The organism is Halogeometricum pallidum JCM 14848 (genome assembly GCF_000337095.1).
GTDB lineage: Archaea > Halobacteriota > Halobacteria > Halobacteriales > Haloferacaceae > Halogeometricum > Halogeometricum pallidum.
On the sequence record NZ_AOIV01000008.1, the window covers coordinates 53,683 to 107,869 of the forward strand.

The 54,187-nt window shown below is 68.2% G+C and carries 60 protein-coding genes and 1 pseudogene (2 of these 61 running past the window's edge); 26 read left to right on the plus strand and 35 right to left on the minus strand.

Features of this window, described 5'->3' with window-relative positions:
* A protein-coding gene (locus C474_RS04565; protein WP_008384435.1) for an alkaline phosphatase D family protein crosses the window boundary here: on the minus strand, window positions 1–753 show its beginning. Its footprint begins 987 nt before the window's first position; the window shows 753 of its 1,740 coding nt (coding positions 1–753); the start codon lies at window positions 751–753; its stop codon lies beyond the left edge, outside the window.
* Window positions 754–853: 100 nt separating this feature from the next.
* On the minus strand, window positions 854–1,096 hold the full coding sequence (locus C474_RS04570; RefSeq protein WP_008384436.1) for a hypothetical protein: 243 nt from the start codon (window positions 1,094–1,096) through the stop codon (window positions 854–856).
* Window positions 1,097–1,250: 154 nt separating this feature from the next.
* Here C474_RS04570 and C474_RS04575 point away from each other — a divergent pair, with 154 nt between their 5' ends.
* The 3 genes and pseudogenes from C474_RS04575 (at window position 1,251) to arcD (ending at window position 4,225) form a co-directional block, all read left to right on the plus strand.
* A complete protein-coding gene (locus C474_RS04575; protein WP_008384438.1) occupies window positions 1,251–2,027 on the plus strand; it encodes an NAD(P)H-hydrate dehydratase in 777 nt (258 codons plus the stop codon).
* Window positions 2,028–2,263: 236 nt separating this feature from the next.
* A pseudogene (locus tag C474_RS04580) lies at window positions 2,264–2,509 on the plus strand (cation:proton antiporter); the annotation flags it as partial.
* A 261-nt stretch (window positions 2,510–2,770) separates the two neighbouring features.
* On the plus strand, window positions 2,771–4,225 hold the full coding sequence (arcD, locus tag C474_RS04585) for an arginine/ornithine antiporter ArcD (protein ID WP_008384441.1): 1,455 nt from the start codon (window positions 2,771–2,773) through the stop codon (window positions 4,223–4,225).
* 175 nt (window positions 4,226–4,400) lie between these two features.
* Here arcD and C474_RS04590 read toward each other — a convergent pair whose 3' ends face one another.
* Both C474_RS04590 and C474_RS04595 read right to left on the minus strand, forming a co-directional pair.
* On the minus strand, window positions 4,401–4,604 hold the full coding sequence (locus C474_RS04590; protein ID WP_008384443.1) for a hypothetical protein: 204 nt from the start codon (window positions 4,602–4,604) through the stop codon (window positions 4,401–4,403).
* Between the two features lie 158 nt (window positions 4,605–4,762).
* Entirely contained in the window at window positions 4,763–5,533 is a 771-nt protein-coding gene (locus C474_RS04595; RefSeq protein ID WP_008384445.1) for a fumarylacetoacetate hydrolase family protein, read from the minus strand.
* 164 nt (window positions 5,534–5,697) lie between these two features.
* On the opposite strand from C474_RS04595, the gene C474_RS04600 reads away from it, so the two are divergent.
* Window positions 5,698–6,342, plus strand: coding sequence for an SDR family oxidoreductase (locus C474_RS04600; RefSeq protein WP_049916740.1), 645 nt, complete (start codon window positions 5,698–5,700; stop codon window positions 6,340–6,342).
* 36 nt (window positions 6,343–6,378) lie between these two features.
* On the opposite strand, the gene C474_RS04605 is transcribed toward C474_RS04600, so the two are convergent.
* The 5 genes from C474_RS04605 to C474_RS04625 form a co-directional block, all read right to left on the minus strand.
* On the minus strand, window positions 6,379–7,635 hold the full coding sequence (locus C474_RS04605) for a M20 family metallopeptidase (protein WP_008384448.1): 1,257 nt from the start codon (window positions 7,633–7,635) through the stop codon (window positions 6,379–6,381).
* Window positions 7,628–9,028 (minus strand): APC family permease, encoded by a 1,401-nt coding sequence (locus C474_RS04610; protein ID WP_008384450.1) that lies wholly within the window; start codon window positions 9,026–9,028, stop codon window positions 7,628–7,630. Before C474_RS04610 ends, C474_RS04605 begins: the two co-directional genes overlap by 8 nt.
* A 78-nt stretch (window positions 9,029–9,106) precedes the next feature.
* The gene (locus C474_RS04615) at window positions 9,107–9,790 is read right to left on the minus strand and encodes a helix-turn-helix domain-containing protein (RefSeq protein WP_008384452.1); all 684 of its coding nucleotides are present in this window, start codon (window positions 9,788–9,790) and stop codon (window positions 9,107–9,109) included.
* 119 nt (window positions 9,791–9,909) lie between these two features.
* A complete protein-coding gene (locus C474_RS04620) occupies window positions 9,910–10,518 on the minus strand; it encodes a translation initiation factor IF-2 subunit beta (protein WP_008384454.1) in 609 nt (202 codons plus the stop codon).
* Between the two features lie 130 nt (window positions 10,519–10,648).
* Window positions 10,649–11,620, minus strand: coding sequence for an aldo/keto reductase (locus C474_RS04625; RefSeq protein WP_008384456.1), 972 nt, complete (start codon window positions 11,618–11,620; stop codon window positions 10,649–10,651).
* 349 nt (window positions 11,621–11,969) lie between these two features.
* Between C474_RS04625 and C474_RS04630 the strand changes: the two genes are divergently transcribed.
* Window positions 11,970–13,073, plus strand: a complete 1,104-nt coding sequence (locus tag C474_RS04630) for a DUF2334 domain-containing protein (RefSeq protein WP_008384457.1) — start codon at window positions 11,970–11,972, stop codon at window positions 13,071–13,073.
* A gap of 13 nt (window positions 13,074–13,086) precedes the next feature.
* On the opposite strand, the gene C474_RS04635 is transcribed toward C474_RS04630, so the two are convergent.
* From C474_RS04635 to C474_RS04670, 9 genes are all read right to left on the minus strand, one after another.
* The gene (locus tag C474_RS04635) at window positions 13,087–14,208 is read right to left on the minus strand and encodes a deoxyhypusine synthase (protein WP_008384458.1); all 1,122 of its coding nucleotides are present in this window, start codon (window positions 14,206–14,208) and stop codon (window positions 13,087–13,089) included.
* 102 nt (window positions 14,209–14,310) lie between these two features.
* Window positions 14,311–15,075, minus strand: a complete 765-nt coding sequence (locus C474_RS04640) for a Nif3-like dinuclear metal center hexameric protein (protein ID WP_008384459.1) — start codon at window positions 15,073–15,075, stop codon at window positions 14,311–14,313.
* A gap of 48 nt (window positions 15,076–15,123) precedes the next feature.
* On the minus strand, window positions 15,124–15,300 hold the full coding sequence (locus C474_RS22300; protein ID WP_160166818.1) for a hypothetical protein: 177 nt from the start codon (window positions 15,298–15,300) through the stop codon (window positions 15,124–15,126).
* A gap of 124 nt (window positions 15,301–15,424) precedes the next feature.
* Window positions 15,425–16,252 carry an agmatinase gene (gene speB, locus C474_RS04645; RefSeq protein WP_008384460.1) on the minus strand — a complete coding sequence of 276 codons (828 nt, stop codon included), beginning with the start codon at window positions 16,250–16,252 and terminating at the stop codon, window positions 15,425–15,427.
* Between the two features lie 5 nt (window positions 16,253–16,257).
* A complete protein-coding gene (locus tag C474_RS04650) occupies window positions 16,258–16,632 on the minus strand; it encodes a translation initiation factor IF-5A (protein WP_008384461.1) in 375 nt (124 codons plus the stop codon).
* A gap of 118 nt (window positions 16,633–16,750) precedes the next feature.
* Window positions 16,751–17,167, minus strand: a complete 417-nt coding sequence (locus C474_RS04655) for a DUF5518 domain-containing protein (protein WP_008384462.1) — start codon at window positions 17,165–17,167, stop codon at window positions 16,751–16,753.
* Between the two features lie 67 nt (window positions 17,168–17,234).
* Window positions 17,235–18,914 (minus strand): ABC1 kinase family protein, encoded by a 1,680-nt coding sequence (locus C474_RS04660; RefSeq protein WP_008384463.1) that lies wholly within the window; start codon window positions 18,912–18,914, stop codon window positions 17,235–17,237.
* Between the two features lie 12 nt (window positions 18,915–18,926).
* On the minus strand, window positions 18,927–19,298 hold the full coding sequence (locus C474_RS04665) for an Hsp20/alpha crystallin family protein (protein WP_008384464.1): 372 nt from the start codon (window positions 19,296–19,298) through the stop codon (window positions 18,927–18,929).
* 106 nt (window positions 19,299–19,404) lie between these two features.
* Window positions 19,405–20,538: a serine hydrolase domain-containing protein gene (locus C474_RS04670; protein WP_008384465.1), complete on the minus strand. Its 1,134-nt coding sequence runs from the start codon at window positions 20,536–20,538 to the stop codon at window positions 19,405–19,407.
* Between the two features lie 120 nt (window positions 20,539–20,658).
* On the opposite strand from C474_RS04670, the gene C474_RS04675 reads away from it, so the two are divergent.
* The 3 genes from C474_RS04675 to C474_RS04685 all read left to right on the plus strand — a co-directional run bounded on the left by C474_RS04675 (window position 20,659) and on the right by C474_RS04685 (window position 24,643).
* Window positions 20,659–21,924 (plus strand): molybdopterin molybdotransferase MoeA, encoded by a 1,266-nt coding sequence (locus C474_RS04675; RefSeq protein ID WP_008384466.1) that lies wholly within the window; start codon window positions 20,659–20,661, stop codon window positions 21,922–21,924.
* A complete protein-coding gene (locus C474_RS04680; protein WP_083861951.1) occupies window positions 21,912–23,816 on the plus strand; it encodes a molybdopterin biosynthesis protein in 1,905 nt (634 codons plus the stop codon). The genes C474_RS04675 and C474_RS04680 overlap by 13 nt, the downstream gene beginning before the upstream one ends.
* A 65-nt stretch (window positions 23,817–23,881) precedes the next feature.
* Window positions 23,882–24,643 (plus strand): HalOD1 output domain-containing protein, encoded by a 762-nt coding sequence (locus C474_RS04685; RefSeq protein WP_008384468.1) that lies wholly within the window; start codon window positions 23,882–23,884, stop codon window positions 24,641–24,643.
* Window positions 24,644–24,648: 5 nt separating this feature from the next.
* Here the strand turns inward: C474_RS04685 and C474_RS04690 are convergent, their stop codons facing one another.
* From C474_RS04690 to C474_RS04720, 7 genes are all read right to left on the minus strand, one after another.
* Window positions 24,649–25,329 carry an HAD family hydrolase gene (locus C474_RS04690; RefSeq protein WP_008384470.1) on the minus strand — a complete coding sequence of 227 codons (681 nt, stop codon included), beginning with the start codon at window positions 25,327–25,329 and terminating at the stop codon, window positions 24,649–24,651.
* A 68-nt stretch (window positions 25,330–25,397) separates the two neighbouring features.
* Window positions 25,398–25,769 (minus strand): LWR-salt protein, encoded by a 372-nt coding sequence (lwrS, locus tag C474_RS04695; protein WP_008384471.1) that lies wholly within the window; start codon window positions 25,767–25,769, stop codon window positions 25,398–25,400.
* Between the two features lie 4 nt (window positions 25,770–25,773).
* Complete coding sequence (locus C474_RS04700; RefSeq protein ID WP_008384472.1) at window positions 25,774–26,049, minus strand: 4a-hydroxytetrahydrobiopterin dehydratase; 276 nt, start codon at window positions 26,047–26,049, stop codon at window positions 25,774–25,776.
* 51 nt (window positions 26,050–26,100) lie between these two features.
* Window positions 26,101–27,474: a glutamyl-tRNA reductase gene (hemA, locus tag C474_RS04705; protein ID WP_008384473.1), complete on the minus strand. Its 1,374-nt coding sequence runs from the start codon at window positions 27,472–27,474 to the stop codon at window positions 26,101–26,103.
* Complete coding sequence (locus tag C474_RS04710; protein WP_008384474.1) at window positions 27,471–28,127, minus strand: precorrin-2 dehydrogenase/sirohydrochlorin ferrochelatase family protein; 657 nt, start codon at window positions 28,125–28,127, stop codon at window positions 27,471–27,473. The genes hemA and C474_RS04710 overlap by 4 nt, the downstream gene beginning before the upstream one ends.
* 70 nt (window positions 28,128–28,197) lie before the next feature.
* A complete protein-coding gene (ahbB, locus tag C474_RS04715) occupies window positions 28,198–29,289 on the minus strand; it encodes a siroheme decarboxylase subunit beta (RefSeq protein WP_008384475.1) in 1,092 nt (363 codons plus the stop codon).
* A 153-nt stretch (window positions 29,290–29,442) separates the two neighbouring features.
* On the minus strand, window positions 29,443–29,841 hold the full coding sequence (locus C474_RS04720; RefSeq protein ID WP_008384476.1) for a DUF5778 family protein: 399 nt from the start codon (window positions 29,839–29,841) through the stop codon (window positions 29,443–29,445).
* A 210-nt stretch (window positions 29,842–30,051) separates the two neighbouring features.
* Here C474_RS04720 and uppS point away from each other — a divergent pair, with 210 nt between their 5' ends.
* Window positions 30,052–31,014, plus strand: a complete 963-nt coding sequence (gene uppS / locus C474_RS04725; RefSeq protein ID WP_008384477.1) for a polyprenyl diphosphate synthase — start codon at window positions 30,052–30,054, stop codon at window positions 31,012–31,014.
* Window positions 31,015–31,101: 87 nt separating this feature from the next.
* Window positions 31,102–31,332, plus strand: coding sequence for a hypothetical protein (locus C474_RS04730; RefSeq protein WP_008384478.1), 231 nt, complete (start codon window positions 31,102–31,104; stop codon window positions 31,330–31,332).
* A gap of 133 nt (window positions 31,333–31,465) precedes the next feature.
* Here C474_RS04730 and C474_RS04735 read toward each other — a convergent pair whose 3' ends face one another.
* Window positions 31,466–32,074, minus strand: coding sequence for an undecaprenyl diphosphate synthase family protein (locus C474_RS04735; protein ID WP_008384479.1), 609 nt, complete (start codon window positions 32,072–32,074; stop codon window positions 31,466–31,468).
* 143 nt (window positions 32,075–32,217) lie between these two features.
* Between C474_RS04735 and C474_RS04740 the strand changes: the two genes are divergently transcribed.
* Window positions 32,218–33,546 (plus strand): DUF92 domain-containing protein, encoded by a 1,329-nt coding sequence (locus C474_RS04740; RefSeq protein ID WP_049916720.1) that lies wholly within the window; start codon window positions 32,218–32,220, stop codon window positions 33,544–33,546.
* A gap of 1 nt (window position 33,547) precedes the next feature.
* Entirely contained in the window at window positions 33,548–33,961 is a 414-nt protein-coding gene (locus C474_RS04745) for a GNAT family N-acetyltransferase (protein WP_008384481.1), read from the plus strand.
* 6 nt (window positions 33,962–33,967) lie between these two features.
* Here the strand turns inward: C474_RS04745 and dnaG are convergent, their stop codons facing one another.
* Window positions 33,968–35,470 carry a DNA primase DnaG gene (gene dnaG / locus C474_RS04750; RefSeq protein WP_008384483.1) on the minus strand — a complete coding sequence of 501 codons (1,503 nt, stop codon included), beginning with the start codon at window positions 35,468–35,470 and terminating at the stop codon, window positions 33,968–33,970.
* A 300-nt stretch (window positions 35,471–35,770) separates the two neighbouring features.
* Between dnaG and C474_RS04755 the strand changes: the two genes are divergently transcribed.
* From C474_RS04755 to C474_RS04775, 5 genes are all read left to right on the plus strand, one after another.
* Entirely contained in the window at window positions 35,771–35,989 is a 219-nt protein-coding gene (locus C474_RS04755; RefSeq protein WP_049916721.1) for a DUF3311 domain-containing protein, read from the plus strand.
* A gap of 1 nt (window position 35,990) precedes the next feature.
* A complete protein-coding gene (locus C474_RS04760; protein WP_008384487.1) occupies window positions 35,991–37,493 on the plus strand; it encodes a sodium:solute symporter family protein in 1,503 nt (500 codons plus the stop codon).
* A gap of 124 nt (window positions 37,494–37,617) precedes the next feature.
* Window positions 37,618–38,442 (plus strand): YqcI/YcgG family protein, encoded by an 825-nt coding sequence (locus C474_RS04765; RefSeq protein ID WP_008384489.1) that lies wholly within the window; start codon window positions 37,618–37,620, stop codon window positions 38,440–38,442.
* A complete protein-coding gene (locus C474_RS04770) occupies window positions 38,435–39,025 on the plus strand; it encodes a cysteine hydrolase family protein (protein WP_008384491.1) in 591 nt (196 codons plus the stop codon). Before C474_RS04765 ends, C474_RS04770 begins: the two co-directional genes overlap by 8 nt.
* Before the next feature lie 76 nt (window positions 39,026–39,101).
* A complete protein-coding gene (locus C474_RS04775) occupies window positions 39,102–39,488 on the plus strand; it encodes a hypothetical protein (protein ID WP_008384493.1) in 387 nt (128 codons plus the stop codon).
* Window positions 39,489–39,521: 33 nt separating this feature from the next.
* On the opposite strand, the gene C474_RS04780 is transcribed toward C474_RS04775, so the two are convergent.
* Window positions 39,522–40,520 carry a hypothetical protein gene (locus C474_RS04780; protein WP_008384495.1) on the minus strand — a complete coding sequence of 333 codons (999 nt, stop codon included), beginning with the start codon at window positions 40,518–40,520 and terminating at the stop codon, window positions 39,522–39,524.
* The gene (locus C474_RS04785; RefSeq protein WP_008384497.1) at window positions 40,513–40,710 is read right to left on the minus strand and encodes a DUF4177 domain-containing protein; all 198 of its coding nucleotides are present in this window, start codon (window positions 40,708–40,710) and stop codon (window positions 40,513–40,515) included. Before C474_RS04785 ends, C474_RS04780 begins: the two co-directional genes overlap by 8 nt.
* Before the next feature lie 118 nt (window positions 40,711–40,828).
* On the opposite strand from C474_RS04785, the gene C474_RS04790 reads away from it, so the two are divergent.
* Both C474_RS04790 and C474_RS04795 read left to right on the plus strand, forming a co-directional pair.
* Window positions 40,829–41,227, plus strand: coding sequence for a hypothetical protein (locus C474_RS04790; protein WP_152421594.1), 399 nt, complete (start codon window positions 40,829–40,831; stop codon window positions 41,225–41,227).
* Between the two features lie 69 nt (window positions 41,228–41,296).
* Entirely contained in the window at window positions 41,297–42,229 is a 933-nt protein-coding gene (locus C474_RS04795; RefSeq protein WP_008384501.1) for an HFX_2341 family transcriptional regulator, read from the plus strand.
* A gap of 12 nt (window positions 42,230–42,241) precedes the next feature.
* On the opposite strand, the gene C474_RS04800 is transcribed toward C474_RS04795, so the two are convergent.
* Both C474_RS04800 and C474_RS04805 read right to left on the minus strand, forming a co-directional pair.
* Window positions 42,242–43,297, minus strand: coding sequence for an enolase-like domain-containing protein (locus C474_RS04800; RefSeq protein WP_008384503.1), 1,056 nt, complete (start codon window positions 43,295–43,297; stop codon window positions 42,242–42,244).
* A gap of 263 nt (window positions 43,298–43,560) precedes the next feature.
* Entirely contained in the window at window positions 43,561–43,896 is a 336-nt protein-coding gene (locus C474_RS04805; protein ID WP_008384505.1) for a DUF7344 domain-containing protein, read from the minus strand.
* 152 nt (window positions 43,897–44,048) lie between these two features.
* On the opposite strand from C474_RS04805, the gene C474_RS04810 reads away from it, so the two are divergent.
* Window positions 44,049–44,708 carry a helix-turn-helix domain-containing protein gene (locus C474_RS04810; RefSeq protein ID WP_008384506.1) on the plus strand — a complete coding sequence of 220 codons (660 nt, stop codon included), beginning with the start codon at window positions 44,049–44,051 and terminating at the stop codon, window positions 44,706–44,708.
* 37 nt (window positions 44,709–44,745) lie between these two features.
* Here C474_RS04810 and C474_RS04815 read toward each other — a convergent pair whose 3' ends face one another.
* Window positions 44,746–45,498 carry a DUF1405 domain-containing protein gene (locus C474_RS04815; RefSeq protein WP_008384509.1) on the minus strand — a complete coding sequence of 251 codons (753 nt, stop codon included), beginning with the start codon at window positions 45,496–45,498 and terminating at the stop codon, window positions 44,746–44,748.
* Between the two features lie 171 nt (window positions 45,499–45,669).
* Here C474_RS04815 and pdxS point away from each other — a divergent pair, with 171 nt between their 5' ends.
* Entirely contained in the window at window positions 45,670–46,578 is a 909-nt protein-coding gene (gene pdxS / locus C474_RS04820) for a pyridoxal 5'-phosphate synthase lyase subunit PdxS (RefSeq protein ID WP_008384511.1), read from the plus strand.
* 49 nt (window positions 46,579–46,627) lie between these two features.
* On the opposite strand, the gene C474_RS04825 is transcribed toward pdxS, so the two are convergent.
* Together C474_RS04825 and C474_RS04830 are read right to left on the minus strand one after the other, a co-directional pair.
* The gene (locus tag C474_RS04825; RefSeq protein WP_008384513.1) at window positions 46,628–47,119 is read right to left on the minus strand and encodes a universal stress protein; all 492 of its coding nucleotides are present in this window, start codon (window positions 47,117–47,119) and stop codon (window positions 46,628–46,630) included.
* A gap of 125 nt (window positions 47,120–47,244) precedes the next feature.
* Window positions 47,245–48,120 carry a homoserine kinase gene (locus C474_RS04830; protein ID WP_008384515.1) on the minus strand — a complete coding sequence of 292 codons (876 nt, stop codon included), beginning with the start codon at window positions 48,118–48,120 and terminating at the stop codon, window positions 47,245–47,247.
* 141 nt (window positions 48,121–48,261) lie between these two features.
* Here C474_RS04830 and C474_RS04835 point away from each other — a divergent pair, with 141 nt between their 5' ends.
* The 3 genes from C474_RS04835 (at window position 48,262) to C474_RS04845 (ending at window position 51,820) form a co-directional block, all read left to right on the plus strand.
* Entirely contained in the window at window positions 48,262–49,608 is a 1,347-nt protein-coding gene (locus C474_RS04835) for an NAD(P)/FAD-dependent oxidoreductase (RefSeq protein ID WP_008384517.1), read from the plus strand.
* Between the two features lie 137 nt (window positions 49,609–49,745).
* The gene (locus C474_RS04840; RefSeq protein ID WP_049916742.1) at window positions 49,746–50,339 is read left to right on the plus strand and encodes a TetR/AcrR family transcriptional regulator; all 594 of its coding nucleotides are present in this window, start codon (window positions 49,746–49,748) and stop codon (window positions 50,337–50,339) included.
* 32 nt (window positions 50,340–50,371) lie between these two features.
* The gene (locus tag C474_RS04845; protein WP_049916722.1) at window positions 50,372–51,820 is read left to right on the plus strand and encodes an MATE family efflux transporter; all 1,449 of its coding nucleotides are present in this window, start codon (window positions 50,372–50,374) and stop codon (window positions 51,818–51,820) included.
* A 91-nt stretch (window positions 51,821–51,911) separates the two neighbouring features.
* Here C474_RS04845 and C474_RS04850 read toward each other — a convergent pair whose 3' ends face one another.
* Entirely contained in the window at window positions 51,912–52,511 is a 600-nt protein-coding gene (locus C474_RS04850) for a DUF6149 family protein (protein WP_008384522.1), read from the minus strand.
* A gap of 200 nt (window positions 52,512–52,711) precedes the next feature.
* Between C474_RS04850 and C474_RS04855 the strand changes: the two genes are divergently transcribed.
* Together C474_RS04855 and C474_RS04860 are read left to right on the plus strand one after the other, a co-directional pair.
* Window positions 52,712–53,956, plus strand: a complete 1,245-nt coding sequence (locus C474_RS04855) for an NAD(P)/FAD-dependent oxidoreductase (protein ID WP_008384523.1) — start codon at window positions 52,712–52,714, stop codon at window positions 53,954–53,956.
* 201 nt (window positions 53,957–54,157) lie between these two features.
* A protein-coding gene (locus tag C474_RS04860; protein WP_049916723.1) for a hypothetical protein crosses the window boundary here: on the plus strand, window positions 54,158–54,187 show its 5' end (the start). Its footprint extends 207 nt past the window's final position; 30 of the gene's 237 nt are visible here — the first part of the coding sequence; the start codon lies at window positions 54,158–54,160; its stop codon lies beyond the right edge, outside the window.

Sequence of the window (54,187 nt, forward strand, 5' to 3'; positions counted from 1 at the left end):
CGATTCGAGCGCCTCCTGGAGGAACCGGTCTCGGCGATAGGTCCGATAGAGGTAGCGGTAGTCGTCGAGCGACTGGACCCGGTCGTGGCCGCTCGGAAACGCGAGGTCCCTGCCCTCGTACTCGTACGACCCGAGCCCTTTGAAGTCGCCGGCGCTGGACTCGTAGACGAAGTCGCCGACGTGGACGAGAAAGTCCACGTCCGCCTCGGCGACGCGGTGGTACGCGGGGTAGTAGCCGTTCTGATAGTCCTGACACGCCAGCACCGCGAACCGGACTGACTCGGGGGACGCGTCGGCGGCGGGCAGCGTCCGGCACCGCCCCGTGCGCGAGGAGACGCCCCGGTGGACGAAGCGGTAGTGGTACGCCGACCCCGGGTCGAGTTCACCGTCGAGGTCGATTCGCACCGTGTGGTCGTGCGCGCGAACCGACGTTTCGTCGGTCACGACGCCCTCGAAGACCACCTCGTCGAACGCCTCGTCGGCCGCGACGCGGACCGCGAGGGGCGACTCCGGGTCGTAGGCGTCGGGGGCGACGCGCGTCCAGAGGACGACGCCCTCCGGCGTCGGCCCGCCGCTAGCGACGGACTGCGGGAACGTCTCGTCGGGGTCCGCGTCGGGGTCGAACGCGAAGGGGTCCTCGTCTGTCGTCTCGCCGACGCGCGCGTCGAACGCCAAATCGTGGGAGTCGAGTTCCGAGAGGAGAGTTCCGTGGTCGTCGGTGTGCCCCGCCGTCGGCGGGAAGTCGCCGGCCATGGGGTCCGTCGCTCGGCCGGGGCGATGGGAGTTTCGGTCCGAGCGACCGGATGGACGGGCGGACGAACGGGGGCGTGATCGCCGTCGGTTTCGGCGCCGTTCAGAGGTTGCCGCGCAGGTGGAGTTTCTCCGAACCCTTCGTCTCGACGGCGGTGTTGTCGACCGTGTAGTCGTCGGTGTTGGCGTCGCCCCATCCCATGTCGGCCTTGACGGTGTCCGCGAGGCTCGGGTCGGGGTCGACGTACGCGGTGTCCCCGTCTATCTTCGTAACCAGTCCGAGCGTGTTCCCGCTGGCGTCGACGACTTCCTTGCCCTCGTCGTCGTCGGTGAAAGTTACTGTCACGGTCGAGATAGTCGGCCGCCCGGCACTAAGGCCTGCTGGCACCCGTACTCTCCTCTCTCGCGCGTGTCGACCGTCGGGTCTCTCGCCCGGCGCCGTCGCGCCGGTCCCGTGTCTGCCCCAGTAGGTAAAGGGCAGAGCGGCGAAGAGGTGACACATGAGTCAACTGCTCCAGTCGCTCCCCAACGCGCGCGGCGGAACGGTCGGAGACTCCGGTCGCGTCGGCGTCATCGGTGGCAGCGTCGGATTCCCTGGACAGCCGTCGCTCACGGCGCTGGCCGCACTCCGCGCGGGCAGCGACGTCTCGAAGGCGCTCGTCTCCGAGGAAATATACTCGGTCGTCGCGAGTCACTCGCCGGACCTCGTCGTGGACCGCTACGCGGGCGAACAGTACGACGACGAGGCGGTCGAGTCCGCCCTCGAACTCGCGGATTGGGTCGAATCGCTCGTCCTCGGACCGGGCCTCGTCGACGCCGACCCCGACGCCGTCAGGCGGACGGTCGACGAGACGGACCTCCCCGTCGTCGTCGACGCCGACGCCATCGACCCCCTGTTGAACGCGGACCTCTCGGATGCGGTCGTCACGCCCGACGACAACGAAGTCGGCCGAATCGAGGAGGAACACGAGTCGCTCGAAGCGTTCACGTCCGCCACGGGCGCCGTCGTCGTCGCGAAGAGCGACGTGGACGTCATCGTCGCCGACGGCGAGCGAACGACGAACGACACCGGCTCACCGGTGATGACCGTCGTCGGAACGGGCGACACGATGGCGGGCGTCATCGCCGCGCTGTTGGTGCAGGGTCTCGACCGACGCGACGCCGCCGAACTCGGGGCGTGGATCGTCGGCCAGGCGGGCGAACTCGCGACGGTCGAACGCGGCAACGGCATCGTCACGACGGACATCATCGAGAAGATTCCGCAGACGGTGCAGTGAGCGCGGACGGCGACCCCCTCGGCCGCGCCGGCGGTCGCAGACGATTTCGGCGCGCGGTGCGGCGTGGATTCGCCTCACTGCGGGGGGAGAGTTCGCGACGGGCCTCCGTCGGCCGGAAACGGTCAGCAGGTACTGTGCAATAGGGTTCGATGACTCGGTAGCGGCCGAACACAACGCGTGCTGGAAATCGGGCTTCGGCCGATGTCGACGAAATCAGTGGCACCCAACCTCACGGGCTACCGAACGTGTACGACCGGATGCACGCGACGAGCAAGCCCGTGACCATCGGTACGGTCGCGATACTTTTGGCCGGATTCGCGTATTTCGGTCCCGGAGGCGCCGGCCTCTCGTCGCTCGTCGGTATCGTCTTTCTGTTCCTGACGGTGCCGACCGGCGCGCACATGATTTCGCGAGCGGCGGAGCGGACCGGCATCCCGTTCCTGGGACCCGTGACGTGGCCCGGAAAGGCCGACGGGGAGTAGGGGAACGCCGCTTCTGAGACAACTGTCTCCGCCGTTCACTCCGCCACCCACGCCGCCGAAACGAACAGATACGACTCTCCGGTGTTCGTTTCATCCCTCCGTCTGCTGCTCCCTGACTGCGGAGCTCACTCTCTCGTCCCAAACGGCCCGTTAGCACACTCCTCACGCCTCGCGCCACCGTGGTTCAGGGTAACAATATCGATTCCCAGAGAGAATAAAATCATTTCTCTTAATACCCTCAAGTTATTATGTCGGGTACACGTGCCTTCCCTAAACCTCGAACCACTGACGTACGAGGACCTCCCGCCGGAGCAGCGTCCGACCCTTCTGCAGGCGCTGGTCCCCGTTCTCGGGGTCGTTCTGTTCCTCGCCGTCGGCTCCGGATATCTGAAACTGGCCCCGCACGGACCGCTCCTCTGGAGTATCGTGCTAACCGGCGCGGTGGGCAAGTACTGGCTCGGCTACTCGTGGGACGACCTCTACGAGGGCTTGGCGGACAGCCTGCTGATGGGCTTACAGGCCATCCTCATCCTGTTCGTCATCTACGCGCTCATCTCGACGTGGATCAGCGCCGGAACGATTCCCGGGCTCATGTACTACGGGCTCGCGGTGTTGACGCCGGAGGTCTTCCTGCCGGCGACGGCGCTGCTCGCGATGGCGGTCGCCTTCTCGATCGGTTCGTCTTGGACCACGGCCGGCACTCTCGGCGTGGCCTTCATCGGCATCGGCTCGGGTCTCGGCGTGCCAGCCCCGATGACCGCGGGCGCCATCCTCTCGGGCGCCTACGCGGGTGACAAGCAGTCGCCTCTCTCGGATACGACGAATCTCGCGGCCGCGGTGACCAACATCGACCTCTACGACCACATCCGCGCGATGCGCAACGGAACGATCCTGGCTTTCGGCCTCTCGGTCCTCCTCTACGCGGTTCTGGGGCTGCGAGCCGGCGGCACGATTCCCGTCGGCCGCGTCGCCGAGATTCAGGGTGCTCTCGCCGGGACCTACGACCTCTCCGCGCTGGTCTTCCTGCCGCTCGTCGTTACCTTCGGGCTGGCGCTCTACGGCGTCTCCGCCCTCCCGACGCTGGTCGCCGGCGTCTTCGCCGGCACCTTCGCGACGGTTCTCGTCCAGGGTCGCTCGTTCACCGCCGCTTGGGGGGTCTTCCTCGAGGGAACGGCTCCCGAGACGGGGACGACGCTCGTGAACGACCTGCTGGCCAGCGGCGGTCTCTCCGGGTCGGCCTGGACCATCTCGGTCGTCGTCGCGGCCCTCGCGCTCGGTGGACTCCTCGAGCGAACCGGCGTCCTCGCCGTGCTCGCCCACTCGCTCGCGTCGGCCGTCCGCGGCCCGCGCAGTCTGGTCGTCGGGACCGGCGTCTCGGCCATCCTCGTCAACGCGTTCTCCGCCCAACAGTACATGAGCATCGTCGTTCCGGGGCTCACCCTCCGGAATCTCTACGACGAGTACGGGCTGGCCGGCGAGGACCTCTCGCGGGCTATCGAATCTGCGGGTACCCCGACGGGCGCGCTCTTCCCGTGGCACGCCGGCGCGGTCTACATGTCCGCCGTCTTCGGGGTAGGGACGCTCGCGTACGCTCCGTACTACTTCTTTGCGTTCCTCTCGCCCCTCGTCCTGTTCGCGACGACGCTCCTCGGCGGACGGTACGACGGGACGGCCGACGCCGACCCCGCCGAGTCGCCGGCGGCGGTCGACGACTGAGGAGTCCCGACCTCGAAGTCACGGTTCGAGTACGCCTCCACAGAAAGTCGGCCTCGGCACTCATAGGGTTCGTCACCGTCGGGTGCCACCCCGACTCGGAACGGTGCCGTCGTCATCGGCCGTGCGGCGATATCGGAGCCACCGGCAAGAGCGTTCCGAGAGACCGCGCCCGCGACTACGGCATCGCCTCGTTCTCCGCATCCGCGAGGTTGCGGAGGCGGTCCGTTCGGGTCGAATCGAACTGCCGTTGACACCGGGCGACCCACGACTCGGCGTCGTCGGTCGTCTCCGGCGCCGCGTCGGCGGACGGGGCGTCGGCGGGCGTCGATTGGGAGGTGGTCGTCTGCGATTCGGTCGTCGGTCGAGTGTTCGTGCTCACGAGTTTCGAGTGGTGTCGCGGGTCGGTCGTCTGACTGTCCGCCGCCGAAGAGAGTTACGCGCGTACGGGTACGACCGACATGAGCTATCTCTCACCTCTGCAGTATAGCTAATAAAAGTTCGTGATGTATTCTCGCACGGCTCTGCGACGGTCCGCTCTCACTCCGGCGCGACCACCGCGTTCCGAAGCGTCCCGATTCCCTCGTACCACATCTCCACGTCGTCGCCGGGTTCCACGTCGCCGGGGTTCGCCGGACTCCCGAAGGATATCACGTCGCCGGGGCGGAACGTGTACCGCTCCGAGAGAAACGCGACGATTTCGCGCGGGTCGAACAGCATCTCGCTCGTGTTCGCCTCCTGCCGCAGTTCGCCGCCGACGCGCGTCGTCATGTCGAGGTCCGTCGGTTCCACGTCCGTCTCTATCCACGGGCCGAGCGGTGCGGACCCGTCGAACGCCTTCCGCGCCGTCCGCTTCGGTTGGTCGATGGCGTCGAGGTCGTTCAGGACGGTGTAGCCCCGGACCGCCTCGTCCACCTCCCCGACCGAGAGGTCGTGGCACGTCTCGTCGACGACGACCGCCAACTCGCCGGCGTACGTCAGTCGGTCGCACCACGAGGGGTAGACGATGTCGGCGGCGGGGTCGAGAAACGACGTCGGCGGCTTGATGAACCAGTCGGGTTCCTCGGGCACCTCGTAGTCCATCTGGTCGACCGTCGCCGCGTAGTTCCGTCCGACGCAGTAGAACGCCGACGGTTCGCAGGGGGTCAACAGCGTCGCCTCGGGGTCGTCGCTTCCCCCTCCGTCGACGTTCTCCTCTCGGTCGCTCTCGTAGCCGACGGCGTAGGCGTCGCCGTCGGACGTGACGACGCCGTCCTCGTACTCGCCCGTCTTGATGCTCCCGTCGGCCGTCCGAATGCGCGCTACTCGCATACGCGTTCAGCGGACGACCGGGAACGTATAGCTTCGGTCGGTATCGGGGCGAACGATTTTTCGGTTCGACGGGCGACCCCCCGTCGGTCCGTTCGTCGCGAGTGCAGTTGACCCTCGGGACCCCCGTCAGCCTCTTCGGCGTCCGGGCCCTCTCATCGAACACGTTGCGCGTACTCCTAGCCGGTGCTCACGGGCAGGTCGGACAGCACGCTGCGGAACTACTCGGCGAGAGCGACCACGACGGCGTCGGGATGGTCCGTGCGGAGGACCAGGTATCCGATATCGAGGAACTCGGAATCGAGGCGGTCGTCGCGGACCTCACCGAGGACGAGGACGTCTCGCGCGCCGTCGAGGGCGTCGACGCCGTCGTGTTCGCCGCGGGGTCCGGCGGCGACGACGTGTGGGGCGTCGACCGCGACGGCGCGATACGCCTGATGGAGGCCTGCGAGTCCGCCGGCGTCGACCGATTCGTCATGCTCAGCTCGATGAACGCCGACGCGCCCGAGGAGTCCCCGGAGGCGCTCAGAGAGTACCTGCGGGCGAAGGCCGAGGCGGACGAACGCCTCCGGGAGAGCGACCTGACGTACACCGTCGTCCGGCCGGGTGCCCTGACGAACGAGGAGGGAACCGGCCGGATTCGGACGGGTGCGGACATCGACCGGAAAGACGGCGACGTGCCCCGCGTCGACGTGGCGCAGACGCTCCTCGCCGCCCTCGAAGAAGAGGCCACCTACGAGGTCACCTTCGAGATGCTCTCGGGCGATGTCGACATCGAAGAGGCGCTCTCGAACCCGCTGAACGAGGGATGAACGAGGGATAGCGGCACTCGACGGCGCCGCGTCGCCTCAGTTTCGGCCGCAGAACCGAACCGCGGCCTCGCTCACGATGTCGGCCACTTCCACCACCTCGTCGGTGTAGACGAACTCGCCCGCGCCGTGGATGTTCTCGCCGTCGGGACCGAGGATGACCGTGGGCAGGTCCGCGCGGTCCCCGAGATAGTTGAAGTCGCCGACGCTGGAGAAGTAGCCGTACGCGGGGTCGACGCCGCAGACGGACCGCGTCGCCTCCGACAGCGAGGTCACCAGCGGGTGGTCCTCGTCGGTGACGTACGGCCCGTAGACGATGCCCGGGTCGGGCGCCTCTCTGAATCCGATGTCCACCTCGCTTTCCAATCCCAGTTCGTCGACGACGCGTTCGGCGTCCGCGCGGGCCGTCTCCTTCGTCTCCCCGACGACGACGTGCCTGTCGACCATCAGGCGGGTGCGCTCGGGCACCGACAGCGTCTGACTGCCGCCCTCGATTTTCAGCGGGCAGACCGACCCCGACCCGAGTTTCGGGTGGTCGCCAGTCTCCATGTCGTTCAGGGCGGCGGCGAGTCGCCCGGCGTCGACGACGGCGTTGACGCCCTTCTCGGGTTGGGAGCCGTGGGCCGCCTTCCCGCGGACCTCGATGTCGTAGAACACCCGGCCGCGCGCGCCGAGGAGGAGTGCGGGGTTCTCCATCTCCGACTGCGCGAGGATGGGGCCGGGTTCGGTGACGACGGCGGCGTCGCAGTCGTCGGTGTAGCCGTCGCGTATCAGCCTGTCCGTGCCGAGGCCGTACGGCCCCTCCTCGTCGACGACGGCCGTGAGGAGCACGTCGCCCGCGAGTTCGACCTCGGACAGGGCGTCGAACGCCGTCATCACCGCCGCGAGGCCGCCCTTCATGTCGCAGGCGCCCTGCCCGTACAGTTTGCCGTCCTCGACGCGGCCCGAGCAGGGATCTTCCTCCCACGCCTCGACGAGTTTTACCGTGTCCATGTGGGCGTTCAACAGCAGGGTCGGCGCTTCCGGGTCCGACCCGCTCAGACGCGCGAGGACGTTGTCGCCCTCGTACTCGGTGATGTCCGGTTCGGAGACGTGGTGATACTCGGGGTCGTGGCCCCGCGCGTCCAACCACTCGTGGACGAACTCGCTTATCTCGGCCTCCTCGAAGTAGGGGCTCGGGATGCGGACGAGTTCCCGCAACAGGTCGATGGTCTCCTCGGGGTCCACCGTCGGCGCCGGGTCGCCGGCGCCGTCCCCGGTGCCGTCGCCGCCGGTGTCGGCGTCGTCGTCAGTCATCGCCGGTCCTCCGGATGGCCGGGTCGTACTCGTCGGACGGCACGCCCGGAAGCGTCGCGAGGATGGCCTCCACGTCCACGTCTCGCTGTTGGCCGCGGTACCAGTAGACGGCGAAGACGACGATGCCGACCAGAATCCACGGGACGTAGACGGACAGCGACCCCTGGTACGCCTGCGTGATGAGGCCGCCCGCGCCGAGGGCGCCGACGAGACCGGTGACGCCGAGGAGGAGGGGCCGCGAGAACCCCGCTTCGTCCGCGAGCGACGACCCCGTGAGGAGGACGTACAGCACCGTCACCGAGACGGAGGCGTAGGCGATGAGGTAGCTGAACGTGGCGATTCCGATTGCCTGGCTCAACCCGGTGCTCCAGAACGTGAGCCCGGAGGCGACGAGATAGAGGGTCAGAAGCGACCAGTGCGGCGTGCCGAAGCGGTCCGACACCTCGGAGAACTTCTTCGGGAACACCTCGTCCCACGCCCACGAGTAGGGCATCTTGATGCCCGCCGCCATGACCGCGTGGACGGAGGAGGCGGTGGCGAGGAGGCCGCCGATGGCGACGATGGTCGTGCCGGTGTCACCGAGGAACGCCTCCGCCGCGGTGGCGAGCGGACGGGCCGAGTTCGCGAGGACGGTGTAATCGGAGACGACGCCGTAGATGACCACGGAGGTCAGCACGTAGAGGAAGATGAGGATGGCCGTGCCGCCGGCCATGGCGAGGGGGAGGTTGCGCGAGGGATTCTTCACCTCCGCGCCCATCTGCCCGGCGACGGCGATGCCGATGTAAGCGTAGAACAGGGGCACCGCGGCGGCGACGAAGCCGTCGAAGCCGCCGGTGAAGAACGGCTGGTAGTTCGCGACGTCGACGTTCGCTAACCCGGGGACGACGAGGACGAGAATGGAGACGATGAGGAAGCCGAAGATGATGTTCTGCGAGACGCTGTACCCCTTCGAGCCGACGAGGTTCACGAGGAATAGCACCGTCAACAGCCCGAATCCCGCGAGGGCGGCGTCGACGGAGGGGTAGAACACCTGTAGGTAGCTGCCGAACCCGAGCGCCAACACGGCGTCGGCGGCCATGTAGCCCAGCCATTTCGACCACGTGACGAGGAAGCCGGGGAGGCGGCTGTCGAACGTCCGCGAGACGTAGGCGTATGACCCGGCGGCCCCCGGAAATATCGTCGCCATCCAGCCGTAGTTCAGGGCGATGCACATCGCGAGCACCCCCGAGGCGACGACGACGAGGATGACGCTCGGCCCCGTCGTGGAACTCGCCGTTCCCAGCGTGACGAACAGTCCCGCGCCGAGCGTCCCCGCGACCACCGTGCTCACGGCACCCAAGAGCCCGATGTCGCGGGAGAGACTCCGCCCGTCGTTTACGTCTACCGATGACATGTGTTCGCATGGGTCGCCCACCCGATAAAGGCCCCCTCCCTCTCATGAGAGGGTCCGTCGAACCGGACGGTCAGAGAGCTAGTCGCCGCCGAGCAGTTTCGACTCGGCCTTCCGCAGGTGTTCGAGCAGCGTCGCCTTCGAGACGTCCACCTCGGCGGCGAGTTCGGCCGCACTGGTCTCCCGTGGCCACGCGTAGTAGCCGCGGCGTCGAGCCAACTCGTACACCTCGCGCTGTCGTTCCGAGAGGGCGTCCGTGCGGAACATACCGGTGCCGCCCTTCGGCGCGGTGATGAGTTCGACGCGGACGTCGGCCTCCTTCTCGGCTCGAATCGCCTCCAACCGCTCGTGGACCGTGTGGCGCGACTCGTGGACGAGCACGGTCCACTGCTCGCGGCCGCCCTGCATCCGAACCGGTTCGTCGGGGATGAACCCCCGCGAGACGAGGGCGTCGTTGATGGAGTTGTTCAGGTCGTAGCGGACGACGATGCCACGCGTCGCGCTTCCGGGCACCGTCTCGTCCTCGAAGTCGCCCGTCTCCCACACCGACTCGGTCAGCGGGGAGTCCCGGACGGCGGCGACCAGTTGGTCGAGTTCCTCGGTCGAATCGGCGTAGACGGTGAACCGGCCGTTCGCCAGTCCGTCTATCTCGTGGACGCCGTGGCCGAGGAGGCCGCCGTCCGCCGACTCCGTCACCTCCAGCGTCCAGCAGTCGGGGTGCCAGATGTCCAGACTCACTCTCACCCCCGCCTCCTGGTTCGACATATCGAGAGGAGGGCGACGTGCGCGCAAAAAGCTGTTGCGTCCGCAGATTCGTTCGGAGAGTCGTTCTCGACGGGTTCGTCGCTCTCGGCCGGTGCCCGAGTCGTGACCGCTTTCGCCGCTTAGACCTTACGCGCGAACGCCAGCGTGCCGCTGGTACGCTCGATGAGCGCTCGGACGGTGTCGCCCTCGCGCGCGCCGGTGACGAAGATGGTGTATTTGCCCTTCTCGGCGACGCCGTCGCCCTTGCGACCCGTGCCGGTGATTTCGAGTTCGTACGTCCCGCCCTCCTCGATGGCGGGGCCGGTGTTCGTCTGCGTCTTGGCCGCGCGCTTCTGGACGGGGCGGAACGCACCGCAGGCCTCACAGCGGAGCATGTCGACGCCGTCCTCGGTGACGAGGCGCGTGTCGGGCAGGCCACACTCCGTACAGGTGACGTACTCGGCGACGTACTCGTCGATGGCCGCCTCGAAGTCGGCGACGGTGAACGACCCGTTGTAGCGCGCGCGGTCGCCGTCGAACTGGCCGTTCGTCCCCAGTTCCCGCTGGATGTTCCGGTGGAGGTGCTGGGGTTCCCGGCCGAGGGCGTCGGCGATGTTCCCGAGGTTGGTCAGTCGAGTGAACGCGCCGTCCGTCTCCCCCTCCGGGTCGGGGACGTTGAGGCGCGACTCCTCGTAGTTCCGCTCCGGAAGCGTGTCGAACGCCCTGTCGAGAGAATCTGCATAGTCCATACGGGCCGGAGTGGATGCGGACCTAAAGCCGTTCCGTGTCCCGTGGTGGACGTGGCCACTGAGGTCCGCCCGTCTCACGCTCCCGCACCCTTCAAAGTACGCTTCTCGAGGATATCGGCCGCGATTGCGGCTACTCGTGGCCGCTCACGGGCACCGGCTCGTACGGCCCTTCGAGGTACGCCACGTCCGACTCCGAGAGGTCGATATCCAGCGCTTCCACCGCGTCTTCGAGGTGTTCGACGCTGGAGGTGCCGAGGATGGGCGTCGTCACCCACGATTTCTCGAACTGCCAGGCCATCGCTATCTGCGCCATCTTCACGCCCTTCTCGTCGGCGAGTTCCTGCACGCGTTCGTTTATCTCCGGGCCGCCGCCGCGCGTGTACCCGCGGTCGTGCTCCGACTCGTGTTCGCCGCGCGTCGTCGCGTCGAACTCCTCGTGCGGCCGAGTGAGAAAGCCCGCGCCGAGCGGCGACCACGGCATGACGGCGATATCCTCCTTCTCGCAGAGCGGCAGCATCTCGCGCTCCTCCTCGCGGTAGGCGAGGTTGTAGAGGTTCTGCATCGAGACGAAGCGGTCCAGTCCCAGCGACTCGGAGGCGTGAAGCGCCTCGGCGAACTGGTGAGCCCACATCGACGACGCCCCCAGCGAGCGCATCTTCCCGCGGCGTACCGCGTCGTCCAACGCGCGCATCGTTTGCTCGATGGGCGTCTCGTCGTCCCAGCGGTGGATCTGATAGAGGTCGACGGTGTCCATCCCGAGTCGGTCCAGCGAGGCGTCCAACTCCTGTTCGACGGTCTTCCGCGAGAGGCCGCCGGAGTTCGGGTCGTCCTCGTCCATCTGCCCGTACACCTTGGTGGCGACGACGAACTCGTCGCGGTCGTACTCCGAGAGCACCTCGCCCAGAATCTCCTCCGACTCCCCGTACGAGTAGACGTTCGCGGTGTCGAAGAAGTTGATTCCGAGTTCTATCGCCCGCTCGATGAGTTCGCGGCTCTCCTCCCTGTCGAGGGTCCAACCGTCCCAGTCCGTCCCGAAGCTCATACAGCCGAGACAGAGTTCCGAGACGGTGACGCCCGTCGACCCGAACGTTGTATACTCCATGCGTCGCCTTCGCACAACCGGAAGAAAAGTGTACGCTCGATGGTCCAAAATCTCCGGTTTCGCTCCGGTCGACCGCGTCCCCTCAGTAGCGGTTTCGCTCCAAAGGACGAACGCCGCGTATCCGGCGAGGACGGGCGAAACGGTCCCCGAGACCACGAGCAGGAGGAACGATATCGAGGCGGTTCGGTCGCGGAGACCCATCGTCGTGCAGCCGGTGCCGGAGCCTGCGTACATCTGTCGGACGCGAGGAGACGTAATGGCTCGTTTCGCGACGGCGTCGGATGATAGCGGAAGACGACTGTCCCGGTAGAAGCCGTATACTCATTCTTCGGAGCGGAGACCGCTCGGTATGCCCACCTCCGACCGCCCCCTCCGTCACGCGGCCCCCGTCTCGCTGGCGGTCGCCATCGGCGTGGGCGTCGCCGTCGTCGGCGCCGGCGTCCTCGTCCCCGGCGGGTTCTCGCTCGTTCCGGGGGCCACCGCGCCGTCCGCGGCCCCGACGGCGAACCTCACGACCGATTCGACCGCGACGGCCTCCCCGCCGACTCCGGCGTCCGTCGGGACCGCCGCGCCGACCGAGGCGCCCGCAGAGTCGCCGCCGACGCCGGTACCGACGGCGAACGAGACGGCGGACGCGCAACCCGCGAACGGCACGTGGCGCGAGTACCGACTGGTCGTCGCCTTCAGGAACGACGACATCCAACCGTACTACGAGGCGTCGACGATGCGGGCCGTCGACGCCGTCTTCGTCGAGGAGGGCGTCCCCGTGACGAACGCGGTCATCCCGTTCGTCGGCGGACGGAACATCACCGACGCCGACGACACCTGCGCGTACCTCCGCGAACTCGGCCGCGAGCACCCGGACACCTTCGAGTTCGCCCTGCACGGCTACACCCACGAGAACCGGACCGATTTCTACGGCTCAAGCGAGTTCGGCGCGCAACCGTACGAGACGCAACGCGCGTGGATGCGGGAGGGGACCGACGAACTCCTCGCGTGCACCGGCGAGCGTCCGACGACGTTCGTCCCGCCCATGAACACCTATGACGAGAACACGACACGCGCGGCCGCCGCGGCGGATTACGTCACGGTCTCCGGGGGGTCGTGGTTCACGCGGCAGTACTACGGCGAGGCCCCCGTCTTCGAGAGCGGAAGCGTCGTCCACGTCGCCAGCGCCGGCGGCTACGTCGAGAACTGGGCGACCCTGGAGACGAAGTCGCGCGCGGACCTGCGGGCGGACTTCGACGAGGCGTACGCCGAGGGCGGCACGTTCGTGATGATGATTCACTACCCCGACTTCGACGCGCCCGAGAATCGCGCGGACCTCCGAGCCCTCGTCGAACACGCGAAGTCCCGCGAGGACGTGCGGTTCGTGACCGTCGGCGAGCTCGGCTCGCGGGTGGCGAACGGGACGATGGTCCGGACCGACGACGGGTGGCGCGTCTCCGAGTAGGAGGACCGAGGAGTTAGAACCGCTCGTCGGCGCGTTCGCGCGCCGCGGCGGCGACGAACGGCAGCGTGATGGTGGCGTCGCCGACGACGGTGGCGTTCTTCGCGGACTTCTCTAGCTTCCCCCACGACCGGGCCTCGTCCAGCGTCGCCCCCGAGAGGCCCCCCGTGTGGTCGGGGTCCATCGTCAACTGGACGGCGTAGTCGTACGCGTCGGGGATGGTGAGCATCGTCTGGAGGACGTAGTTTTTGGGCACACCGCCGCCGACGACCATCGCGCCCGCCTTCTCGGCCTCGAACGCGAGATCCGAGAGGTGCGTCATGTCCTTCAGCGCGTCCAGGGAGAACTCGGAGGTCTGCGAGTAGATCCACGCCTGAATCCCGAGCACGGAGTCCTGAATCGCGGGGCAGTATATCGGCACGTCGTTGTCGTACGCCGCGGCGGCGACGCCGGGGTCCTCCTCGATTCCGTCTTCTCTATTTCGTTCGAGGTTCGCCCGCCCCAACTCGGCGGTGAACTCCTGAATCGACACCGTGCGCTCGACCTCCGGGAAGACGTGCTCGCGGAGGTGCCCCTCGAACAGCGCGAAGTGCTCTTGGGGCAGATAGACGTTGTAGATGCGGTCGACCTGCTCGTCGCGCAGGTGCTCGTCGTGGTCGCGCATCGTCTCCCCCGTCGGCGCCGCCTCGTCGTCCGAGGGGTGGGGGTCGTGGGGTTCCGCCCGACCGTGGTGGTGTTTGCCGCCGATGGCCTCGATGGAGTCGTGCGTCAGGTTCGCGCCCGTCGTGACGAGGGCGTCGATGTGACCCTCCTCGATGAGGTCGACGACTATCTGGCGCATCCCGGCGGGCACCATCGCGCCCGCGAGTCCGAACAGGTTCGTCACGTCCTCTCTGCCTATCATCTCGGCGTACACCTCGACCGCGCGCTGAAGCTTCGCCGCGCCGATGCCCGCCTTGCCGTACTCGCCGGTGAGTTCGCCGACGGTCATCCCGCCGCGGACCTGCGCGTGCCCGATGGGGTTCTCGCGGAACTCCTCGCGGTGCGGCGGGCGGTACTCCGATTCGCCGTCGCCGTCGTCGCCGCGGTCCGCGTCGTCGTGACCGTCCCCCTCGTGCTCGTGGCCGTCGTCGCTCATACCATCCGGTGCGCGTCCGCCCCGTTTAGTGGTCGCGGTCCGCGTCGGCGGTCGGCGGTCGGTGGGCGGACCGGACGGGGCCGCCCGGTCGTCCCGCCGTCCTCACAACCCCGTTGGGAAGTCCAGATACGTCACGTCCAGTCCCCACTCCTGTGCGAGGGCGGCGAGGCTCCGCACGCCGAACGTCTCCGTCGCGTAGTGCCCCGCGAGGAAGACGTTCAGCCCCGCCTCGCGCGCCTCGTGGTACGCCTGCTGCTTTCCTTCCCCCGTGACGAGGGCGTCCGCGCCGACGGCCTCGGCCTCCGAGAGCCAGTCGACACCCGAGCCGGTGACGACGGCTACCTCCGAAATCTCGTCGGGTCCGAAGTCGAGCACCCGCGTCGACTCCCCGCCGTTATCGAGTTCGTCCAGCGCCTCGCGGAGTTCCCCGACGGTGTACGTGCGGGAGGCACGGCCGCGCTGACCGATGTGGACGGGACCGAGTTCGCCGAACGGTTCGCGGGACTCGAGTTCGAGGCGGTCGGCGACGCCCGCCGCGTTCCCCCGCGATTGGTGGCCGTCGAGGGGGAGATGCGAGACGTACAGGCCGATGTCGTTCTCCACTAACGGGGCGATTCGGTCGTACGCTCTCCCCGTCACGCGGTCCAGCCCGCCCCACACGAGGCCGTGGTGGGTGACGAGGAGGTCCGCGCCCGCGTCGGCGGCCGCCTCGATAGTCGCCTCGGCGGCGTCGACGGCGAACGCGACGTGTTCTACCTCGCCCTCCTCGGACCCTACCTGCAGACCGTTGGCGCTCGCGTCCACGTCGGCGTACGCCTCGGTGTCCAGTTCCTCGTCGTACCGTGCGACCACGTCCGCGCGGTCCATGCTCATGGCTCGACGGACGGACGGACGCCCGCCGCTTTATGCCCTTGGTCACCGCTCGGGTCGAATCGGCCGGTCGCCTTCGAATCGGCCGACGGCCACGATACCTTTGTGTCCCGGGCCGCTACCGAGTGAGTACCCGTCACCGACGGGCACGTCGTCGGAGGCGTGAACGGACGTCCCCGACGGAGAGACCAACGTCGCGGCTTCGCCGCGAGTGATTATCATGGGTAAGTTCACGAAAGCACTGCGCGCGTGGCGACACCTCCCGCGCGGCACGAAGCGGAGTATCAAGAGCAAGGCACGACGGCTGTTCGGAAGCAAAAAGCGGTAACACCGACCGTTCGTTCTTTTAGTCGGACTCGGTCGCGGCGTCGGCGTGCGAGAAGACGAACTCCCTGAGCAGTTTCCCGGCCAGCGACGCGGCCTGTCCGTCGTCCCGGTCGTTCACCTCGACGACGTCGAAGCCGTCGGCGTGCGGCGCGACGGTGCGGACGACGTCGCGCATCTCCCTCGGTTCCAACCCGAACGGTTCGGGCGTCCCCGTGCCGGGCGCGAATCCGGGGTCGGCGCCGTCGATGTCGACGCTGAGGTACGCCGATTTCCCTTCGAGGCGGTCGCCGAACGCGAAATCCGCGGCGTCCTCGGGAGCGACGACGGTCACGTCGTCGGCGTCGGCGCGGTCCCACTCCTCGGGCGACCCCGTCCGCGCGCCGAGGACGATAGCTTCCTCGGCGCCGAGTTCGTCGAGGACGCGGCGGGTGACGGTGGCGTGGCTCCACTCGTTGCCGTCGTACTCGTCCCGCAAATCGAGGTGGGCGTCCAGACAGACGAACACGTCGGGAGCGACGGCGTCGACGCCGGCGCGGGTGACGGTGTGCTCGCCGCCCAAGAGGAGGGGGACGGCGTCGTCGCGGACGGCGTCGCGGAGCGTCCCGGCCACCCACTCGACGTACTCGGCGGCGTCGTCCCACGGGCGGACGTCGCCCTCGTCGTGGACGAGACAGTCGGAGAAGCGCAGGTCGGTCCGCCGGTCGTAGTCGTCGAATGTCCGGGCGAACCGCCGGATTCTCTCGGGACCGAAGCGGGTCCCGGGTCGGAACGTGGTCGAGATATCCAGCGGGGCGCCCACGACGACGTACGCGGCGTCGTCACGTGATGCGGTTGCCCCGGGAAACATCCCGATCAGACGATCTTACGCTGGCCCTCGTATTCGAGGTACTCGATGTCGTCGTCGGGGGTGAGGTCCTCGTCGTCGGGGATGCGCATCGTGAACGTCTCGTAGGTGTCGAGGTCCATGATCTGGGCGTCCTCGCCCGTCACGGAGACGACCTGTCCCTGCTTTCGCTCGATGATGGGCACCCACACCTTCGCGTCGACGGGTTGGCTGAGCGAGCGCTTCTTGCTGTCGAAGACGCCCTTGCCCTCGATGCGGGCCTTCGCGCTGCCGTGTTTGCCGGGTTTGGCGGTGCTGTAGGCGTTTATCTTGCACGGCGCCTCCTCCATCATCACGTAGCTGCCTTCCTGAAGTTCGCGGACCTGCTTTTGCTCTCTGGGCATACCTCCGCGTTATCGTCTAGCCGGTATAAACGGTTTGGAAACGGCCGACGCGGCGTTCTCCCGCGTGACGGACTCACGAACGCGACGGCGGCCGTTTCCGCATCGGCCGTCGGCGCGCTCAGACCTCGTCGGTGTCGGTCCCGAGCCACGCATCCCGTTCCTCGTCGCGTCTGCGGGAGAGGCTTCCGAGCGCGCCCGTCGCCGCGTTCGGGAGCGTGACGGAGACGAGGATACCCGTCGTCGCCTCGCCGGGCGTGTCGAAGAACGGCAGGAGGTACTCGAACGGGAACGGAAGCGGGCCGTCGCCGACGACGGCGAGTGCGACCAGTCCGGGGATGAGGACGATACCCCACGACAGCGCCGACAGCAGGCCGTGCCACGCGCCGTCGGCCGGGTCCGGTCCGACGAGGTAGCCCGCGACGGCGCTCCCGACGAGGCCGCCGACGAGCGTCACCCGCCCCGTGAGAAAGAAGACGAGCGCCTCGCTGCACGCGGCGAGAGCGAATCCAGCGACGACGGCCCGCCACCGAGTCATTGCCGATATTCTCGGTCGTCCCTCCAGATAAACGTCCGCCTCCGAAACTCAGGTTTGATAAGGGGAGCTACTCCTCGCCGCGTCGCTTCCGCATGCTCTGCCGCGTGAACTGCGGCGTCGTCCGAATCCCTTGCTTCGAGCGGAACGAGCGGTAGAGTTGAATGAGTACCGGTAGCGTCAGCACCGCGGCGACGACGGCGGGGAGAATGCTCGTCTGGTCGAAGGCGTAGAGGATGGCCGTCGAGAGGACGCCGACGGCGAGCAAGACGCCGTAGACGATGCGGCGGGCGAGTTTGTCCAGCACGCCCTCTTTGTCCTGCAACCGGACGTTCACGGTGAGGTTCTCGCGTTCGACCCTGTCCAGCACCCGGTCGAGTTTCGGCGGGACGGTGAACAGCGCCTCCGTCGTCCGCTGGACCTGCTGGCCCGCGTCGCGGACGAGTTCCTTCGCCGTCTCCTCGTAGTAGCCCTCCTCGCGGAGGTAGTCGGTGGCCACGGAGATGAAGTCGAACTCGGAGTCGAGGGTGACGCAGACGCCCTCGACCACCGTCGCCACGCGGAGCACCAACGCGAGGTTCCGGGGGAGGCGGAGGGGGAACTCGTAGATGGTCGACTCCACCTGCTCGATTATCTGCTGGACGCGGTACTGCTCGATGTCCTCGCCGCGGGCGTCGGCGATGGCGAGTTCCATCACGTCGCCCATCACCTGCCGGTCGGCCTCGGGGGACAGCGTCCCCATCTCGATGAGGGCGTCGAGGATGCCGTTGATGTCCTGGTTGGCGACGGAGATGTAGAAGTCGATTATCTTGTCCTGGATGAACGGTTCGACCCGCCCGGACATCCCGAAGTCGTAGAAGATGATGGAGCCGTCCTCGTCGACGGCGAGGTTGCCGGGGTGGGGGTCGGCGTGGAAGACGCCGTCGTCGATTATCATCTGCAGGTAGATGCGCTGGAGGCGTTCCGCCAACTCCGTGCGGTCGATGCCCATCGCGTCGAGCGCTTCCACGTCGTTTATCTTCGTCCCGGGGAGGTACTCCATCGTCAGCACGCGCGGCCCCGAGCGCTCCTCGACGGGTGCGGGAATCTGGATGTCGTCGTCGCCCTCGAAGTTCGACTGTATCTGTCCGAGGATGCGACGCTCCCGGTCGTAGTCCATCTCCTGTCTGATGGTCTTGGCGAACTCGTCGGCCAGGTTTTCGAGCGAGAACGCCCGACCCTCCCCGATGAAACGCATCAGGAGCGGGAGCGACCACTTGACGACCTGCAGGTCCGCCTCGACCAGCGACTCGATGCCGGGGCGGCGAACCTTCACCGCCACGTCCTCGCCGTCGTACCGCGCGGTGTACACCTGGCCGAGGCTGGCGCCGCTTATCGGGTCGTCGTCGAACGACTCGAACGCCTCCTCGACCGGTCCGAGTTCGGCTTCGAGCACCTGTCTCGACTCCGCCCACGGCGCGGGCGGCACGTCGTCTTGGAGGCTCGACAGCACCTCGATGTACGCGGGCGGGAGAATGTCCGGCCGCGTCGACAGCAGTTGTCCGAGTTTGATGAACGTCGGTCCGAGCGTCAGGAGGGAGTCGAGCAGAATCGTCGCCCGTCGCTCCTGCATCTCGGGGGTGACGCTCCGCGACCCGCCGAAGAGGACGAACCGGCGACGGTCCCTCGCGTACGCGGCTATCAGGGGGAAGAACTGGTAGACGACGACGAGGAACCGCCAGTACGAGCGGAGATTGACCAGCGTCACCACCTCACCGCGCCGTCACGCATCCGCGCCGTCGGAACCCGCGATGGGAATGGTCCGTTCCGGGGCGGACTCGCGCTTCGGCAGGCGGATGGTGAGGACGCCGCGGTCCATCTCGCCGTCGGCGCCGGCGCCCGCTGCGTCCGGGGGGAGGGGAAGTTCGGCGTCGAGGAACAGAGAGCGGTCCTCGCGCACGTAGCGGAACTCCCGCGGCAGTTCCTTGTCGCGGCGCGCCTCGATGACGAGACGTCCCTTCTCGACGCGGAGTTCCGCGGTGTCGGGCGTCACGCCGGGGAGGTCCAGGACGATGAGGTACGCGTCGTCGGACTCCAAGAGGTCGGCGAACACGGCGTCCGGCAGTTCCTGAAGCGCGTCCCGCAGTGCAGACATACTCCCCGGTAAGGAGTCCGGGTCGAAAAAGCCCGCGGTCGGGGAGTTCGACGCGTCTAAGTGTTGCGGCCGACCGACGGGACAGCCGGCGATACCGCGGCGGCGGTCACTCCGCGAGCGCCAGTCGGACCGCGTCGGACAGGCCGGCGACCCGGGCCGCGTGCTCCCAGGACTCCTCGCGGATGCCGTTGGTGACGTAGGCGAACCCGACGTTCAGTTCCGGGTCGCCCCAGCCGAAGACGCTCCCGAGTCCGGCGTGGCCGAACATTCGCTCGCGGCTGAGCGACCCGAACATGTCGTTGGCGAGGCCGCCGGTCCAGAAGCCGAGACCGTACCGCGCCGGTCGGGAGAGCGTGCCGTCGGAGTCCGTCTCGGCGTGGGTACGCGTGGCCTCCGCCACCGTCTCCGAGTCGAGCACGCGAGTCCCGTCGAGTTGACCTCCGTTCGCGATGCAGGCGTAGAACCGGGCCATGTCGGCCGCCGTCCCGACGCCGTTCGCCGCCGGAATGACCGCCCGGCGGACGGCCTCGGCGTTGAACGCCTCGGCCGACTCGGCGGCCGGGACGCCGAGTCCCTCGCCGGGGTCGCGGCACCGGTCGAACGCCTCGAACCCCGAGAGGGTGGCCACGTCGTCGTCCTCCTCGGGGCCCAGACCGATGGAGGTGCGCTCCATCCCCAGCGGTTCGAATACGTTCTCAGCGACGAACTCGTCCACGTGCTGTCCGCTGAGACGGCGGACCAGTTCGCCGACCAGCCACCCGTAGTTGAAGGTGTGGTACGCGGGCGTCTCGCCGGGGTCGAACACCGGCTCTATCTCCTCCATCGCCCGCACGACGGCGTCCCAGTCGCCCCACTGCTCGGCCGCGTCGTCGAACTCGCCGTACGGGACGCCGGCGGTGTGGCTAAGCACGTGGCGGAGCGTTATCTCTGACTTCGTCGTCCCGGCGTCGGCGAACTCGGGCCAGTGTTCGACGACGGCGTCGTCGTAGTCCGCCTCCCCGCGTTCGACGAGTTGGTGCAGGCCGACGCCCGCGTACGGCTTCGTACACGAGAAGAGCAGGTGCCGCGTCTCCGAGGTGGTCTCCCCGCCGTCCGGACCGCTCGTCCCGCCCGCGAAGTTCGCCGCGAGTTCCCCGTCGACGTAGACGGCCAACTGCGCGCCGTGGTGTAACCCGACCGCCAGTTGGCGGTCGAACGCCGCTCGGAGTCGCTCCCGGTCGCCGTCGGTGAGTCTCGCCATGTCTCGAATGAAAGTGGAGGTACGATAAGCGTTGGCCGGCAGGTCGAAGCGTCGGGGCATCGTCCCTTCCCGCCCCGCCGCCCCGCGGAGCCTTTTACCGTCGGCCCGCAACGACTCGGTATGACGAACGCGCACGACCGGCAGACCGCCGGGTTCAAAGAGCGCACGCGGGTCGCCGAGGCGCGCGAGACGCTCCTGTCGGCGGCGACGACGCACGGACGGACCGAGAGGCTTCCCCTCGGACGGGCCGACGGGCGACCCATCGCGGAGGCGGTGACGGCGCCGAACCCCGTGCCGAACTACGACCGCGCGGCGATGGACGGGTGGGCCGTCCGCGCCGAGGACACGTTCGGGGCGTCCGACCGGTCGCCCGCGGTTCTCCGCCTCGCCGACGGTGACGCTAAGTCGACGCCCGACCGCGCGGTCGACCCCGGGTCGGCCGTCCGCGTCCACACGGGCAGCGAACTCCCGGCGGGTGCGGACGCGGTCGTGATGGTCGAACGCGCCGACGCCGTCGGGGAGGAGTTGGAGGTGTTCGACGCCGTCACGGACGGCGAGAACGTCGGCGAGACGGGCGAGGACGTCGCCGACGGGCAGCGACTGTTCGACCCCGGCCACCAACTCCGCCCCTCGGACCTCGGTCTCCTGAAATCCGTTGGGATAGACGAGGTGTCGGCGTACGAGTACCCCACGGTCGGCGTGGTTCCGACGGGCGAGGAACTCGTCCAGTCGGACCCCGACCCCGGCGAGATAATCGAGACGAACGGGCTCACCGTCTCGCGTCTGGTCGAACGCTGGGGCGGCGTGGCGACGTACCGCGACGTGGTGACCGACGACGAGGCGGCCCTCCGCGCCGCCGTCCAACGCGACCTGACGAAGGATATCGTCGTGACGACGGGCGGGTCCTCGGTCGGCGAACGCGACCTGATTCCCGAAGTCGTCTCCGAACTCGGCGAGGTGCTCGTTCACGGCGTCGCCCTCAAACCGGGCCACCCCGTCGCCCTCGGAATCGTCGAGGAGACGCCCGTCGTGATGCTGCCGGGCTACCCCGTCGCCTGCATCGTCAACGCCGTCCAGTTCCTCCGGCCCCTCCTCAAGCGCGTCGGGAACCTCCCCGAGCGACCGTTCCCGACCGCCGAGGCCCGCCTGCGGCGGAAGATTCCGAGCGAACCCGGCGTTCGGACGTTCGCGCGCGTGCGACTCGACGACGGTGACGCGAACGCCCACGACGGCGCCGAACGGACGGCCGAACCCACCCGCGCCGACGGGTCGGGCGTGCTCTCCTCGGTCGCCCTCGCCGACGGGTGGGTGACCGTCCCGGAGGGTCGGGAGGGCTACGCCGAGGACGAGACGGTGACCGTCGAAGGATGGGAGTGGTCCGCGTGAGCCGAAAGGAGTTCCGCGACCTGGCGGACCCCGTCGAGGCGCACGAGGCTATCGCGGGCCTCGACCTGACCCCCGAGGCGGAGACGGTCCCCCTCCGGGAGTCGCGCGGCCGCGTCCTCGCCGAACGAGTCGACGCCGGGATGGACGTCCCCGGGTTCGACCGGGCGAGCATGGACGGCTACGCCGTCCGCGCCGAGGACACCTTCGGGGCCGACGAGGGGTCGCCGCGGGAACTCGCCCTCGTCGGCGCGGTGCACGCGGGCGTCGAACCCGACGTGACCGTCGGCGACGGCGAGGCGGCCGAAATCTCGACCGGCGCGGTGATGCCCGACGGCGCGGACGCCGTCGTCATCGTGGAGCGAACGGAGGAGCGAGGCGGGAACGTGGTCGTCCGCGACGCCGTCGCCCCCGGCGACAGCGTGATGCTCGCCGGCGCGGACGTGGCCGCCGGCGCGCGCGCCCTCGGTCCGGGGACGCTGCTCACGCCGCGCGAAATCGGCCTGCTGTCGGCGCTCGGCGTCGACGAGGTGCCCGTTCGCGGAAAACCGACGGTCGGTATCGTCTCCACCGGCGACGAACTCGTCCGACCGGGAGAGCCCCTGAACAGCGACGCCGGGCAGATATACGACGTGAACAGCTACACCGTCGCCACCGGCGTCGAGGAGGCCGGCGGCGAGGTCCGGACGTACCCCCACGCCGGCGACGACTTCGAGGAGATGGAGCGTCTGTTGATAGAGGCGGCCGAGGAGTGCGACCTCGTCCTCTCCTCGGGGTCGACGTCGGCCTCCGCTGTCGACGTCATCTACCGCGTCATCGAAGAACGCGGCGAGTTGCTCCTGCACGGCGTCTCCGTCAAGCCGGGCAAACCCATGCTCGTGGGAACGCTGGGAACGGGTGAGTCGCCCTCCGCGTACGTCGGCCTGCCGGGCTACCCCGTCTCGGCGCTCACCATCTTCCGGACGTTCGTCGCGCCCGCGATTCGCCGCGCCGCCGGCTTGCCCGAACCGCGGACGGCGACCGTCTCGGGGTCGATGGCGGTCCGCGAGCGCTACGGCGAGGGCCGGATGCGCCTCATGCCCGTCGGCCTCGTCGAGGACGAGGGCGGCGAGACGCTCGTCTACCCCGTCGACAAGGGGAGCGGGGCGACCACCTCGTTGGTCGAGGCCGACGGCGTGGTAGAGATTCACCCCGACACCGACTATCTCGCCGAGGGCGAGTCCGTCGAGGTGCGCCTGTTCTCGCCGGACGTGCGCCCCCCGACCCTGCTCGGCGTCGGCGAGGACGACCCGGCGCTCTCGCGCCTCCTCGACCGCCTCGACGCGCCGCGCTTCCTCCCGGTCGGCACCCGCGAGGGCCTCCGCCGACTCCGGGGCGGCGTGCCGGACGTGGCCGTCGCCACCGGACCGGTCGACCGGGACGTCGACGCCGTCGAACTGGGTCGGTGGACCCGGGAGTGGGGGCTCGTCGTCCCCGCCGACAACCCCGAGAGCGTGACCGGCCTCGCGGACCTCGTAGAGCGGGATCTGCGTTTCGTCAACCGCGGCACCGATTCCGGACTCCGGTCCTCCCTCGAAGCGGCCCTCGGCGACTTGGCCGACGACCGGGGAGCGAACCGCCGCGACCTCGCGGACGCGATTTCGGGCTACGAACTGACGACGAAGGCGACCGAGAGCCCCGCGCGGGCCGTCCTGCGCGGGAAGGCGGACGCCGGACTCGGCCTTCGGGCCACCGCCGAGCACCTCGGGATGGCGTTCGTCCCCGTCGGCCGCGAGTCCGTGCGCGTCCTCGCCAACCCCGAACGCACGAAGAAATCCAGCGTCGAGGCGTTCGCGTCGGTGCTCGAAGCGGCCGGCGACGTGTTCGACCGCCTCGACGGGTACGAACCGAACTGACAACCGACTGACTCACACATCAGTCAGCACGAAATTTTTTGTGGTATGAGACTAACCGACGTGGTATGTCCCTCGCATCGACCGTCCTGCATGTCGACGACGACCCCGATATGCTGGAACTCTCCGCGCTCTCCTTTCGTCGCGCCCACGGCGACGAGGTCGAAGTGCTGACCGCGTCCGACGCTGAAGAAGGCTTGACGCTGCTCGATTCGCACGCCGTCGACTGCATCATCAGCGACTCGCTCCGCCTCGCGGACGACACCGCGTTCATCGTCGCCGCGCGGCAGCGAATCGGCGACGTGCCCATCATCTTCTACACGGCCAAGGAGTGGGACGACGTCGCTCTCGACGCCTTGGAGGCGGACGTCTCCGAGTACGTCAGGAAGGCGGAGGCCGACGGCATCACCGCCGTCGTCGAACGCGCCCGCAAACTCGCCTCCCAGGACCGCGCTCCGACCGTGACCGAGGCGCAACTGTTCGAGGGACGGCCGTGCGAGACCACCGAGGAGGCCGTGGGGACGTTCCCCGCCGAAATAGAGGGCGGGCCGTGGACCATCATCGGCGTCCACGACTGGGACGTCGACGACGAACTCGGGACCACCATCGCGCAGGTGCTCGCGGCGTACACCGGCGTCGACGTCCTCGAATCTGAGCCCCTGTTCTCGTCGCTCGACACGGAAGCGTTACAGTCGATGCTCGAACCGCGGGGCGACGGAGCGCCCCGCTACGACATCTACGTCCGGTTTCCGTACGGGCAGTACGAGGTGTCCGTCTCCAGCGAGGGCTTCATCGCCGTCCGCCGCCTTCCGGAGACGGGCTACGAGTGAGTCGGCTACTCGGGGACGAATCCGCCGTCGGTGGCGACGCGACGGGTCCGTAGGTCGTCGAACGAGTCGACTCTGACGTCCGCGAGGACGCACCGACCGCGACGTTCCGGCGGGTGACGCTCGACGTGGAGGCCGTCGAGGCCGGCGTTCCACGCGGCGCCGATGTCGCTGGATCCGTCGCCGGCGAGGACGCCGCGCCCCTCTTCCGGGTCGACGCCCAACGCCCGCATCGCGTGCTGGACCGGCGCGGGGTCCGGCTTCCAGCCCAGTTCTTCGGTGCAACAGACCACCGTGTCGAACCAATCCCGGAGGTCGAGGTGGTCGATGACGGGCTCTGCGAGGAAGCGCTGACAGTGCGTGACGACGCCGACCGGTCGGTCCTCGACGACATCGCGGAGGAGGCGGGCGGCGTCTTCGTGGAGGTACGTCGCCTCCGCGCGGGCCTGCGGGTCCTCGACGGCGTGGAACGCCGGCCAGAACTCGGCGGGGTCGATACCCCACTCGCGCAGTTGCGGGTCGCGGGCGCCCCCGAGGCCGTGCCAGAGTATCTCGGCCTCGCGGTCGGTGAACTCCCGGCCGAGACTGTCGCTCACCCGGTCGAACACCTCTCGGGTGTACGACCAGTCGGCGTCGACGAGCGTTCCGTCGAGGTCGAACAGCCAGAAGTCGTATGCGTCGGAAACCATCAGGAGACAGTGATAGGGTTTCTCTCGCTATATGTGTTTCGTCGGTACTGTCCGATTAACGGACCGGTTCACGCTTCCTCGACCCGGATGCTCGACCCGAGGTATTTGTGGAGCGTCTCGCGCGCCGAGTCCGCGTTGAACGGGGTCGGGTCCGCCGCTATCTCCGCTCGCAACGCCTCCATGTACGCCTCGTCGGCGCGCAACTCGCGGAACGACACCGAGTCGACGGGGACCGACAGCCACCCCTCCGCGAGTTCGCGGGCGTGATGCCCGTCGTTCACCTCGCCGCGCCAGAGGGCGTCGCGGAAGAACAGCCAGTCGCCCTCGCCCGGGTCGTCGGCCGCCACTTCGACCACCGTCTCGAAGGTCCGTGGGTCCGTTCGGACGCCCGCCTCGGCGTCGAGGCGGAATCGGACTCGGAAGACGTACGCGGCGTCCACGGCGCTATCGCTCGTCGTCGAAGAGGTCCGCGAGTCGGATGTCCTTCTCCGTGATGCCGCCCTCCTCGTGGCTCGTCAGGCGAACTTCGACCTCCTCGTAGTTGATGATAATCTCCGGGTGGTGGACCTCCTCTTCGGCTACCTCGCCCACCTGCGTGACGAACTCGATACCCTTCAGGTAGTCGTCGAACTCGTAGGTCTTCGTTATCTCGTCGCCGTCGCGTTCCCAGCCGTCGGGAAGGCGGCTTTGTATCTCGTCGTCTTCGAGTAGCTCGGCCATAGTGGTGCGTCGGACGCCGTCCGAATAACGTTTCTCCCCGTTCCCGAGTCGTCAGTCGTCCGAGAGGCTCTCTAAGACGTGCTGGGGGACGTCGGCGTCGTCCGGGACGTCCTCCGGGACGTTCTCGGGGCGTCCCTCCCGCGGACCCGACGGCGCGCCGAGCGAGGGTTCTTCGCCGCCGAAATCGGGGTCGAACAGCGTCATCGCCGTCTGGATGGTGTCCCAGTCGTCCTCGACGGCGGCCTCGCGGAGGCTCTTCGTCGGCGCCGACAGCAGTTGGCCGACGAGGGCGTCCGCGAGCGCCGACACCGTCTCGCGCTGCTCGTCGGTCAACTCGCCCTGCGCCTCTAGCTTCGACAGCGCCGTGTCCAGTTCGCGCCCCTTCACGCGCTCTGCGGCCTCGTACATCCCGCTTATCGCCTGATCGGCGCGCTTGCGTTTGAACGATTCGAGCAGTCGCTCGAACTCCTCGTCTATCATCGCCTCGACGCGCTCTGCGGCCTCGCGGCGGCGTTCGCGCGTCTCGTCGGTGACCGCCTCCAGACCGTCGATGTCGTGGACGACGACGCCCGGCACGGCGTCGACGCCGGGGTCGACGTCGCGCGGTTGCGCGATGTCGATGAGCGTCGTCTCGCCGCCGGTTTCGACGTGGGCGTGCGAGAGGACGTAGTCGGGACTGCCGGTGGCCGAGATGACCACGTCGGCGGCCTCCACCGCCTCGTCGACGGCCGCGAGCGGAATCGCCCGCGCCGGCACGTCCACCTCCGCGGCCACGTGCTCGGCGTGCGGGACCGTGCGGTTGGCGACGACCAGTTCGGCGACGCCGGCGTCAGCGAGTGATTTCGCCGCCAGCGCGCCCATCTCGCCCGCGCCGACGACCAGCGCCGTCGATCCGGCCAGCGCCGTCTCGGACTCCGACTCGGCGAGACGGACCGCCGCCGACCCCAGGGAGACGGCGCCCTCGTTTATCGCGGTCTCGGTCCGGGCGCGTTCGCCGACGTGGACGGCCTTCGTCACCGCGTCGTCGAGCACCCGCCCGATGCCGCCCGCGCCGCGGGCGTCCTCGAAGGCGCGTTTGAGTTGGCCGAGTATCTGGTCCTCCCCGAGGACGAGCGATTCGAGCCCCGCCGCGACCCGCATCAGGTGGCGGAGGCTCTCTTCGTGGCTCATCTGGACGACGACGCCGTCGCGGACGTGGGGGGCGAAGTCGGCGAGGGCGCGGCGGCCGGCGGCCTGTGCGTCGGTGACGACGTAGGCCTCGGCACGGTTACACGTCTGCAGGGCGAAGGCCTCGGAGACGCCCTCGTGCGCGAGGAGGGTCTCGATGACGGAGCGGACGTCCTCGCTGGACGCGGACTCTATCTCGTCGACGGTCGCGCGCTCGTGAGAGACGCGAACGCCGGAGATGACTCCTGCGCTCCTCATCGTTCTCCCCCTCCAGTGTTACGTATCACGCGGTCTGCCTCTTGGCGGGCCTTAGATTCCCCCGTACGTAAAGCCTTCCACACGCGTTCCGATCGCACGACGGCGCGCACCGCGTCCCGCCGTTCGCGGGGCGTGCGGTCGCTCTCGCGCATCTCCTCGCGTAGGCGCCCGGTCAGTTCCGCCATCGCGCCCGCACCCTCGATTTCCGCTTCGATTCGCTCGCGCAGGTGCTTCGAGAGGGCGGGGCTCGCTCCGCCCGTCGAAATCGCCACCCGCACGTCGCCGTCCTCGGCCGTCGCGGGGACGACGACGCTCCCCGCTCCCTCGCGTTCGCCGCTCACGTCCGCGCGGTTCACCAGCGCGCCGGCCTCCCGGGCGGCGCGTTCGGCGGCGTCGTTCACCGCTTCGTCGTCCGTCGCAGCGACGACCAACGCCGGCGAGTATCGGGCGACCCAGTCGGCCACCTCGGCGGGCGTCGGCGACGCCTCAACCAACTCGGCGCCGCCGTAGTCGTCCGCCCCGAACTCGAACGCCGGGGCGACTACGGTCACCTCCGCCTCGGCGGCGAAGCGCCGCGCCTTCCGCGCGCCGACGGCGCCGCCGCCGAAGACGAGCACCGATTCCTCCGTGAAGTCGTGGTACAGCGGGATCACCGATTTCGCACCTCCCTCTCGTTCGCTCGTCTGCTCTCGTGTCCGCTCGCGTTCGCCGTTCTCACGCTCGTCACTCCGTGTTGGCGTCCGCTCGCTCGTCCATCCTGATTCCCGTCTTCTTGAGGATGCGCGTCGAGAACAGCGTGTCCCAGTCGCCCTGCTCCTCGTCGGTCGTCCGCGGGCCCACGTCCCAGTGCTCGGCCATCACCTCGCGCACCCGTTCGATTCGCTCCTCGCTCTCCGCCTCCGAGCGCCCGTGCGTCATGGCGAAGAAGTTGTACGGCCAGACCCCCTCGTGGCGGGGCCGCCGGTAACAGTGCGTCACGAAGTCCAGCGACGCGACGGCGGGGCCGACGTCGTCGACCACGTCGTCGGGGACGTCCCAGACGGTCATCCCGTTCTCGGTGTAGCCGAGGGCGTAGTGGTTCGGGATGACGCCGACGCGCCGGACCTTGCCTTCGAGTTCGAACCGCTTTATGGTCTCGACGACCCAGTCCGTCTCCGCGCCGAGGGCGGCCGCCACGTCGGCGTACGGCGTCTCGGTCACCGGGAGGCCGCCCTGTATCTCCAGCACGAGGTCGCGTTCGGCCGGCGTCAGCGTCCGGCGGTTCTCGGGTTCCACGTCGGGACCGAGATGCGAGAGGTCCACGTCGCCCGCCGGAATCGGCCCGTCGAGCATGAACTTCGCCTCGACGCGGAACTCGTCCTCTTTCGGTAAGTTGTACGTCGGTTGACCCGTCTCCGCCTCTATCTCCGCGAGCACCTCCGCGACGCGGTCCTCCTCGGCGACGCTCACGACGAACCACATGTTGAGGTGCGGGTGCTCGCGTTCGTAGTTGTGCGCGACCTCCCGGTGGGCGTTCACCAGTTCGGCCACCTCCTCGAATCGGTCCTCGGGGGCGTGCATGGCGACCAGCGTCGCCGTCCCGCCTATCTCCTCGGCGTTGACGAGGGCGCCGAAGCGCGTCAGCACGCCCGCCTCGTCGAGGTCGCGGACGCGGTCGAGGAGTTCCGCGGCGCTCACGTCGATACCGCGCTCTCGGAGCGCCGCCGCGGCCGGTTCGAAGGGTCGCTCGACCACGGGAAACCCCCCCTGAAACGCGTTGACGACGGCTCGGTCGAGGTCCGTCAACTCGGCTCTGTCGACGTCGGCCCTGCTCATGGTCGTCCCTCGGAAGTCCGCGAGGATAAGCGTCTCGGAGCGGGCGGTTCGGTCTCTCGAAGGGGATCGCTCACCGTCTCGCTCCAGACGACGCCGGACCGAAAACGTACGGTTAGCTATAGACGAACGGGCGCTCTCCTCGCCCGACCGCCGCTACGGAACCGGCGTCACGCGGTCGACGCGGTCGAGGGCTTCGAGGTCGGAGACGAGGCCGTCTTGGTCGACGTTCGCCTCGTAGTAGAACACGAGGTCGAAGGTCCCGTCTCGGAGGAGTTGCTGGCACTCCCAGACGAACGCCTCGTCGTCGAGGGTGAGTCCCTGGAACTGGTTCGAGGCGAAGTCCGTGTCGTCGTTGCCGGCGTAGATGTACGTCTCGCCCTTCCCGGCCCGCCCGGAGATGACCTCGTTGATGTCGACGGTGAGTTCCTGCATCTCCAGGTCCTCCTCGCTGCCGAGGTCGGTGTGGACGACGGCGCCGAGGAGTTCGATGTCGCCGGGTTCTAAGAGCGCCAGCGTGCGTTTGTAGAGGTCCTCGTCTACTGTCTCGCTCATACCCGACGGTGGGCGAGGAGGGATAAACGGGTGGCGGTTCGTCCGCGGCGGCGCGGGCGCGATCCTCCGAACGTGACCTGCTATCGACGTTCGGAGACGCTCGCCCGCTCGAACGCCCACAACAGTTATCAGATAGAAGGATAGTAGATATGGACTGAACGTGGTGGGAGAACGAAAAGAAACATACGTCTCGGAAGGGTTTCATCTCCAATGAGACAGTGGCTTCGTCGACAGTTCAACGGCGCCTACGAGCGGACGCTCCGCCGTGAACTCGGAAACGGACCCGCGCACGTCGCCATCATCCAGGACGGCAACCGCCGGTACGCCCGGAGTCACGGCGACGACGAACCGGAGGGACACCGAGAGGGCGCGAAGACGACCGAACGCGTCCTCGATTGGTGCGACGAAGCCGGCGTCGAGGAACTGACGCTGTACACCTTCTCGACGGAGAACTTCGACCGCCCCGCCGACGAACTCGAACCGCTGTTCGACCTCATCGAGTCGAAACTGTACGAGTTCGCCGACGCCGAACGCGTCCACGACTCCGAGGTCCGCATCTGCGCCATCGGCCAGACGGACCGCCTCCCGGACCGCCTCCGCGAGGCCATCGACTACGCCGAGGGGGAGACGGGCGACTACGACGGCTTCCGTCTCAACATCGCCCTCGCCTACGGCGGCCGGGCCGAACTGCTCGCCGCCGCCCGCGACGTGGCCCGCGACGTGGAGGCGGGAGAGCTCTCGGCGTCGGACGTCTCTCTCGACGCCGTCGACGAGCGACTCTGTCGCCGCCCCGCCCGCGACGTCGACCTCATCATCCGGACGGGCGGCGACGAACGGACGTCGAACTTCCTGCCGTGGCACGCCAACGGCAACGAGGCGGCCGTCTACTTCTGTGCGCCCTACTGGCCGGAGTTCTCGAAGGTTGATTTCCTCCGCGGCCTCCGGACGTACGAGTCCCGCGAGAAGTCCTGGCAGCGCACCCGCACCGAACGGGCCGTCGCGCTCGTCCGGTCGGCGGCCGAGACGGAGTTGGCCGAGGCCAAGACCGTCGCCGGCCGCCTGCGCGAGCAACTCCCCTCTGCCGGAGCCGAGGAGGTCGTCGCCGAGTTGGAGCGACAGGGCGACGGGAGCGACGTGGAACGCAAGACCGAGACGGTTGAGTTCGCGGACTGACCGCGTCGTCGCACCGAAGCACGCGTCGCCTCGGAGCGTCCGCCCATCAGACGATACAAACGGCTGGGCGCACTACGCGAGGTACCGATGAAACCACGTTCCGGAGCGTTCGCAGCGGGTATCGTCTTCGTCTTCGCCGTCGCCGTCGTAGACGCGGGCGTTCTCGCGACTCTCGCTCCCCCGACCGCCGCTCAGACGGCTCTCGGAGTGCTCGACCGACTGACGGAGTTCGTTCGGGGTCTCGACCAGTTCCTCGAAGCCGTCCTCGACCTCGTGCGGACCTTCAGCAGTCTGTTCGGCGGTGAGGGCGGAGACTGACCTCCCGGCTCCGCTCGCAACGGCGTTCGGACGCTTCCTCCGTCGGCGCCCGAACCGCCGTCGGAACACTCCGACGAGATTCGGCCTACCGGCCACATTTCCGTCGCTCACTTCGTTCGCGACGGCGTTCGGCCTATCGACCGAACCGCCGCTGCCGGTTCTGGTAGTCGAGCACGGCCCGCAGGTAGTCCCGTTTCCGGAAGTCCCGCCAGTTCACGTCCGTGAAGTACAGTTCCGAGTAGACCGACTGCCAGATCATGAAATCCGAGAGGCGTTCGGCGCCCGTCTTGATGAGCAGGTCGGGTTCGTCGGGGAAGACGAGTCGCTCCTCGACGTGGTCGGCGCCGATGTCGTCCGGCGAGATATCGCCGGCCTCCACGTCCTCCGCGATGTCGCGCACCGCGTCGGCGAACTCCCGTTTGCCGCCGAGGCCGATGCTCACCTGCACGGGTTCGTCGGCGCGTTCCCGGTCGCCGGGGCCGCGGACGGCGATGGGGCGGGGGGATTCGACGTCGCGGAGTTCGCGTTCGAGGGTCTCGACGACGGCCTCGTCGAGGACGCTCACCGAGATGGTGACGCGTTCGGCGCCGAACTCGAACGCCCATTCGAGAAATCGCGACAGGGTCTCGTAGGCCCCCTGTTCGAGTAGGTCGCGTTCGGTGATGACGACGGCGACGTGCGACGGGGGGTCGGCGTCGTGCCGCCGGAGTCGGAAGGCGAGGTAACCGTCGTACAGTCCCACGGTAACCGATGCGTCCCCCCGTCGCTAAACCCCACCGATTCCGGCGCTCCGCCTCGGAGCGCGACCGACCCGCCCTCGCGCGCCCTCGGGGCCGCATGGGCCATGTCGGGAGGGTTAAGTGCGCGTCGGAGATACCCGACTGTGTGCAATCGACGCTCCGGCGGGCGGGCGGCTTTGCCGCTGTGGGGACGCTAGCGCTCGCCGCACCGGTGCTGAAGGCGGCGGCGTTCGCCCCGTTCGCGGCCGTCGCCCTCCTCGCGGCCTTCGTCGTGGACGACGGCCCCTTATTCGAGGTGTTCGCTCGCCCGGGCGACCACCAGGACGGCCGCCTCAACGGTCTCGCGGGGTTCGCGCTCGCCGCCGCCGGTCTCGCAATTCTCGTCGCGGCGATGGAGATGCCCGTCGCACTGTTCGTCGCCACCGTGTTGGTCATCTCCTACGGCAATCTCGGCAAGCAGGCCGTCGCTGCCGTCTCCGACGACCCCTTCCTCGGCACCTCGGGGTTCGTCGTCGGGGGGTTCCTCGGCGGTTTCTTCGGACAGATCGGTGCCCGCCTCATCGAAGAGACCGCCGTCCCGGTCGCCTCGCTGTGGCCGTCGCTTCCGCTGTTCGTTTTCCTCGCCTCGTCGGCGGCGGTCGTCGCCGCGCTCTTCCGCGAGATGCTGTTCGAACGCGACGACCCGCTGGTGATGCTGTCGACGGGACTCCTGCTGTGGCTGTTCGGCGCGCTCGCGGGACCGGTCGGCGCCGTCGAAATCGTCGGTGCGCTCGCTCTCACGGTCGCGCTCGGATACATCTCCTACGCGCTCGAAGCAGCCTCCGTCGCCGGGATGCTCTCCGGTGTCCTGTTCAGCCTGCTCGTTATCGTCTTCGGCGGCTTCGGCTGGTTCGCTGTCCTGATGGCGTTCTTCGCCATCGGCGCGTTATCGACGAAGTTCCGGTACGACGAGAAGCGCAACCGCGGCGTCGCGGAGGACAACGACGGCGCCCGCGGCACCGGTAACGTCCTCGGCAACGCCGCCGTCGCCCTCGTCGCCGTCGTCGGGTTCGCCGCCAGCACGCGGATACCGGTCGACGGGACGCTCTTTCAGTACGCATTCGCGGGGTCGATGGCCGCCGCCCTGAGTGACACGCTCTCCTCGGAGGTCGGCGGCCTCTACGACAACACCCGACTCATCACGACGTTCGAACGGGTCGACCCCGGCACCGACGGCGGCGTGACGTGGCAGGGGGAACTGTCGGGCCTCGTCGGCGCGGCCATCGTCGCCGTCGTCGCCATGCTCCTCCTCTCGGCCGTCACGACGCCCGTCGGCGGCGCCGTCGTCCTCCTCGGCGGACTCGCGGGGATGACCGTCGACAGCGTTCTCGGCGCCACCGTCGAGGGGGCGCGGGTCGGCAACGAGGCGGTCAACTTCACGGCGACGCTCGTCGGCGCCGTCGTCAGCACGGGCGTCGCCTTCCTCGTCCTCTGACGTGCCCGTCCGCCGCGCCCGCCCCGACGACCGGTCAACGCTCTCGCGCCTCCAGTCGCACCTCGACGAACCCGCTCCTCGACTGCTCGCCGCCGCCGGCCTCGTCGGCACCCTCTTCGTCTCCGTCGACGCCGACGACCGGCCGGTGGGCTACCTTCTCGCCGTCGAGGACGACGACGCCTGTCACGTCGCGGAACTGGTCGTCGCCCCCGACTGCCGGCGCGAGGGCCGCGCCCGCGACCTGCTGACCGCGGTGTTCGAGACGCGGCCCAGCGGGTCCGTCGTCACGGTCACCGTCGCCGCCGGGAACGACGCGGCGCGGTCGCTCTACGAATCGGTCGGCTTCGAGAAAGCGGGCCGCCGCCCGGACTACTTCGAGTCGGGCGACGCGGTGGCGTACGCGCTGACGGTCTGATCCCGCCTACTCGCCGGCGTCGAGCAACTGCTCGGCGGCGAGGACGCGGACGCTCACCGGCTTCTTCACGAACTCGCCGGTCGAGGCGGCGACGGCGTGCCCGACGCCGCGTTGGGCCGACACGTCGGCGAGACGCTGGTCGAACTCCCCGTCGAGTACGACCGTGTGCGGCGGCGTCTCCGCGTCGCGGATGGCGTCGAACGCCTCCGCGGCGTCGCGTTCGTCGACGGTCGCGAGTTCCTCGTCGAGGAAGCGGACGGTTCCCGACCCCGCCTCGACGACCTCCCGGACGTGTTCGAGGAGCGACTGCGGGGCGTTCGAGTCGGCGTCCTCGGGGGACGATTCGGACGCCGTCCCGTCCGTCGTCCCGTTCATCCCGGCGTCGCTCTCGGCGGTCTCGTCGGGGTCGGCGTCGCTCTCGGACGCCTCGGTGACCACGCCGGCCGCGCCGTTCGCGGACGTGGCGTCCCGGACCGTCGGTTGCGCGTCCGTCTCGGCCGGTCCGTTCGCCGCCGACGTCGTCTCGGGCGACGCGTCGTCGAGTCGTTCGACGGTGACGCCCGTCTGTCCGCCGGCGGACGCGTCCTCGGACCCCGTCTCGGAGGTCGGAGCCGCAGACTCAGTCGTCTGCGACTCCCGAGGAGGGTCCGCGGCGTCCCCCTCGGAGACCGGCCCGTCGGTCGCCGCCTCGCGGACGCTCCCCTCGGTCGGGAGCATCTCGAAGGCGACCTTGTTCCGGAGGGCCGACATCAACTCGTGGCGCTGGAGGTCCTCGACGGACTGCCCGTCGGGGGCGAACGCCACGTAGTCCACGTCGCCCACCTGCGCGAGTTCGCGCAGGATGAGTTCGCCGCCCCGGTCGCCGTCCAGGAAGGCCGTGACCGTGCGGTCCTGCGTCAACTTCGCGATGGCTTCGGGGACGTTCGTCCCCTCGACGCCGACGGCGTTCTTCACGCCGTAGCGGAGAAGCGTCAGCACGTCCGCCCGCCCCTCGACGACGATGATGGCGTCGGAGTCGTGGACGCGGGGACCCGCGGGTAGCCCCTCGAACTCGGTGATGTCCTCGACGCGGACGCTCTCTTTGACCTCGTCCAGAATCTCCGTGGAGGTCATGACGCTGTCGTCGAACGAGGAGGAGAGCAGTTCCTTGGCCCGGTCGACGACTTCGCGGCGCTTGGCCTCGCGCACGTCCTCGATGTCCGTGACCCGGACGTCGGACTGGCACGGTCCCACGCGGGTGATGGTTTCGAGCGAGGCGGCGAGGATGGCCGTCTTCACCTTGTCCAGACTGCTGGCGATGGTGACCGACCCGAACGACTGGCCGTTCTCGCTCTCTATCTGTACGTCTATGCGGCCGACTTTCGACGATTGTTGGAGGTCGCGGAGATCCAACTCCTCGCCGAGCAGACCTTCCGTCTGCCCGAAGATGGCGCCGACGACGTCGGAGCGTTCGACGACGCCGTCCGCGGTAATCGCGGCGTGAATGAGATATTTTGCTGTATCGTCCATGATGAGACACCCCTCCTGGGTGCTGAGATGATGATGGTAACGGTGTCACGAGCGACTCGGTGACGGCCTTATATAAGGGCCGCTACGGGCAAATAACTATCGTACCGGTCGTCCGTTTCGACGTTCGTCGTCGGGACGACGACGCCCCCACGGTACGTCCCTCGACCCTTCGGGGGCCGGTATCGGGTTTTCCTCCCCGGTCTCGCCCGATCCGAGGCTATGATGGAAATTTGTCTTCGGAATTGCCGAACGAATCGAAAACAACAATACTTACGTGATATGAGTGGTTATCCGGTTCCGATGACGCGACCGAAGACGGATTATCTGTGGGTCGGCGTGTTCGCCGTCCTAGTGACTTTCGCCGTTCCGTGGTTCATGTGGCGCGACGCGACCGTGTGGGCCGGACTGCCGGTGTGGCTGTGGTGGCACGTCGGGTGGATGGCGCTGGCCTCCGTGGCGTTCTACCTGTTCACGCGCGGCGCGTGGGACCGCGGCATGAACGTCGACGGGGAGGTGTGAGATGGTCGCCTCCGACCTCCTCGTGCAGACGGGCGTCGTCGGCGCCTACCTCGTCGTCTCGCTTCTCGTCGGCTTCGTCGCCTACCGACTGACGAGTCGGGACGCCGAGGACTACTACCTCGCCAGTCGGTCGCTGGGAACCGTCGTCCTCCTGTTCACGACGTTCGCGACGCTGCTCTCGGCGTTCACGTTCTTCGGCGGCCCCAACGTCGCCTACTCGGCCGGCCCCGAGTGGATTCTCGTGATGGGCCTGATGGACGGCGTCCTGTTCGCTCTCCTCTGGTACGTCGTGGGCTACCGCCAGTGGCTCATCGGACGCGCGCACGGGTACGTCACGCTCGGCGAGATGCTCGGCGACCGCTTCGGGTCCAAGCACCTCCGCGCCCTCGTCGCCGTGTTCAGCCTCTTTTGGCTGTTCCCCTACGTGATGCTGCAGCAGATGGGCGCCGGCGAGGCCATCGTTGGCCTCACCGAGGGCGCCGTCCCCTACTGGGCGGGTGCGGCTCTCATCACCCTGTTCATGATACTGTACGTCGGCCTCGCGGGCCTCCGCGGCGTCGCGTGGACCGACACGATACAGGGGCTGTTCATGCTCTCTATCGTCTGGGTCGCCGTCGCGTGGGTCGTCTCCGCGGCCGGCGGCCTCTCGACCATCTCCGCGGGGATGGCCGCGAACACGCCCGAGGCGCTCGCACTCGGCGGCGGCCTCTACACGCCCCAGTACGTGATATCGACGGCGGTCACCATCGCCTTCGGCGTCGTGATGTTCCCGCAGATAAACCAGCGGTTCTTCATGGCGAAGGACGCGCGCGTGCTGAAGCGGTCGTTCGCGCTCTGGCCCGTCCTCGTCGTCCTCCTGTTCGTCCCCGCGTTCCTCCTGGGCGCGTGGGCGGCCGGACTGGGCGTCGAGGTGGCCGAGGGGTCGAACGTCATCCCCGCCCTCCTGAACGAGTACACCCCCGTCTGGTTCGCCGCACTCGTCATCGCGGGCGCGATGGCGGCGATGATGTCTTCCTCGGACTCGATGCTGCTCTCGGGGTCGTCGTATCTCACCCGCGACCTCTACCGGCCGTTCGTCAACCCGATGGCGTCCGACGACCGGGAGGGCTGGGTCGCCCGCATCGGCGTCGCCGCGTTCGCCGTCCTCTCGTTCGTCGCCAGCCTGTTCCGGCCGGGGACGCTGGTCGAGGTAGGCGACACCGCCTTCGGCGGGTTCGCGCAGTTGGCGCTCCCGGTGATGGTGGCGCTCTACTGGCCCCGGACGACGAAGCTCGGGATGTACGCCGGTATCGTCGGCGCGCAGGCGTTCTACCTCCTGCACGTTTTCCTCCCGCCGGTGACCGTCCGCGGCGCGACGCTGTTCGGTCCGACCTACCTCGGCTGGGACTTCGCGCTCTGGGGGATGGGGCTCTCCCTCGTACTCACCGTCGGCGTCTCGCTTCTGACGCCCGCGGCGGCCGGGGAGGACGCCGGCACGTTCGCCGTGGGCAGTCGCGCCGACTGAGAGACTTATTTCGAAACGGACACCGAACGACGCTCGCGGTTCTCGTTCGGTCGGCGTATGCACCGCCGCGTACCGATTATCGAACTTCCGAAGCGCTCATGCCCGTTCGGACGAATCCTCTCGCATGAACGAACCGGGCGTGGGAGCGCTCCTCACTCAGGAGTCGATGGCCGCCCGCGTCGAGGCGGGGGAGATGCCCGAGTGGGCCGTCCGACACTTCGAGACGTTCACCGACGCCCTCCTCGGCGAACGTGACGGCACCCCGTTCCCCTGCTACTTCGGCGCGAACTCCGTCCGCGACGGCGAACCGCTGTACGCCGCCGTCCCGTCGCTGGTGGAGAAGGACGCGCTTTTCGCCTTTCGGGACGCCCTACTGGAGTATCTCGACGTCTTCCGCGAGATGCCGGGACGGACGTCGTTCGTGACGTTCTTTCGCCCGCCGGACCGCGAGTTCTCGGAGGGCGACTACCACGAAGCGCTGTGGCACCTGCTCCAGTTCCTCCACGTCCACGACCCCGAACCGTGGCCCGAGGACATCCCGACCGACCCCGACGACCCCGAGTGGGAGTTCTGCTTCGGCGGCGAACCGATGTTCCCCACCTGCCGCGCGCCGTTCTACGAGGGGCGCCGGAGCCGGTACTGCCCGGTCGGCCTCGAAATCACGTTCCAGCCCCGGTCGCTGTTCGACGGCATCACGGTCGACACCGAGGCCGGACGGCAGGCCCGCGAGACCATCCAGTCCCGGATGGAGGAGTACGACGGCGTCTGCCCGCACGCCGACCTGGGCGACTGGGGCGTCGACGGCGACCGGGAGTGGCCGCAGTATCTCTTCCGCGAGGACGCCGCCGAGTCGCCCGACGAGTGCCCCATCGTCGTCACCCGCGAGCACCCGAAGGCCGCGCCACCGCACCCGAACCTACCGCCGGAAACCGGGGCCGCCGATGACTGAGGAACGTATCGACGCCGACGCCGACGTTGACGCCGCTTCCGCCCCCGCCCTCCTCCTCGTCGACCTTCAGACGGGTCTCGACGACCCGACGCACGGGGAGCGCAGCACCCCGGACGCCGAGTCGAACGCCGCCCGCCTCCTCGACGCGTGGCGCGAACGCGACCACCCGCGCGTCCACGTTCGCCACGACTCCACCGAACCGGACTCGCCGCTTCGCGGCGACGCCCCCGGGTTCGCGTGGAAACCGGAGACGGCCCCCCGAGACGACGAACCCGTCTTCACGAAGCGGGTCAACTCGGCGTTCGTCGGGACGGAGTTAGAGTCGTGGCTCCGCGACGGCGGTCACGAGTCGGTGGTCGTCGTCGGCCTCACCACCGACCACTGCGTCTCCACGACGACGCGGATGGCCGAGAACCTGGGGTTCGACGCCACCGTCGTCTCCGACGCCACCGCGGCGCACGAACGCGAGGGACCGGACGGCGAACGCTACGGCGCCGACGAGATGCACCGGACCGCGCTGGCGCACCTGTATCGGGAGTTCGCGGACGTACGAACGGCCGACGAGGTGCTGTCGACGCTGTAACCGCCGTCGCCGCCGTCGGCACCGCGACGCCCCCGGGTGTCGGTGAGTTTACAGCTCCGCGCGACGACCGACCGGTATGAAGCGCCGCCGCCTGTTTTTCGTCCCCGCCCTCCTCTTTCTCCCCGGGTCGCTCCTGTTCGTCGCCGTCGCCCCGCCGCACACCCTCCTCTCTACCCTCGTCGTCGGTTGTCTCTTCGTCGCGGGGTGCGGCTTCGCCGTGGCCGGCCTCGTCCCGTCGGTGTCCGTCGGGGGTCGAGAGGTGCCGTGGTACGCCTTCGCCGGCGTCGCGGACGTTGCCCTCGGCGTCTCGATGCTCCTGAACGCGGTGCAGATGGCCGCCGGCGGGAGCGGCGAGGACCTCTTCTTGGCCGTCGCCACCGGCCTCGCCGGATTGCCGCTGCTGTTCATCGGCGCCGACTACCTTCGGGGCGGAAAGTACCTCGACGTGAGCGTCTTCGAGTGATGCGAGAACGGGGGGAACCGAGGCCGAGCCGTCCTAACTCAGGATGAGCGACCCGACCGTCAGCGTCTGCTTCGCCAGCGTCGCCAGACGGAGCACGTAGGCGATGAACACGAGAAACGGCAACACCGACACCGTGAACGCCGCGCTGACGACCCACAGTATGGTCTCCAGACCCAGTATCGTCCCGGTGAACGTGTTCGGGTCGACGAAGATGACGACGGCGCCGGCGATGACCAGGGCGGGGACCGAGGCGTACAGAATTGCCCGCGAGAGCTTCACCAGCGCCCACTGGAGGTACAGCACCTTCACGTACTCCCGGAGCGGTCCGTACATCGTCACCCCTTCCAGCACGTTCCGGAGCGCACCGCGTTCGTCCTCGCTCATCTCCGGTTCGTACTGCTCGCCGAGGCGCCGCGCGTCGTACATCTTGCGGGCGTAGTTGAAGTCCAGGGCGGGCGAGACGACGTTGAACGTCCCGAAGTCGGAGTCTTCGAGCTCCGACATGGCCGTATCGGCGTTGTCTTCGAGGTCCGCGACGTACTCTCCGATTCGGTCCCGGAACTCCTCGCTGTCGTTTCCCTCGACGGCGTCCCGGAGCGCCCGCGCCCGTTGCACGCACACCTCGATAACCTCCGCGAGGAGCACCGCCGGGTCCGAGGGCGTCGTCTTCCCGAGCAGTTCGTCCGTGTTCTGATAGAAGTCCATCGTCACGTCCATCCGGTTGCGCTGGGTTCCGAGCGACCCGATCTCCTGTGAGAGCACGAGCTGATTTATCGAGACGACGAGCGTCGTGCTGGTGATGATGGCGCCGACGAGCCCCGAGAACAGCGTCTCGACCATGTCGCTCGTCTCCATCGTCGCCCTGAGCGACACCGGTTTGAGGACGCCGGCCCCCACGAACGTGAGGAAGACGACGAGGGCCAACGCGCCGATGATGACCCGGCGGTTCACGCCGAGGAGCACCCAGAACAGGTACTTGTTCACGCCGGTCCGTTCGCGGAGCCTGTTCTCCGTCGAGAGGTCGTCAGTCATCGTCGACTGGTCGCTTGAAGACGACGAACTTCGTCCCGCCCTTGTCGTACTCGATGGTGCCCGTGAACTCCCAGCCCTCGGCGCCGAGTTCGTTGAACTGCGCCGTCGGGTTGACCGCCTCCCGTTTCGTCAGCCCCTGGGTCGGTTCGACCGCCTTGTACTCCCACTCTGTTGGTTCGCGGTTCGCCATACCAGAACGACAGACGCGGGACAGTTAACTGGCGGCGTTGCGCCCACCTCCCGCGGTCGCCGTCCGGACCGGCGGCCTCGGCGGGAACGCTTTTTCCGGCTCCCGGCGATGGGGCCGTGTGGCTCGAACCTCCCGTCGCCGCCGCGTGCTCGCCGCGTTCCTCGTCGTCTGTAGCGTCGCCTTCGGTGGCTGTCTCACGGTCGGTCCGACCGCCGAGGCGGACACGAGCGACTCGGCCGTCTTCGAGCGCGTCTCGGCGACAGAACCGTGGTCCGGGACGGGCGTCCGGACGCGGGTCACGCTGAAGTCCACGCCGGAGGCCGGGACCGTGACGACCATCTCGGTCGTCGAGGCGTCGGGGCGGACGTTCCGCACGACGGAACTCGACCCCGGCCAGACGACGGTGATCCTCTCTCTGCCCGCGCACGCGAACGTGACGCTCGTCGCCAGCGACTCGGTCAACTCTTCGACCGTCGGGACGCTGAACGTGACCACCGGCGGAGAGAGGGTGTTCTGACGCCGCCTCGTCTGACTCCCCGAGACGCCATCTGGTGACTTTTATAGCCGCGAGAGCCACCTACCGCGTATGCAGACGCACATCGTCCCGGTCGGGTTCGACTACGACCGACTCATCGCGCCGCTGATACGCGACCAGTTGGACGTCGACCGCGTCATCCTGTTGGAGGGGGCGGTGGGAAGCGAGGCGAACGTCGAGTACTCGCAGAACCTCTCGCAGAAACTGGAAAAGGACTTCCAGAACCTCCTCGGCGCCGATACCGAACGCGTCGTCATCGAGGACGTGTACGACTACGACACGGCGTTCGAGCAGGCGTACGACCTCATCAACACCGAACTCGATAGAGGTGAAGACGCCGAGGTGTGGGTGAACGTCTCGGCGATGCCGCGGCCCGTCTCCTTCGCGTTCGCCACCGCGGCCCACTCGGTGATGGTCGAGCGACAGGAGGATAGAGAGCGCATCCACACCTACTACACGGCCCCCGAGAAGTATCTGGAGACCGAACTCGCGGAGGAGGTCCGCGAGGCGCGCGACCTGCTCGGCGACCTCTTGGACGGCGAGGAGTTGGACGACGACCGCGTCCGCGAGCGGTTCGAGACGGCGTCCGATCTCTTGGAGGAGTTCGACGAACGCGGGACGACCATCGGCGCAAAGCGCATCGGCGACGAGCACATCGTCGAGTTGCCCGTCGCCTCCTTCTCGAACGTCAAGCCGTTCGAGGAGATAATCCTCTTCGAGTTGGGCGAGTACGGCGAGTTCGAGTCCGTCTCCGAGTTGGCCGAGACGCTCGCCCGCGACATGAACGAGGAGTACACCGACTCCTTCCGCTCGAAGGTCATCTACAACGTCGACAGACTGGGTCCCGGCGGGAAGGGCTACATCGAACAGGAGGAACACGGCAAGTCCTACCGCACGCGCCTCTCGCGCATCGGCGAATTGTGGGTCCGGTCGCACGCCGGCGCCGACGCCGACGAACTCTCCCGGACCGGCGGGGAGTTCTGACCTTCGAGAGCGCTATTCCCAGTCGAGACCCGCCGAATTCGCCGGGGCCTCGAGCGGACTCGTCGGGAGGCCGTCGGCCACGGCGGGGTCGTTGTACTCGCCCGGCGCCACGTCGTTCGGGCCGTCGGGGTAGAACAGCGACGCGAGCAGTTGCACGTGGTCGCGGCCGACGTCCAACTCGAACTGGCCGCCGCCGTACAGCGAGATGTCGTTGGCCTCGGCGTACTCGATGGTCTCGAACAGCGACTCGACCGTGCCGAACCGCGACGGTTTGACGTTCAGCCACGAGGGCTCGAACGGGAGTTCGCGCACCGAATCGACGCCGGTGATTGGCGCGTCCCACGAGACGCGGTCCTCCTCGCCGTCGAACAGCGGTCGCGTCTCCTCGGTGAGCGCCGGGTCCTCGACCACCGCGTCCGGGAATCCCCGCAGCACTCGCTCGTACAGGTCGGGGTCGGGCGCCTGGTCCACGTCGGTGCCCTCGTAGTGTCCCTTCAGGTCGACGATGCGGACGGCGCCCGTTCCGGCGAGCGAGTCGACGAGTTCGTCGGTCCAGTCGGTCGTCGGGTCGAGTTTGAACTCCGCCTCGGGGTCGGCGTCGAGCAGTTCCTCCACCCGGTCGGTCGTCGGCGGGTCGCCCAGTCGGGTCGAGACGACGAACCGGAGGGGGTTCGGCGTCCGGCCGACGGCCTCCCCGAGCGAGCGGTCGTTCTGCTTGAGCGCGAGGTCCAGCGCCGCGGATTCGAGCGCCCACCGTCGGTAGTGGCGGGCCGTCTCGCGCGCCGGCGGCGCCCTCGGGAAGAGGTCGACGTCGTCGAGGTACTCGGAGAAGGCGGCGAACGACCCGTACCGTCCCCGGAGGTCGAACGCGGGAGCGCTCTCCAGCACCTTGTGGTCCTCCGTGTCGTAGGAGACGTCCTCGCCGCGGCCGGAGGCGTCGTCGCCCCGCAGGTGAAACGTCGTCGTCGTGCGTTGGAACCCGCTCGACGTGTCGCGTTCCCGCCGCGTCCGCGCCGTGTCGGTGATACGTAGCGGAAGCCCGGAGACGGCGTCGTAGAGGCCGCTCATGGGTGTTCGACCGGTACGCTCGCCAGTTCGCGTTCTGTTTCCGACCCCCGCCGCCGTCGCCCGAGAGAGAACTCCGTAGAGACGCCCTCGGACTCTCTCTCGTAGTTCAGAAGAAGCAATCTACCCTCGAAGAGGGTAGTTCGTGTATTCACTGTTCGCCTTGTATATTACTGCGGACGACGCGGGGGGGGGGCGGGAGCCACCTTGCCCGTCCGAGCGTTCGTGCGCGAGGCCCCGACGGACCGCCTCCGCGGACGCTTCCGTCACTGTCCCGAGCGGTCGTCTCGGTCGTCGCGAACGAACCGAAGCAGCGGTACGAGGTCGTCGAACCGCGCGCCGCGACGGAGGACGCCCTCGTCTCTGTCCCACTCGACGAACTCCGTCGCGTCGAGTTTCGGCAGGTGGACGTGGTACAACGTCGCCCGACGGCCCGGCGGGGCATCGTCGCCGTCGCCGAGGAGTTCCGCGTCGATTCGAAGCGACTCCTGGTCGAGGAGTTCGAGGAGGATTCGTCTCCGGGAGGCGTTCGACAACGCCTCGAATCGCTCGTCGACTCGGTCGGAGTCGCGCTCAGGTCTCCGGTCATCTGCTCCCGACATTTGTGCCCTCTCACCCCGCCTCGAAGCCGACACGGCGGCGGTCCCACCCGCGCTACCGTCCGGCACACATAACAATCTTGGTCTCTTACTATTCTTAAACCGATGCCTGTGCAATCATGCCTTTCAAATAGGGGTGGGCCGTCTCAGAGCCGATGGTAGTCATCGTCCACGTTCTCGTCGACGCGGATGCCTTCGACCTCGGGCGGGTGACGCAGGTCGGCCCCGAGGTGCGCGTCGAACTCGAACGGGTCGTCCCGACGGACGGGAGCGTGATGCCCTTCTTCTGGGCGTCCGGAGCGGAGTCCGAGGCGTTCGAGCGCTCGGTGCGGGGGAGCGATGCCGTCGAGGAGTTGCGAGCGCTCGCGCGCGTCGACGGGCGGGTGCTCTACCAGGTGCGCTGGACGGAGACGACGCCGAGTCTGACGGGGGCCATCGCCGCGCACGACGGCACCATCCTCGAAGCGTCCGGCGGTCGGACGTGGTCGTTTCGACTCCGGTTTCCGGACCACCGCGACCTCGCGGCGTTCCACGAGGACTGCCGGGCGCGCGGCGTCGACCTGCACGTCGAGCGAATCGCCACGCTCGACGCGGAGTACGCCTCAGAGTACGGCTTCGACCTCACGACCAAACAGTCGGACGCCCTCGCGTTGGCGGTCGAGTCGGGGTACTTCGAGGTGCCGCGGCGGGTGACGCTGTCGGAGGTAGCCGACGAACTCGGAATCAGCCAACAGGCGGCCTCCGAACGGATCCGACGGGCGGCCGACACCGTCCTCCGTCGGGCGTTGATGTCGCGGTCCGGAAACGACCGCTGAGCGCCGACCTCGCGTCGTCGCGTCCGCGTTCGTCGCCTCAGACCCGGCCCGAGCGGAGTTCCAACTTCTTCACGCGCGTCGAGAGCGTGAGGAACGTCGCGGCCAGGGTCAGCGTGACCGCCCCGGCGGCGGCGACCTGGAGGACGGTCGACCCCGCGAACGGGACGGCGTCGGCCAGCGGTAGCGACGTGTGGTGCGGGTTCCCGACGATCGGAACGAAGTAGTCGACCACGTCGTTGAACCCGTACCAGACGACGGCGACGGCGACGGCCCGGACGGGAAAATCCGAGATGCGGTGGAGGACGAACGCCTCGACGGCCATGGCGAGGTGGCTGAACACGAGAAAGAGATACATCGGCAGTACCGTCCCCGCGAGGAACGCCTCGGAGAACGTCACGAGGACGAACGGGGTCCACAGCCCGAGCTTCAGACAGCCGAAGAACGCGAGGGCGTTCAGATACTCGTTGGACCGGCCGAGTTTCCAGAGAGCGAACGCGCCCGCGACGAACAGCGTTCCGACCGGACTGTCCGGGACGAACGGCCACATCACGACCGGTTCGCTCGCGAACTGCCACGTTATCAGCGGGTCCGAGAGCGGGAGCGGGTGGAAGCCGTAGTACCAGAAGCCGAACGCGGTGCCGAGGAGGTTGGTGGCGACGACGACCCAGACGAGCGTGAGTCCCGCGTTCTCCACCCGTTCGGGCAGGGGTGCGAGCCACCGCGGGAGTCGGTCGGCGGGCGGGAGTCCGTCGCCGTCGAACAGGCGACTGAGTCCGGTGGACGCGGCCATACGTCGGGCAGGGACGAGCGTTACAAAGCGATGGCGGTTCGGGGAATCGGAGGGGTCGGGAGCCGACCGGGCCGACCGAGTCGAACGGTCACCCTCCGCGCGCGACTCCCGTCCCGCCCGCCGTCGGCCGCACTGGTTGGTCTTAAGTAGGTCGACCCGTAACCTCCGAGTATGCCCGAAGAGACCGATTTGGAAGAGCTCCGTCGCGGGACGGACCTCGTCAAGCGCGGCTTCGCGCAGATGCAGAAGGGCGGCGTCATCATGGACGTCGTCGACGCCGAACAGGCACGAATCGCCGAGGAGGCGGGCGCGGTGGCGGTCATGGCGCTCGAAGCGGTCCCCGCCGACATCCGCAAGCGCGGCGGCGTGGCCCGGATGGCCGACCCCGCCGACGTGAAGGAGATAATCGACGCCGTCTCCATCCCCGTGATGGGCAAATCGCGCATCGGCCACACGAAGGAGGCGCAGATTCTGGAGTCCATCGGGGTTGACATGGTCGACGAGAGCGAGGTGCTGACGCCCGCCGACGACCGCTATCACATCGACAAGCGCGACTTCACCTCGCCGTTCGTCTGCGGCGCGCGCAACCTCGGCGAGGCGCTCCGCCGCATCGAGGAGGGCGCGGCGATGATTCGGACGAAGGGCGAGGCCGGCACGGGCGACGTGAACCAGGCCGTCCACCACCAGCGCAACATCAAAGGCGCCATCCGCGAACTCGAAGGTAAGACGCACGAGGAGCGCGAAAAGTGGGCCCGAGAGCACGAGGCGCCCGCCGAACTCGTCCACGAGACGGCCGAGATGGGCCGGCTTCCGGTCGTGAACTTCGCCGCCGGCGGCATCGCCACGCCCGCCGACGCCGCCCTGATGATGCATCACGGCTGCGACGGCATCTTCGTCGGGTCCGGCATCTTCGGCGCGGAGAACCCCGACGTGATGGGCGAAGCCGTCGTCGAGGCGGTCAACAACTGGGACGACCCCGAGCGACTCGCGGATATCTCCTCGAACATCGGCTCGGGGATGAAGGGCGAGGCGAACGCCACGCTCCCTGACGAGGAGAAACTGCAGGGTCGCGGCGTCTGAGTCGGAAAAAGAGTCGTTTTCTCTTCTGCGGTCTCGCGCGTTGTCGGCGTTACGCGACGGTGTTCGCGTCCGAGGTGCTCGAATCGACCGCGTCCTCGCCCATCACGACCGTGACGGGGCCGTCGAAGCTGAGGAGCACGGTCTGTGCCACGTCGCCGAACAGGGCCTTCCCGGTCGGCGAGCGCTTCCGCCCGCCGAGGAAGACGTGGTCGACGCCCTCCGCGCGGGCCACGTCGAGGATGGCGGCCGCCTCGCGACCGATGGTCCCCACGGGCCGGTAGGAGACGTCGACGCCCGCCAGTTCCTCGTCGGCCAGCGCCATCGCGCCGCGTTCGGCCGACTCCTCGGCCTGTTCGAGCGTGTAGACGGCGTCCGAGGACCCGATGCCGGCGACGGCCCGGCGCTTCTCCTCGAACTCCTGTTCGGGGATGACGGTCAAGAGGACGAGTTCCGCGTCGGTGGCGGCGGCGTACTCGCCCGCCTCGCGGAGGAGGCGGCGGCCGCGTTCGCCCGGCGTCACGACGACGAGTGCGTGGTTCATACTCGAACGTACGTTCGATGTCGTGAAATATCTACTCGAATACGTGTTGTCGGAGCGCACGGGAGCGGTCGGCACGGAGGCGTCCGGTAGACCGCCGGTCGGCGTCCGAACGGGAAGAGAATCGGTCAGAACAGGTCCGCGCCGCCGCCGACCCTCGTCTTGTACGCCCGGGCCTCGACGCCGGCGTCCTCGAAGGCGTCGAGCATCGCGGCCGCGATTCGCCCCCGTTCGTCGGGGTCGCAGACGGCGAGCAGGGACGGCCCCGCGCCCGAGACGGTGACGCCCGTCGCGCCCGCCTCCAGCGCCGCCGACCGGACGGCGTCGTAGCCGGTGATGAGTTCCGACCGCGCGGGCGTGACGAGTCGCTCGTCCATCCCCTTGCCGACGAGTTCGGGGTCCGACCGGCACATCCCGACGGTCAGCGTCGCCGCCGACCCGACGGTGTGGACCACGTCCGCCATGTCGGCCCGGTCGGGGACGACGCGGCGGGCGTCGCGCGTGGAGACGGCTATCTCGGGGAGGCAGGCGACCAGGGAGATATCCGTCTCCACGGGGGTCACCTCGTCCTCGCGGGCGACGGTGAATCCGCCGAGGAGGGCGGGAGCGACGTTGTCGACGTGCGCCTCGCCGGAGACGACGGCCTCGCCCTCGGCGGCGACGGGGACCAGTTCGGTCCGGGTGTGTCCCCGTTCGTAGAGGGCGTTCAGCGCGAGGGCGGCGCCAGCGGCGCTGGCCGCCGACGAACCGAGTCCCGAGGATGGCCTGACGCCTTTGTCTATCTCGATGTGCGCCGGGGCGTCGAGGGCGTCGGCGACGGCGCCGACGACGTTCTTTTCGGGGTCGGTCGGGATGTACTGGCTGCCGACGCCGGTCACGTCGATGGTCGTGCGCGGGGCGCGTTCGACGCGAATCACGTCCGCAGGTCGGTCGAGGGCGACGCCGAAGACGTCGAAGCCGCTCCCGAGGTTCGCACTCGTCGCGGGTGCCCTAACCGTTCGCATGGACCGTTTCTTCCCCAACTGCGGGTAAAAAGGTAGCGAAGCGGGGAAATACACGTCCTGCGAGGCGTCTGTCTCCCCGACCGACGTATCGGGGCGCGGGCGAACGGAAGGGATTTTCCACGGGGTCGCGTAGCCCGGTACATGATAGGTGTCGTCGGCGGCGGAATCGCAGGACTCGCCGCAGCGTACCGGTTGCGACAGCGCGGATACGACGTACAGGTGTTCGAGGCCACGGACGACGTGGGCGGCCTCGCGGCCGTCTACGAGACGGCCGGCGACGACATCGAGAAGTTCTATCACCACCTCTCGAAGTCCGAGGAGACCATCGTCGAACTCGCCGAGGAACTCGGCCTCGGCGACAAACTGCAGTGGCGCGTCGGCAAGAACGCCTACTACGTGAACGGGGTCGTCCATCCCCTCGACACGGCGTGGCAGATAGCCGCCTACCCGCACATGAGCGTCTACGATAAGTTCCGCCTCGGGATGCTCACGCAGGGTATCGACGTGCGCGGCGGGGTGCCGGACTTCGACGCCTACGACGACCTCTCGGAGTACGAGAACGTCTCCATCCGCGATTTCGTCGTGGAACACACGACGCAGGGCGTCTACGACAACTTCGTCGACCCCCTTCTGGATGGCAAATTCGGGGAGCGAAAGAACGACGTGTCCGCCGCCTGGTTCCTCGGGCGCGTCCGCTTCCGCGGCGAACGTGACCTGCTCCGCGGCGAAATTCTGGGTTACTTCGACGGCGGGTTCCGACCCCTGCTGGACGCCCTCGTGGAGGCCGTCGGCCGCGAGAACATCACGACGGGGGCGCGCGTCACCGGGATGGAGACCGAGGGCGAGTCCGTCGGGTCGATGACCGTCGAAACCGAGTCGGGGACGGAGACGCACGACGTGGACGCCGCCGTCGTCGCGGCGATGCCGAACGTGCTCGAAGACCTCACCGGCTACGAGTGCGACATCGAGTTCCAGGGCGCGGTGTGCGGTCTCGCCACGATGAACGAGTCGCTGATGGACACCTACTGGCTCAACGTCGCCCACGACGCCCCGTTTGGCTCGCTCATCGAGCACACGAACTTCGTTCCGAAGGAGCGGTACGGGGGACAACACCTGATGTACGTCGCGAGCTACGTGCAGGGCCCCGAGGAGGAGCTTTGGCAGATGAGCGACGAGGAGGTCGAATCGCTCTGGTTCGACGAGATAGAGTCGATGTTCCCCGGGTTCGACCGCTCGGCCGTCGAGCAGTTCCGCATCGCGCGCAACCCGCGCGCCGGCCCCATCTACGAGCGCGGGTACCTCGACATGGTCGTCCCCTACGACCTCGCCGACGACGTGGCGGAGGGCGTCTACTACGCGGGTATGGCCTCGGAGGCGCAGTACCCCGAGCGCTCGCTGAACGGCGGCATCGTCGCCGGCTACGAGTGCGCCGACCGCATCGCAAAGCGCGTGGATGCGGACGCCGCCTCGACCGTCGCCGACGACTGACGGCTCTCCCTTCCCGATCCGCTCGCGAGTATCTCCCGATCGACACGAATCGAAACCCCTTTCACCGTTACTGACTGACCAGTCAGTTAGTGAGCGAACGAGTAGAGTCGTCGGTGCCCACCGACGTACACGAGACGATGATGGAGGCGACGTACCGGGCGCTCTGCGCCAACGGGTTCGCCTCACTGACGATGCAGGACATCGCCGACGAGGCGGACAAGAGCACGTCGCTCCTGCACTACCACTACGACACGAAACAGGACCTCTTGGTCGCCTTCCTCCGCTACCTCATCGAGCGGTTCGAAGAGCGGTTCGAGGACACCGAGGACGAGGGCCCCGAAGAGCGGCTTCGCGGCTTCGTCTCGCGAATGGTACCCGACGACGACGGCGAGGACGACTACGACCGATTCGGCCTCGCCATCATGGAACTCCGGATGCAGGCCCCGTACGAGGACGCCTACCGGGAGCAGTTGCGGACGAACGAGGCGGTTATCCGCTCCCGCCTCGCGGACGTCGTCCGGGACGGCATCGAGGAGGGAGTCTTCCGCGAGGTGGACCCCGACCGGACGGCGCGTCTCGTCTTCGACGCCCTCGACGGCGCGCGGAGCGAACGCGTGACGGTCGGTGCCGACGAGGCGCCCGCGGAAGTCGCGGCGGCCCTCGACGAGTTCGTGTTCTCGTCGCTGCTCGTCGCTGAGGGCGAGGCAGACGAGGGGGACGAGACCGAGTGAGTTCGCGCGACGTGAACCTTACCGAGGGCGGGATGCTGAAACCGCTCCTCGTGCTCTCGCTTCCCATCGTCCTCTCGCAGTTGATGCAGGTGTGCTACAACTTGGCAGACACGTTCTGGGTCGGCCGCGTCGGCGAGAACGCCGTCTCGGCGCTCTCGTTCGCCTGGCCCATCGTCTTCTTGATGATATCCATCGGCGGCGGCTTCACCGTCGCCGGCACCGTCCTCGTCGCGCAGAACAAGGGCGCGGGCCGCGAGGACAGGGTCGACCACGTCGCCGGGCAGACCATCGCGTTCGTCACCCTCCTATCCGTCGCGTTCTCGGCGCTCGGCTACCTCCTCGCGCCGTCGCTCCTGCCCCTCATCGGCACGACGCCCGGCACCGAGGTTCACTCACTGGCCGTGACGTACACGCGCACCATCTTCCTCGGCGTCTACTTCATGTTCGGCTTCTTCATCTTCCAGGCGCTCCTGCGCGGGTGGGGCGACACCCGGACGCCGATGTACCTCATGGCGTTCGGCGTCGTCCTCAACGTCGTCCTCGACCCGTTCCTCATCCTCGGCTTCCAGAGCAACCCCGTGTTCGGGATGCTCGGACTGGGCGGCCTCCAGTCGGCGCTGTACGCGACGACGGGATTCGCCGGCCTCGGCGTGCAGGGCGCCGCCGTCGCCACGGTGTTCTCCCGCGGCGTGGGCGCGCTCGTCGGGTTCGCGCTGCTGTTCTCGGGGCGCGTCGGCATCCACCTCTCGAAGGAGGACCTCCTCCTCAAGGCCGAGACGGTGCGGAAAATCGTCCGTATCGGCGCGCCGACGAGCGTCGAGCAGTCGACGCGCGCACTCGGCGTGACGGCCCTCACGGCGCTCGTCGCCTACGCGGGCGCGACGGTGGCCGGCGTCGACACCTCCGCGACGGTGGCCGCTTTCGGCATCGGCAACCGCCTGAACTCGCTGGTGTTCCTGCCCGCCATGGGCCTCCAACAGGGCGTCGAGACGGTCGTCGGGCAGAACCTCGGCGCCGACAGCCCCGACCGCTCCGAGCGCGCGGTCCACCTCGGCGTGGGGCTCATCACCGTCGCGCTCGCCGGGGTGAGCGTCGTCGCGTACGCCTTCGCCGAACCCATCGTGGCGGTGTTCATCCCCGGGGAACCGAACGTCGTCGCCATCGGCGTCGACTACCTGCGGATCATCGCGCCGTCGTTCGCCTTCCTCGGTGTCTTCAGAATCGTCTCCGGCGGCTTCCGCGGGAGCGGTTCGACCCGCACGGCCATGGCGTTCTCGCTGCTGTCGCTGTGGGTGCTCCGCATCCCGCCCGCCTACGCGCTCGTCGAGTGGACGGACCTCGGGGTGAACGGCATCTGGTACGCCACGGCGTTCTCGAACGTCGTCGCCGCCGTCCTCGCGGGCCTCTGGTTCACGCGCGGGACGTGGCGGAACGACGTCGTCGACGACACCCCGCGCGCTTCGCCCGCCACGGACGACTGACGCGAGGGTCCGACACAGAGGCGCCGACGGGCGACGCGCGCCGACACGCTGTCGCCCCCGTCGCGGTGACGGGACGCCCCGAAAACCGAATCTACGCTTCGCTCTCGTCCGTGTCGCCGTCGCGCATCCCGGGCGCGGCGTTCACATCCACGTCACGGGGCTCTTCCTGCCCGCCGACGCGCACCTCGCCGTCCTCGTCCTCGACGTACACGTCGTCGGCGAACCCGCCCTCCGCGTGGGGGTGTTCGGGGTCCTGCAGTCGCTCGGGCGTCGACGGCGCCTCCGGAACCTCCTGCGTGCGGAAGTCGCCGAGGGGGTTCGCGATGTCGATGCCGTAGCGGCGGAAGAACTGCTCGTAGCGTTCGTAGTGGGCCTCGAGTTCGTCGGCCGGGAACTCCATCATCTCCGTCCAGCCGTGGTTGTAGAAGTCGAAGTTGGCCTGGACGTGGGTTATCTCCCGCGCCTCCGCCTCGGTGTAGCCCTCTTCGAGGGCGGCGACGTAGGTGTCGAACGTGCAGTCGAAGAACGCCTCCAGGTGGGGTTCGCGCTCCTCGCGGTGTGCGGGGTCCGCCTTCTCGCCGAACACCCGCACGTGCAGGTCGACCAGTTTCTCCGTGGCGATGTCGCCGACGACGGGCATCGTCAGCGCCTTCTTCGCGGCGAAGTGACGGATGTTCTGTCTGAGCTTCATCTACTCCTCGATTGGGACCGGACGGACTTCAAGGGTCCGCGTCGCCGGGTGCGAACCGCTCGGCGGCGTCGACGGGTCACCCAACCCCGCGCGGACTGAGCGGTCATCGCGCGCGAAGACACTCTTGTTACAACTCGAAGGCACACGAAGGATGATGTGGATAGCAATTCACATTAACCCCGGAGTCGAAGATTCCGCATATGACTCAGTCGTACGTCATCATCGGCGACGGTGTCGCGGGGAGTTCCGCCGCCGAAACCCTCCGAGAGGAGGAACCAGACGCCGACATCACCATCGTCACCGACGAGGGCGAGGCCCTGTACAACCGCATCCTGATCAAGGAGTTCGCCAAGGGCAAGCTTCCGGAGGCGCCCATCTCCATCCACGACCCCGAGTGGTACGACGAACGCGATATCGACCTGAAGATGAACACGCTCGTCACCGATGTCGACCCCGAGGGGCACACCATCGAGACGCACGAGGGGGAGACGCTGTCGTGGGACAAACTGCTCGTCTCCGTGGGGGGGACGCCGACGCAGTTGCCCGTCGACAACTCCGACGCCGAGGGCGTCCACCACTTCTGGACGTTCCAGGACGCTCGCAAGATTCGCTCGCACATGGAGGAGGCCGATAGCTCCGTCGTCGTCGGCGCGGGCCTCCTCGGCATCGACCTCGCGGCAATCACCGCCGCGCAGGGCGTCGAGGGCAAGTACCTCATGCGCGGGAACTGCTGGTGGCGCTACGCGCTCTCGCGGGAGGGCGGGGAGATAATCCACGAGGCGCTCCGCGAACGCAACGTCGAACCCGTCTTCGACTCCGGCGTCGACCACTTCGAGGTAGACGAGAACAACGAGGTCACGACGGCCGTCGACCCGAACGGCGACGAGTACGACGCCGACTTCGTCGGCATCGCCATCGGACTCGACTTCAACACCGAGATTCTGCAGGGGACCGACATCGAAGTCGACAACGGCGTCGTCGTCGACGAGTACATGCGGACGAACCACGACGACGTGTTCGCCGCCGGCGACATCACGCAGTTCCACGACGTCATCCTCGGCGAACGCGCGCAGAACGGCGCGTGGGGCTCCGCGAAGGAGCAGGGTACCATCGCCGCGAAGAACATGGTCGACTACGAGTCCGAGGAGTTCCGCTGGGTCTCCTCGTACTCCATCACGCACTTCGACTTCCCGTTCCTCTCGTTCGGCCACCCGACGCTGGGCGACGACGAGGCGGAGGCGAAACACTCCGACACCGAGTGGCGGCGCCTCGCGTTCAAAGACGGGAAGATATGCGGCGGCGTCCTCATCGGTGACCTCGCGCCGCAGTCGAAGTACAAGAAGCTCATGCGCGAGGAACGCGTCGTCGCCGACCAGAAGGACGTGCTGATGCAGGAGCAGTTCGACATCGACGACCTCGACCTCGAAGAGGCCCCCGCGGAGTAACGTAGACTCCCTTCGCGATTCGGTTCGTTCGACCCGGCGTTACGCCTACGGACCCCGTTTCTCCTCCGCACCGATTCCGTTCGAGCGACCGCGCCCGACGCGAAACCCCCCTGCGAGGACAGTCTCTTCTCCGCCCCGTCCCCGGTCCGGACTCCTGTTCGTTCCCCAACCTTTATCAAAGAATATGTCGTTTGTTACCTTATGTCACGAACCGCACGAGGCGCACAGCAG

What these genes read in the sequence shown, in the direction of transcription:
- C474_RS04575 (WP_008384438.1), top strand. Translation starts at nt 1,251, where the DNA reads ATGAGTCAACTGCTCCAGTCGCTCCCCAACGCGCGCGGCGGAACGGTC.
- C474_RS04595 (WP_008384445.1), bottom strand. Translation starts at nt 5,533, where the DNA reads ATGCGAGTAGCGCGCATTCGGACGGCCGACGGGAGCATCAAGACGGGC.
- C474_RS04605 (WP_008384448.1), bottom strand. Translation starts at nt 7,635, where the DNA reads ATGACTGACGACGACGCCGACACCGGCGGCGACGGCACCGGGGACGGC.
- C474_RS04610 (WP_008384450.1), bottom strand. Translation starts at nt 9,028, where the DNA reads ATGTCATCGGTAGACGTAAACGACGGGCGGAGTCTCTCCCGCGACATC.
- C474_RS04615 (WP_008384452.1), bottom strand. Translation starts at nt 9,790, where the DNA reads ATGTCGAACCAGGAGGCGGGGGTGAGAGTGAGTCTGGACATCTGGCAC.
- C474_RS04620 (WP_008384454.1), bottom strand. Translation starts at nt 10,518, where the DNA reads ATGGACTATGCAGATTCTCTCGACAGGGCGTTCGACACGCTTCCGGAG.
- C474_RS04625 (WP_008384456.1), bottom strand. Translation starts at nt 11,620, where the DNA reads ATGGAGTATACAACGTTCGGGTCGACGGGCGTCACCGTCTCGGAACTC.
- C474_RS04630 (WP_008384457.1), top strand. Translation starts at nt 11,970, where the DNA reads ATGCCCACCTCCGACCGCCCCCTCCGTCACGCGGCCCCCGTCTCGCTG.
- C474_RS04635 (WP_008384458.1), bottom strand. Translation starts at nt 14,208, where the DNA reads ATGAGCGACGACGGCCACGAGCACGAGGGGGACGGTCACGACGACGCG.
- C474_RS04640 (WP_008384459.1), bottom strand. Translation starts at nt 15,075, where the DNA reads ATGGACCGCGCGGACGTGGTCGCACGGTACGACGAGGAACTGGACACC.
- C474_RS22300 (WP_160166818.1), bottom strand. Translation starts at nt 15,300, where the DNA reads ATGATAATCACTCGCGGCGAAGCCGCGACGTTGGTCTCTCCGTCGGGG.
- speB (WP_008384460.1), bottom strand. Translation starts at nt 16,252, where the DNA reads ATGTTTCCCGGGGCAACCGCATCACGTGACGACGCCGCGTACGTCGTC.
- C474_RS04650 (WP_008384461.1), bottom strand. Translation starts at nt 16,632, where the DNA reads ATGCCCAGAGAGCAAAAGCAGGTCCGCGAACTTCAGGAAGGCAGCTAC.
- C474_RS04655 (WP_008384462.1), bottom strand. Translation starts at nt 17,167, where the DNA reads ATGACTCGGTGGCGGGCCGTCGTCGCTGGATTCGCTCTCGCCGCGTGC.
- C474_RS04665 (WP_008384464.1), bottom strand. Translation starts at nt 19,298, where the DNA reads ATGTCTGCACTGCGGGACGCGCTTCAGGAACTGCCGGACGCCGTGTTC.
- C474_RS04670 (WP_008384465.1), bottom strand. Translation starts at nt 20,538, where the DNA reads ATGGCGAGACTCACCGACGGCGACCGGGAGCGACTCCGAGCGGCGTTC.
- C474_RS04675 (WP_008384466.1), top strand. Translation starts at nt 20,659, where the DNA reads ATGACGAACGCGCACGACCGGCAGACCGCCGGGTTCAAAGAGCGCACG.
- C474_RS04685 (WP_008384468.1), top strand. Translation starts at nt 23,882, where the DNA reads ATGTCCCTCGCATCGACCGTCCTGCATGTCGACGACGACCCCGATATG.
- C474_RS04690 (WP_008384470.1), bottom strand. Translation starts at nt 25,329, where the DNA reads ATGGTTTCCGACGCATACGACTTCTGGCTGTTCGACCTCGACGGAACG.
- C474_RS04700 (WP_008384472.1), bottom strand. Translation starts at nt 26,049, where the DNA reads ATGGCCGAGCTACTCGAAGACGACGAGATACAAAGCCGCCTTCCCGAC.
- hemA (WP_008384473.1), bottom strand. Translation starts at nt 27,474, where the DNA reads ATGAGGAGCGCAGGAGTCATCTCCGGCGTTCGCGTCTCTCACGAGCGC.
- ahbB (WP_008384475.1), bottom strand. Translation starts at nt 29,289, where the DNA reads ATGAGCAGGGCCGACGTCGACAGAGCCGAGTTGACGGACCTCGACCGA.
- C474_RS04720 (WP_008384476.1), bottom strand. Translation starts at nt 29,841, where the DNA reads ATGAGCGAGACAGTAGACGAGGACCTCTACAAACGCACGCTGGCGCTC.
- uppS (WP_008384477.1), top strand. Translation starts at nt 30,052, where the DNA reads ATGAGACAGTGGCTTCGTCGACAGTTCAACGGCGCCTACGAGCGGACG.
- C474_RS04730 (WP_008384478.1), top strand. Translation starts at nt 31,102, where the DNA reads ATGAAACCACGTTCCGGAGCGTTCGCAGCGGGTATCGTCTTCGTCTTC.
- dnaG (WP_008384483.1), bottom strand. Translation starts at nt 35,470, where the DNA reads ATGGACGATACAGCAAAATATCTCATTCACGCCGCGATTACCGCGGAC.
- C474_RS04755 (WP_049916721.1), top strand. Translation starts at nt 35,771, where the DNA reads ATGACGCGACCGAAGACGGATTATCTGTGGGTCGGCGTGTTCGCCGTC.
- C474_RS04760 (WP_008384487.1), top strand. Translation starts at nt 35,991, where the DNA reads ATGGTCGCCTCCGACCTCCTCGTGCAGACGGGCGTCGTCGGCGCCTAC.
- C474_RS04765 (WP_008384489.1), top strand. Translation starts at nt 37,618, where the DNA reads ATGAACGAACCGGGCGTGGGAGCGCTCCTCACTCAGGAGTCGATGGCC.
- C474_RS04770 (WP_008384491.1), top strand. Translation starts at nt 38,435, where the DNA reads ATGACTGAGGAACGTATCGACGCCGACGCCGACGTTGACGCCGCTTCC.
- C474_RS04775 (WP_008384493.1), top strand. Translation starts at nt 39,102, where the DNA reads ATGAAGCGCCGCCGCCTGTTTTTCGTCCCCGCCCTCCTCTTTCTCCCC.
- C474_RS04780 (WP_008384495.1), bottom strand. Translation starts at nt 40,520, where the DNA reads ATGACTGACGACCTCTCGACGGAGAACAGGCTCCGCGAACGGACCGGC.
- C474_RS04785 (WP_008384497.1), bottom strand. Translation starts at nt 40,710, where the DNA reads ATGGCGAACCGCGAACCAACAGAGTGGGAGTACAAGGCGGTCGAACCG.
- C474_RS04795 (WP_008384501.1), top strand. Translation starts at nt 41,297, where the DNA reads ATGCAGACGCACATCGTCCCGGTCGGGTTCGACTACGACCGACTCATC.
- C474_RS04800 (WP_008384503.1), bottom strand. Translation starts at nt 43,297, where the DNA reads ATGAGCGGCCTCTACGACGCCGTCTCCGGGCTTCCGCTACGTATCACC.
- C474_RS04805 (WP_008384505.1), bottom strand. Translation starts at nt 43,896, where the DNA reads ATGTCGGGAGCAGATGACCGGAGACCTGAGCGCGACTCCGACCGAGTC.
- C474_RS04810 (WP_008384506.1), top strand. Translation starts at nt 44,049, where the DNA reads ATGGTAGTCATCGTCCACGTTCTCGTCGACGCGGATGCCTTCGACCTC.
- C474_RS04815 (WP_008384509.1), bottom strand. Translation starts at nt 45,498, where the DNA reads ATGGCCGCGTCCACCGGACTCAGTCGCCTGTTCGACGGCGACGGACTC.
- pdxS (WP_008384511.1), top strand. Translation starts at nt 45,670, where the DNA reads ATGCCCGAAGAGACCGATTTGGAAGAGCTCCGTCGCGGGACGGACCTC.
- C474_RS04825 (WP_008384513.1), bottom strand. Translation starts at nt 47,119, where the DNA reads ATGAACCACGCACTCGTCGTCGTGACGCCGGGCGAACGCGGCCGCCGC.
- C474_RS04830 (WP_008384515.1), bottom strand. Translation starts at nt 48,120, where the DNA reads ATGCGAACGGTTAGGGCACCCGCGACGAGTGCGAACCTCGGGAGCGGC.
- C474_RS04835 (WP_008384517.1), top strand. Translation starts at nt 48,262, where the DNA reads ATGATAGGTGTCGTCGGCGGCGGAATCGCAGGACTCGCCGCAGCGTAC.
- C474_RS04840 (WP_049916742.1), top strand. Translation starts at nt 49,746, where the DNA reads ATGATGGAGGCGACGTACCGGGCGCTCTGCGCCAACGGGTTCGCCTCA.
- C474_RS04845 (WP_049916722.1), top strand. Translation starts at nt 50,372, where the DNA reads ATGCTGAAACCGCTCCTCGTGCTCTCGCTTCCCATCGTCCTCTCGCAG.
- C474_RS04850 (WP_008384522.1), bottom strand. Translation starts at nt 52,511, where the DNA reads ATGAAGCTCAGACAGAACATCCGTCACTTCGCCGCGAAGAAGGCGCTG.
- C474_RS04855 (WP_008384523.1), top strand. Translation starts at nt 52,712, where the DNA reads ATGACTCAGTCGTACGTCATCATCGGCGACGGTGTCGCGGGGAGTTCC.